Origin of the sequence: Aminobacter sp. J41 (genome assembly GCF_000526635.1) — a bacterium.
GTDB lineage: Bacteria > Pseudomonadota > Alphaproteobacteria > Rhizobiales > Rhizobiaceae > Aerobium.
The window spans coordinates 1-52,596 of record NZ_JAGL01000025.1 but is presented as its reverse complement, the minus strand read 5'-3'; the positions used below and the strand labels follow the sequence as shown (position 1 = coordinate 52,596).

General features: G+C 62.8%; 44 protein-coding genes, 1 tRNA gene and 2 pseudogenes. 22 read left to right on the top strand and 25 right to left on the bottom strand.

What is annotated here, in order from left to right; all coding sequences use genetic code 11:
* On the top strand, positions 1-278 hold a 278-nt coding region (locus L630_RS0115615; protein ID WP_024849176.1), incomplete at its 5' end, for an IS256 family transposase.
* Between the two features lie 66 nt (positions 279-344).
* Complete coding sequence (locus L630_RS0115610) at positions 345-1,241, top strand: acyltransferase (protein WP_024849175.1); 897 nt, start codon at positions 345-347, stop codon at positions 1,239-1,241.
* A gap of 111 nt (positions 1,242-1,352) precedes the next feature.
* Here L630_RS0115610 and L630_RS0115605 read toward each other — a convergent pair.
* From L630_RS0115605 to L630_RS0115590, 3 genes and pseudogenes are all read right to left on the bottom strand, one after another.
* Positions 1,353-1,925 (bottom strand): annotated as a pseudogene (locus tag L630_RS0115605) (cell wall hydrolase); the annotation flags it as partial.
* 305 nt (positions 1,926-2,230) lie between these two features.
* Positions 2,231-2,875 (bottom strand): hemolysin III family protein, encoded by a 645-nt coding sequence (locus L630_RS0115600; protein ID WP_024849173.1) that lies wholly within the window; start codon positions 2,873-2,875, stop codon positions 2,231-2,233.
* A gap of 396 nt (positions 2,876-3,271) precedes the next feature.
* The gene (locus L630_RS0115590) at positions 3,272-4,501 is read right to left on the bottom strand and encodes a DUF808 domain-containing protein (RefSeq protein ID WP_245263762.1); all 1,230 of its coding nucleotides are present in this window, start codon (positions 4,499-4,501) and stop codon (positions 3,272-3,274) included.
* Positions 4,502-4,561: 60 nt separating this feature from the next.
* Here L630_RS0115590 and L630_RS0115585 point away from each other — a divergent pair.
* A tRNA-Arg gene (locus L630_RS0115585) sits at positions 4,562-4,638 on the top strand.
* A gap of 288 nt (positions 4,639-4,926) precedes the next feature.
* Here the strand turns inward: L630_RS0115585 and L630_RS0115580 are convergent.
* The 3 genes from L630_RS0115580 to L630_RS0115570 form a co-directional block, all read right to left on the bottom strand.
* Entirely contained in the window at positions 4,927-5,721 is a 795-nt protein-coding gene (locus L630_RS0115580) for an ABC transporter ATP-binding protein (protein WP_024849171.1), read from the bottom strand.
* Positions 5,722-5,723: 2 nt separating this feature from the next.
* A complete protein-coding gene (locus L630_RS0115575) occupies positions 5,724-6,596 on the bottom strand; it encodes an ABC transporter permease (RefSeq protein ID WP_024849170.1) in 873 nt (290 codons plus the stop codon).
* A gap of 147 nt (positions 6,597-6,743) precedes the next feature.
* A complete protein-coding gene (locus L630_RS0115570; protein ID WP_024849169.1) occupies positions 6,744-7,697 on the bottom strand; it encodes an ABC transporter substrate-binding protein in 954 nt (317 codons plus the stop codon).
* Between the two features lie 343 nt (positions 7,698-8,040).
* Here L630_RS0115570 and L630_RS0115565 point away from each other — a divergent pair, with 343 nt between their 5' ends.
* Both L630_RS0115565 and L630_RS0115560 read left to right on the top strand, forming a co-directional pair.
* Positions 8,041-8,682, top strand: a complete 642-nt coding sequence (locus L630_RS0115565; RefSeq protein WP_024849168.1) for an outer membrane protein — start codon at positions 8,041-8,043, stop codon at positions 8,680-8,682.
* 152 nt (positions 8,683-8,834) lie between these two features.
* On the top strand, positions 8,835-9,857 hold the full coding sequence (locus L630_RS0115560; protein ID WP_024849167.1) for an LLM class flavin-dependent oxidoreductase: 1,023 nt from the start codon (positions 8,835-8,837) through the stop codon (positions 9,855-9,857).
* 381 nt (positions 9,858-10,238) lie between these two features.
* Here L630_RS0115560 and L630_RS0115555 read toward each other — a convergent pair whose 3' ends face one another.
* Genes L630_RS0115555 through L630_RS0115545 form a run of 3 tightly spaced genes read right to left on the bottom strand, consistent with a single transcriptional unit; the run spans position 10,239 to position 14,512 of the window.
* Complete coding sequence (locus L630_RS0115555; RefSeq protein ID WP_024849166.1) at positions 10,239-11,621, bottom strand: FAD-linked oxidase C-terminal domain-containing protein; 1,383 nt, start codon at positions 11,619-11,621, stop codon at positions 10,239-10,241.
* Positions 11,614-13,365, bottom strand: coding sequence for a thiamine pyrophosphate-requiring protein (locus L630_RS0115550; RefSeq protein WP_084466094.1), 1,752 nt, complete (start codon positions 13,363-13,365; stop codon positions 11,614-11,616). The genes L630_RS0115555 and L630_RS0115550 overlap by 8 nt, the downstream gene beginning before the upstream one ends.
* Positions 13,301-14,512 (bottom strand): alpha-hydroxy acid oxidase, encoded by a 1,212-nt coding sequence (locus L630_RS0115545; protein ID WP_024849164.1) that lies wholly within the window; start codon positions 14,510-14,512, stop codon positions 13,301-13,303. Before L630_RS0115545 ends, L630_RS0115550 begins: the two co-directional genes overlap by 65 nt.
* 244 nt (positions 14,513-14,756) lie before the next feature.
* Here L630_RS0115545 and L630_RS0115540 point away from each other — a divergent pair, with 244 nt between their 5' ends.
* From L630_RS0115540 to L630_RS0115525, 4 genes are all read left to right on the top strand, one after another.
* Entirely contained in the window at positions 14,757-15,773 is a 1,017-nt protein-coding gene (locus L630_RS0115540; protein ID WP_034330541.1) for a TRAP transporter substrate-binding protein, read from the top strand.
* 49 nt (positions 15,774-15,822) lie between these two features.
* Positions 15,823-16,839, top strand: coding sequence for a TRAP transporter substrate-binding protein (locus tag L630_RS0115535; RefSeq protein ID WP_024849162.1), 1,017 nt, complete (start codon positions 15,823-15,825; stop codon positions 16,837-16,839).
* 93 nt (positions 16,840-16,932) lie between these two features.
* The gene (locus L630_RS0115530) at positions 16,933-17,433 is read left to right on the top strand and encodes a TRAP transporter small permease (protein WP_024849161.1); all 501 of its coding nucleotides are present in this window, start codon (positions 16,933-16,935) and stop codon (positions 17,431-17,433) included.
* On the top strand, positions 17,430-18,725 hold the full coding sequence (locus tag L630_RS0115525) for a TRAP transporter large permease (protein WP_024849160.1): 1,296 nt from the start codon (positions 17,430-17,432) through the stop codon (positions 18,723-18,725). The genes L630_RS0115530 and L630_RS0115525 overlap by 4 nt, the downstream gene beginning before the upstream one ends.
* A 144-nt stretch (positions 18,726-18,869) precedes the next feature.
* Here L630_RS0115525 and mdlC read toward each other — a convergent pair whose 3' ends face one another.
* Complete coding sequence (gene mdlC, locus L630_RS23550) at positions 18,870-21,974, bottom strand: benzoylformate decarboxylase (protein WP_198019551.1); 3,105 nt, start codon at positions 21,972-21,974, stop codon at positions 18,870-18,872.
* Between the two features lie 127 nt (positions 21,975-22,101).
* On the opposite strand from mdlC, the gene L630_RS22920 reads away from it, so the two are divergent.
* Positions 22,102-23,013 carry a LysR family transcriptional regulator gene (locus tag L630_RS22920; protein WP_144704579.1) on the top strand — a complete coding sequence of 304 codons (912 nt, stop codon included), beginning with the start codon at positions 22,102-22,104 and terminating at the stop codon, positions 23,011-23,013.
* Here the strand turns inward: L630_RS22920 and L630_RS22245 are convergent.
* A complete protein-coding gene (locus L630_RS22245) occupies positions 23,010-23,480 on the bottom strand; it encodes a MarR family transcriptional regulator (protein WP_024849158.1) in 471 nt (156 codons plus the stop codon). The genes L630_RS22920 and L630_RS22245 overlap by 4 nt on opposite strands.
* Positions 23,481-23,488: 8 nt before the next feature.
* Entirely contained in the window at positions 23,489-24,259 is a 771-nt protein-coding gene (locus tag L630_RS0115500; RefSeq protein ID WP_034330539.1) for a crotonase/enoyl-CoA hydratase family protein, read from the bottom strand.
* Positions 24,260-24,375: 116 nt separating this feature from the next.
* Between L630_RS0115500 and L630_RS0115495 the strand changes: the two genes are divergently transcribed.
* The 8 genes from L630_RS0115495 (at position 24,376) to L630_RS0115460 (ending at position 31,371) form a co-directional block, all read left to right on the top strand.
* Complete coding sequence (locus tag L630_RS0115495) at positions 24,376-26,169, top strand: feruloyl-CoA synthase (protein WP_024849156.1); 1,794 nt, start codon at positions 24,376-24,378, stop codon at positions 26,167-26,169.
* A 152-nt stretch (positions 26,170-26,321) separates the two neighbouring features.
* Entirely contained in the window at positions 26,322-27,341 is a 1,020-nt protein-coding gene (locus L630_RS0115490) for a LacI family DNA-binding transcriptional regulator (protein ID WP_024849155.1), read from the top strand.
* 195 nt (positions 27,342-27,536) lie between these two features.
* A complete protein-coding gene (locus L630_RS0115485) occupies positions 27,537-28,208 on the top strand; it encodes an amino acid ABC transporter permease (RefSeq protein WP_024849154.1) in 672 nt (223 codons plus the stop codon).
* A 10-nt stretch (positions 28,209-28,218) separates the two neighbouring features.
* Positions 28,219-28,875: an amino acid ABC transporter permease gene (locus tag L630_RS0115480; protein ID WP_024849153.1), complete on the top strand. Its 657-nt coding sequence runs from the start codon at positions 28,219-28,221 to the stop codon at positions 28,873-28,875.
* A 35-nt stretch (positions 28,876-28,910) separates the two neighbouring features.
* Positions 28,911-29,711, top strand: coding sequence for a transporter substrate-binding domain-containing protein (locus tag L630_RS0115475; RefSeq protein WP_024849152.1), 801 nt, complete (start codon positions 28,911-28,913; stop codon positions 29,709-29,711).
* Between the two features lie 26 nt (positions 29,712-29,737).
* Positions 29,738-30,502 (top strand): amino acid ABC transporter ATP-binding protein, encoded by a 765-nt coding sequence (locus L630_RS0115470; RefSeq protein WP_024849151.1) that lies wholly within the window; start codon positions 29,738-29,740, stop codon positions 30,500-30,502.
* A 13-nt stretch (positions 30,503-30,515) separates the two neighbouring features.
* Entirely contained in the window at positions 30,516-30,836 is a 321-nt protein-coding gene (locus L630_RS0115465; protein ID WP_024849150.1) for a hypothetical protein, read from the top strand.
* Position 30,837: 1 nt separating this feature from the next.
* Entirely contained in the window at positions 30,838-31,371 is a 534-nt protein-coding gene (locus L630_RS0115460; RefSeq protein WP_034330536.1) for a gluconokinase, read from the top strand.
* Here the strand turns inward: L630_RS0115460 and L630_RS0115455 are convergent.
* The 12 genes from L630_RS0115455 to L630_RS0115395 form a co-directional block, all read right to left on the bottom strand.
* Positions 31,350-32,273 (bottom strand): 2-dehydro-3-deoxygalactonokinase, encoded by a 924-nt coding sequence (locus L630_RS0115455; RefSeq protein WP_024849148.1) that lies wholly within the window; start codon positions 32,271-32,273, stop codon positions 31,350-31,352. The two genes, L630_RS0115460 and L630_RS0115455, sit on opposite strands and share 22 nt — an antisense overlap.
* Positions 32,270-33,040, bottom strand: a complete 771-nt coding sequence (locus L630_RS0115450; protein WP_024849147.1) for an SDR family oxidoreductase — start codon at positions 33,038-33,040, stop codon at positions 32,270-32,272. The genes L630_RS0115455 and L630_RS0115450 overlap by 4 nt, the downstream gene beginning before the upstream one ends.
* Before the next feature lie 405 nt (positions 33,041-33,445).
* On the bottom strand, positions 33,446-34,354 hold the full coding sequence (locus L630_RS0115445; protein ID WP_024849146.1) for a cation diffusion facilitator family transporter: 909 nt from the start codon (positions 34,352-34,354) through the stop codon (positions 33,446-33,448).
* 4 nt (positions 34,355-34,358) lie between these two features.
* Positions 34,359-36,548: an anthranilate synthase gene (locus L630_RS0115440; protein ID WP_024849145.1), complete on the bottom strand. Its 2,190-nt coding sequence runs from the start codon at positions 36,546-36,548 to the stop codon at positions 34,359-34,361.
* 228 nt (positions 36,549-36,776) lie between these two features.
* Positions 36,777-37,484: a phosphatase PAP2 family protein gene (locus L630_RS0115430; RefSeq protein WP_024849144.1), complete on the bottom strand. Its 708-nt coding sequence runs from the start codon at positions 37,482-37,484 to the stop codon at positions 36,777-36,779.
* Between the two features lie 105 nt (positions 37,485-37,589).
* Positions 37,590-39,269 (bottom strand): formate--tetrahydrofolate ligase, encoded by a 1,680-nt coding sequence (locus L630_RS0115425; protein ID WP_024849143.1) that lies wholly within the window; start codon positions 39,267-39,269, stop codon positions 37,590-37,592.
* 367 nt (positions 39,270-39,636) lie between these two features.
* Positions 39,637-40,755 (bottom strand): DUF2333 family protein, encoded by a 1,119-nt coding sequence (locus L630_RS0115420; protein ID WP_024849142.1) that lies wholly within the window; start codon positions 40,753-40,755, stop codon positions 39,637-39,639.
* Positions 40,756-40,758: 3 nt separating this feature from the next.
* Positions 40,759-42,051: a DUF6638 family protein gene (locus L630_RS0115415; RefSeq protein WP_024849141.1), complete on the bottom strand. Its 1,293-nt coding sequence runs from the start codon at positions 42,049-42,051 to the stop codon at positions 40,759-40,761.
* A gap of 33 nt (positions 42,052-42,084) precedes the next feature.
* The gene (locus L630_RS0115410; protein ID WP_024849140.1) at positions 42,085-43,995 is read right to left on the bottom strand and encodes an ATP-binding protein; all 1,911 of its coding nucleotides are present in this window, start codon (positions 43,993-43,995) and stop codon (positions 42,085-42,087) included.
* A gap of 11 nt (positions 43,996-44,006) precedes the next feature.
* Complete coding sequence (locus L630_RS0115405) at positions 44,007-45,149, bottom strand: hypothetical protein (RefSeq protein WP_024849139.1); 1,143 nt, start codon at positions 45,147-45,149, stop codon at positions 44,007-44,009.
* 459 nt (positions 45,150-45,608) lie between these two features.
* Positions 45,609-46,700, bottom strand: coding sequence for a hypothetical protein (locus L630_RS0115400; protein WP_024849138.1), 1,092 nt, complete (start codon positions 46,698-46,700; stop codon positions 45,609-45,611).
* Positions 46,701-46,842: 142 nt separating this feature from the next.
* A complete protein-coding gene (locus tag L630_RS0115395; RefSeq protein ID WP_024849137.1) occupies positions 46,843-47,457 on the bottom strand; it encodes a thymidine kinase in 615 nt (204 codons plus the stop codon).
* A 201-nt stretch (positions 47,458-47,658) separates the two neighbouring features.
* On the opposite strand from L630_RS0115395, the gene L630_RS0115390 reads away from it, so the two are divergent.
* The 4 genes from L630_RS0115390 to L630_RS0115375 all read left to right on the top strand — a co-directional run bounded on the left by L630_RS0115390 (position 47,659) and on the right by L630_RS0115375 (position 52,251).
* On the top strand, positions 47,659-48,603 hold the full coding sequence (locus L630_RS0115390) for a choline ABC transporter substrate-binding protein (RefSeq protein WP_024849136.1): 945 nt from the start codon (positions 47,659-47,661) through the stop codon (positions 48,601-48,603).
* Positions 48,604-48,671: 68 nt separating this feature from the next.
* Positions 48,672-49,526, top strand: coding sequence for a choline ABC transporter permease subunit (gene choW, locus L630_RS0115385; protein ID WP_024849135.1), 855 nt, complete (start codon positions 48,672-48,674; stop codon positions 49,524-49,526).
* Positions 49,523-50,704, top strand: coding sequence for a choline ABC transporter ATP-binding protein (choV, locus tag L630_RS0115380; RefSeq protein WP_024849134.1), 1,182 nt, complete (start codon positions 49,523-49,525; stop codon positions 50,702-50,704). The genes choW and choV overlap by 4 nt, the downstream gene beginning before the upstream one ends.
* Before the next feature lie 107 nt (positions 50,705-50,811).
* Positions 50,812-52,251: a GGDEF domain-containing protein gene (locus L630_RS0115375; RefSeq protein ID WP_051473295.1), complete on the top strand. Its 1,440-nt coding sequence runs from the start codon at positions 50,812-50,814 to the stop codon at positions 52,249-52,251.
* 83 nt (positions 52,252-52,334) lie between these two features.
* Here L630_RS0115375 and L630_RS0115370 read toward each other — a convergent pair.
* A pseudogene (locus L630_RS0115370) lies at positions 52,335-52,596 on the bottom strand (IS481 family transposase); the annotation flags it as partial.

Here is a 52,596-nt window from a genome sequence, read left to right as displayed (position 1 = left end):
CCGAAGAAGATGTGCTGGCCTACATGACCTTTCCCAAACAACACTGGACCAAGCTTCACAGCACAAATCCGATCGAGCGACTGAATGGAGAAATCAAGCGGCGAACCGAGGTCGTCGGCATCTTTCCAAACGACAATGCCATCGTGCGCCTCGTCGGTGCGTTGCTGCTCGAGCAAAATGATGAGTGGGCGGTCCAGCGATCCAGATACCTGTCTCTTGAGACAATCGCCGCAATGAGCGATGATCCGCTCATCAGCCTGCCCGCTGCGGCAAGCTGATCCGGCACAGTCCGGAAGGCACGGCGATCGCAAAAGCTACACCACCTCTCGGGACATCATCGATATTTGTTTGCCAAGATCCTTGATGGGAGACAGATCAAGTACGGGCCGTTTCTTTACAATCGAGTGCTGCGTTTGCTTCCCCTACTGCTGCTCGTTGTCGCAGTCGTCGGCATCCGGCATTGGTCACACGGAGGAAGTGTCCTCGGCTATCTGGAACATGTAGCGGCTGGTCTTTACGCCCCCGTTCTTCCTAACGGCGGCTGGTCGATTACGGTCGAGTTCCACTTCTACCTAGTTCTGCCGCTACTGTTGTTTGCCTGCCGACGAACGCCGTGGTGGCTCGTCGCAATCCTCATCCCCTCCATGACCTTTCGTACGTGGCTCTTCTTTAGCGATGGCACCGTCCAATGGCTTGCGTACTGGACCATCGTCGGCCGGATCGATCAGTTTCTCCTCGGAATGATCTTTTTTCAGATCAGCGGCATCATGCGCGGGAGACATGTACTTGCAGTGCTAACCGCCGTTGCATTCGCGGCATTTTATTGGTGGTTTGACTCGCTCGGCGGATTTTTCCAGCTCGGAGCATACCCCTCCTCCAGCCCTCTCTGGATCATCATGCCAACGATCGAAGGGGCCGCATATGGTGCATTGATTGCCTACTACGACCGGACTTTCGAGTTCGCCAACGACAACGTCTGGGCAAACATTGTGGCCAAGGTCGGAGAGTGCTCCTACTCTCTCTACCTGCTTCACTTCTTCTTCGTTTTCTGGATGGCGGAGTTCATCCACACCCATGTCATGGCGATGCACAGCTTCTACGTTGCTGTCGCCTGGTCAATCGTCTGCTTCCTCGCCCTCGTGCCGCTAGCCTGGTTGAGCTACCGGTTTGTGGAGCTGCCATTCCTGAAACTGCGGGTGAATTACCTCCGATCATCCCGGGAGCAAGCGTTGCCTGGATAAGGAAGGACACCTTGACTGCGGAAGATGGCGAAGGTCGCCCCCCTACTCCGCATCAAACGCCAGCACGCCGGTATCCGGATCTGCGACGCCATCCGTATTTGCCACCTCCAGCACCGGCTTGCTTTGAGGCAGAGGGACGGTCGAGGCGATCTCGGTCTGCTGGCGCACCGGCTCGGTCGCGCGCCTTGCCCGGCTGCGCTTCTCGTAGAAGGCATTGCCGCCGGCGACGTGTACGTAGTGCATATTCTTGTAGGGGAATTTCAGCCCGGCGGTATGAAAGAACTTCGCATTGCCGATCTTCGGATGTCGCTCGCCCTTGAGCACGGCGTCCGCCGCCGCCATCACATCCGGCAGCGCCTTCGAATTCATCGGCCGAGAGAGGACACCTGGCGCGAACTGGTTCTTTTGCCCGACGACGCCGCAGACTGTGTCAGGATATTCAGGCGCCTTCACCCGGTTCATCACCACCGTTCCAACCGCGACCAGCCCCTCGCGGCTTGAGCGGAGCGACTCAAAGAACATGGCGCGTGCCAGGCAATCGCGTTCCTTCGAACTCCCGCTGTAGGCAGCCGACCGGACCGACGAGGTGACCACATCATCGAGAACTTCGGTGGTGGAGGTGCAGGCGGAAACGGCAAGCGACAGCACAAGGGTAGCCGCCGCGATAGGAAGCGGGCTGGACACGGGTTTGACCTCTCCTTACAGCCCCCGCCGCTTCTGGAAGTTTTATGAAACGGCATTTTGGGGCGAAAAAGGGGCAGAGCGCGCTACAAAGCGCACCAAAGGCACGCGCGACGCCTTGCACATCAGGCTGCCGGTGCTCCTCGTGACTACGCGGAGGATGACCCGCTTCCGGTTGCGTTTGAAATTTTTACAGGTTTCGCGAGCACCAGCCGTCCACCAACCGGAAGTTGGACGGGCCGTACCGATTTGGAATTATCGCGCTACGCCATTTGCGCCAAGATGTGGTTGAACCTGTTTTCGCGACCTCACACTCCTCCCGCGACCGAAGCCATCACCGCCGAGTAGTGCAGGCTCGCGCCCGCAAGAACAAATCCATGCCAGATCGCATTCTGGAATCGCAGGCTTTGCCACAGGTGGAAGATGACGCCGACCGAGTAGATCGCCCCGCCGATCGCGAGCAGCCAGACGACCGGCGCCGAGAAGCTGGTCACCAGCTGGTCGAACAGCACGACGCCGCTCCAGCCGAGGCCCAGATAAAGGAGGATCGAGGTGCGATCGAAGCGGTTCGGGAAGGCAATCTTCAGAAACATGCCGAGCGCGGCCACGCTCCACGTCCACATCAGCAGCCAGACACCCCTGGCGTCCATCTGCAGCGCGAACGGCGTGTAGGTGCCCGCAATGAGAAGATAGATCGCCGCGTGGTCGTACTTGCGCAGCCACCACTTGCGCGGGCTCACCGGCCACATGTTGTAGACGGCGGACATCGACAGCGTCACGACCAGTGACAGCGCGTAGATCAGCGCTGCCGCGGCCACACCCGCATCCGCATAGCCAAGGCTGATCACGGCGAGCGCCACAGCGCCCGAGATGCCAAGCAGGACGCCCAGGACGTGGATCACCCCGTCGGCAGTTGTCTCGGCGCGATCATAGTTCCAGGACGGCTCGTGCATCTTCTTCCTCTCGTTTCCCTCCTACAACGCGGAAGGAATGTGGCGGTTCAAGGGACGAGATCACGATGTGGTTGCCGCGTTAAAACAACGCTTTCGAATATTCGGCTGGGTCGCGGCATTGGCTCTCCGGTCGCCGCCTTCCAGACAACATCGGCGCGAAAGAAATTACCTCCCCTGAGGCCCTGTTTCCCCGGTGGAAGTTCTAGTATGTCACCGCCCGCAAGTTGAGGCGGGAGGAACATCAAATGACCCGCATTACGGCCAGTAGGGCATCCGCAGTTTTCTGCAGCGCTCAATCAGATCTCGCGAGATCCCGATCGGGTGGACTGCGATCTTGATCCGCCACGTCCCGGTCCCGCGCTCCCCGGTCATCCCGCGGAGAGGCCGGGTTCTTGCTCAGATCTCGCGTCCTGCGGCACGCCAGATCGGTCGTGCGAAGGTAGCGCAAAGAACAAGCAAAGACCCGAGAGCAAGTCCGAACAAGCCGTCGGCAGTTGCCATGGCTAGCCAGTTCACCGCGGCCTCAAGGCTCGCCGACACGCTTGCCGAAAGATCCGAAGCCATCTTCGAAATCCAGTCCGACGGCTGGTGCACGCCCAGTTCATGGAGACCATGTATGAAGATGCTTCCACCCACCCAAAGCATCGCAGCGGCCCCAACAATCGTCAGCGCCAAGAGCAGCTTCGGCACGGCTCGCACAACCAGGCGGCCTAACGTTCTGGTTGCTCCCAGACGTCCCCTGCGTGCCATAAGCACTCCGATGTCATCGAGCTTAACGATCACCGCGACGACGCCATAAACAAGGGCCGTGATCATGATGCCCACAAGGACCAGCGTGAAAAGTTCGGTCCAGACTGAAGTGCTTTCGATCATGGAAAGCGCCAGGGTCATAATTTCAGCCGACAGGATCAGATCGGTCTTGATGGCCCCGGCGACACGCGCTTCTTCAAGCGCGGTGGGATCCTTCTCGGCATGCACGTCATCTTCGTGGGATGCTCCTTGGTGAAGGAGCTTGTGCCAGATCTTCTCCGCGCCTTCGAAACAGAGATACATGCCTCCGATCATCAAGAGCGCGGTAATTCCCAGTGGAAAAAAATAGTCGAGCGCCAGAAGCACAGGAATGAGGACAGCCTTGTTCCGCAGGCTGCCCAGCGCGATTTTGCCGATCATCGGCAACTCGCGTGCAGCGGTAATTCCAACAACGTAATTGGGTGTGACCGCGGTATCATCGATGAGAACGCCGATGGTCTTGCTGCCTGCCTTAACGGCATTCGCGGATATGTCATCGATTGAAGCGGAGGCTATCTTTGCGATTGCCGCGACATCATCCAGAAGGGCGAGCAAGCCACTCATAGAAATCTCTCCGCCTTGAGCGCCAGGCACAGCGCGACCATCACGCGTTCGTTCAATGTTGACGGGAATGAACGGATCGCAGCGAAAGTTCAATGCCTGACAGGATTCATCTATGCCTGGCGCCGGCGCGGATCCCTCCCCGAAGACGCTCCCTCCCGACACACCCGGCCCCACGCCCGCCACGCCTTCCGCCTCATCCCACACACACTCGCGCACCCGACAGGTTTCGAACCAGTGACCTCTGCCGACGAAGGAGCGCACAAACCCACGCATTCTTCACGTTCCCCGTTGAAGCGATCTGCCTGATCGTCTAAGAGGGCAACATATCCGGATGCACCCGTAGCTCAGCTGGATAGAGTGCTGCCCTCCGAAGGCAGAGGTCACAGGTTCGAATCCTGTCGGGTGCGCCAAAAATTCCTATTAAATTCAATGCATAGATGAAGCCGGCTGAAATCGGCTAGGGCTAGCTTGCAGGTTCTTGCGCGAACATTCGCGGTGCATTCCAGATGCACCCGTACAAAACCCGTACATCGAGCTTTGCCGTGCCTCAGCAAGCACGCTCGAGCGTGCACCAGTATCGCGAAGTAAAGTGACTCCGAAGGTAATAAGAGGGAAAAGGAAGGTGCCCGCCTACCGCCGAGTCTGAATCGCAGGCACTCCGCCGGACGGTGGCGGACATAGCCGCCGCCCAATCCACCTCACCCGATCAGCAGCTCGTCGTCGTCCAGCGTCTGGCCGCGGATCTGGCGGAACATCTGGATCAGGTCCTCGATCTGCAGGCCCTTGCGCTCGTCGCCGCTGACGTCGAGCACGATCTCGCCGGCATGGAGCATGATGGTGCGGTGGCCGAAGTCGAGCGCCTGGCGCATCGAGTGCGTCACCATCATCGTCGTCAGCTTGCGCTCGGCAACGAAGCGGTCGGTGAGGTTCATGACGAATTCGGCCATACCGGGATCAAGCGCCGCCGTGTGCTCGTCGAGGAGCAGCATCTGCGAGCCGGTCAGCGTCGCCATCACCAGCGACACCGCCTGCCGCTGGCCACCGGACAGCATATCCATGCGGTCGCCAAGCCGGTTTTCGAGGCCAAGATTCAGCTCCGCGATGCGCTCGCGAAAAAGTTCGCGACGTTTGGCGTTCAGCGCCATGGTGAGGCCACGGCGCTTGCCGCGGCGCTCGGCGAGCGCGAGGTTTTCCTCGATGGTGAGCGTGCCGCAGCTGCCGGCGAGCGGGTCCTGGAAGACGCGCGCGACGAGCTCGGCGCGGCGCACCGTCGGCTTGCGCGTCACGTCCGTCGTCCCGATGGTCACCGTGCCGGTGGTCGGCGTGATGTCACCCGCCAGCACGCCAAGCAGCGTCGACTTGCCGGCACCGTTCGAACCGATGACGGTGACGAACGAGCCTTCCTCGATCTCGAGGTTGATGCCGTTGAGCGCCTTCTTCTCAAGGGGCGTGCCCTTGCCGAAAACGACGTCGATGTCCTTGAGCGAAATCATCATCAACCTCCGCGGCGAAGGCGCGGCAGAACGAGCGCAAAGGTTACAAGCACGGCGGTCACCAGGTTGAGGTCCGATGCCTGCAGGCCGAGCACGTCGCTGGAAAGCGCGAGCTGGATCGCGATGCGATAGAGAATGGAACCAATGACGCAGCCGATCAGCGCGATCAGTATGCCACGCGCGCCAAGAAGCGTCTCGCCGATGATGACAGCGGCAAGGCCGACGACGATGGTGCCGACGCCGGAGGTAACGTCGGCAAAGCCGTTGGTCTGGGCAAACAACGCGCCACCCAGAGCGACGAGCGCGTTGGACATCGCCATCCCGAGATAGATCTGCCGCGAGGTGTCCACGCCCTGAGCGCGCGCCATCTTCGGATTGGCGCCGGTCGCGCGCATCGCAAGGCCCGAGTCGCTTTCAAGGAAGCGCCAAACGAGGAACAGCGCGATGGCGACCAGCACGGCGATGAAGATCGGGCGGACCATGAAGTCGCGCAGGCCATGGCCGTAGAAGGGCGACAGCATCGTATCGGCATTGATCAGCGCGACGTTCGGCCGGCCCATGACGCGCAGGTTGACCGAAAACAGCGCGATCATCGTCAGGATCGACGCGAGCAGGTGCAGGATCTTGAAGCGCACATTGAGGAGCGCAGTGACGAGACCGGCAACAGCACCGGCCGCCATCGCGCAAAGCGCTGCCAGCCAAGGATTGACGCCGGCGATGATCAGAACGGCGGCCACCGCCGCGCCCAGGGGGAAGGATCCATCCACCGTCAGGTCGGGGAAGTCGAGCACCCGGAAGGCGAGATAGACGCCGATGGCAACGAACGCATAGACGAGGCCGAGTTCAACGGCGCCCCAAAGCGCAATCTGGCTCACGATTGTCTGCCTTTCCGTGGCATGCGCACCTCACTCAAACCCTGCCCAGCCACGCGCGTATGGCTGGCGTTCTGCCGTCCCGCGCGGATGCGCGGAACGGTCAAGAACAGGAGAGCCGGGCAGCTCGGAGCCGCCCGGCAGCACGGATTACTCGATGACCTTGGTGGCGCGGGAAAGGACGCTTTCCGGCAGTTCCAGGCCAACCTTGGCGGCCTGCGTCTTGTTCACGACCAGGTCGGTGCCTTCGGCAACCTTGACCGCGATGTCGCCCGGGTTCTCGCCCTTAAGGATGCGCACGACCACTTCGCCGGTCTGCTTGCCGACGTCGTAGTAGTTGAAGCCGAGCGCTGCGATAGAACCGCGCGCGACGGAGTCGGTGTCGGCGGTGAACAGCGGCACCTTGGCCTCTTCGGCGACGGCAACAGCCGACTCGAGCGCCGAGATGATCGTGTTGTCGGTCGGAACGTAGATCGCGTCCGCACGACCGATCAGCGCACGCGCCGCGCCCTGCACTTCGGCGGTCTTGGTGGCGGCGGATTCGACGACCGCAATGCCGGCGGCGTCAGCGACTTCCTTGAGGACCGCGAGCAGCGACACCGAGTTCGCCTCGCCCGAATTGTAGAGATAGCCGATGGTCTTCACCCCCGGCATGATCTCCTTGATCAGGTCGACGTGGGATGCAACCGGCGACATGTCGGAAAGGCCGGTGACGTTGCCGCCCGGCTTGTCCATGTCCTTGACAAGCTGCGCGCCGAGCGGGTCGGTAACGGCAGTGAAGACGACCGGAATGTCGCGGGTGGCCGACACGACAGCCTGCGCCGAGGGGGTCGAGATCGGCACGATGACGTTCGGATCATCGCCGATGAACTGGCGGGCGATCTGCGCGGCGGTGGCCGGGTTGCCCTGGGCGGACTGATAGACGAAGGTCAGCCCCTCGCCTTCTTTGTAGCCAGCTTCATTCAGCGCGTCCTTGACGCCGTCGCGGACGGCATCGAGCGCCGGGTGCTCGACGATCGCGGTCACGGCGACGGTGACTTCCTCGGCCTTCGCGGGAAGCACCAGAGCGGCGCTAGCCGCCAGTGCAAGAAACAGAGCTTTCATAGTAAGTCCCCTCCAAAAGTGGCTGACCAGTCCTCTATTTCATTATGCATGCCAATGAAAGATCGTCCGCACAAATTCTGGTCAGTGGCGGTCGCAGCCGCCACTGCGGCTCCACTTGTGGAAATCGCAAAAGCCGACAGGTCACGAGGTTTGCCCTGGGTGAGCCTCGCTCAGTTGTGTGGGCAGCCAGCGGGCCTGACCACTGAAAATCTTAATGAAAGCTAAATTAGATCTCGCTTCATATTCTTGTTTTCGTTGCAACAATGTCACAGACATCGAGGCAACAAGTGCTATCCTTGCGATTCTGAGGGGCTACAATTTCTTTTGGTAAGAAGGACACCAAATGAAGAAGTTAGCACTTACTGCGGCGATACTCGCAGCTGCCTCCACTTCCGCACTGGCGGCTGATGTGGTCTACGAGGAACCGGCGCCCTATACCCCGCCTGCTCCTACAGTCTATGACTGGACCGGTGTCTATATCGGTGTTCAGGGTGGTTACTCGCGCGTGACGCTCGAGAATCCGGGCCTCGTCGATGAAGACTTCGACGGCGGCACGATCGGTGCGCATGCCGGCGCCAATTGGCAGCATGGCAATGTTGTCTTCGGTATCGAGGGTGACATCAACTACCACTGGAATGACAACGACTACATCCTTGCCGGCGTGCCGGTCGAGGTTGGCACTGACTGGTCCGGTTCGCTTCGCGCACGCATCGGCTACGCAATGGACCGTACCCTGCTTTATGCAACGGGCGGTCTTGCCATCACGCGTGGCTACATCGACGAAATCGGCGGCCCGGGTGAGGAAGAAGAAACCTTCACCGGCTGGACCGTTGGCGCAGGCGTCGAGCATGCCTTCACCGACAACTGGACCGCTCGTCTCGAATATCGTTACTCCGACTACGGCGGCGACGACTTCAATCTCGGCGCCGGCGACTTCGACCTGACCGAACACGCCGTTCGCATCGGCGTGAGCTACAAGTTCTGAAGCCTCCACTCAGGGCAACTGGGGGCCGGTTTTCCGGCCCCCATTTTCGCATCCGGCGGAAGCTGCCCTCTCCGTGAGGTTTCGAACGCTGCACAGTGCGTGCACGAAGAGGAGCCTTTGCCGGCGACCTTCCGCAACGTACATTGGCGGGCATGAAAAAGATCGGCTTTCTCTCCTTCGGCCACTGGTCGCCCTCACCCCAATCCGGCACCCGCTCGGCCTCCGACGCGCTCCTGCAGTCCATCGACCTTGCGGTCGCGGCGGAAGAGCTTGGCGCTGACGGCGCTTACTTCCGCGTCCACCACTTCGCCCGCCAGCTCGCCTCCCCCTTCCCGCTGCTCGCCGCGGTTGGCGCAAGGACGAAGCGCATCGAAATCGGCACCGCCGTCATCGACATGCGCTACGAGAACCCGCTTTACATGGCGGAGGATGCCGGTGCGGCGGACCTGATCTCCGGCGGACGTCTCCAGCTCGGCATCAGTCGCGGCTCGCCCGAGCAGGTCATCGATGGCTGGCGCTACTTCGGCTACCAACCGGCAGAAGGCGAGACCGACGCCGACATGGCGCGCCGCCACGCAGAAGTGTTTTTCGACGTCATCCGCGGCCATGGCTTCGCGCAGCCCAACCCGCGACCGATGTTCCCCAACCCTCCGGGCCTGCTGCGCCTCGAGCCGCATGCCGAAGGACTGCGTGACCGTATCTGGTGGGGCTCGGCTACCAACGGCACCGCGATCTGGGCAGCAAAGCTTGGCATGAACCTGCAGAGCTCGACCCTGAAGTTCGATGAGAGCGGCAAGCCTTTCCACGTTCAGCAGGCGGAGCAGATCCGCGCCTATCGCGAGGCGTGGAAGGAAGCCGGCCATACGCGCGAGCCGCGCGTGTCGGTGAGCCGCTCCATTTTCGCGATCGTCAACGACCTCGACCGCGCCTACTTTGGCTACGGGAACAAGGAGAGCGACACCGTCGGTTATATCGAGGAGAACACACGTGCGATCTTCGGCCGCTCCTACGCGGCGGAGCCGGACGTGCTGATCAAGGAGCTTGCCGGGGACGAGGCAATCGCCGAGGCGGATACGCTGTTGCTGACGGTCCCGAACCAGCTCGGCGTCGACTACAACGCCCACGTGATCGAGTCGATCCTGAAATACGTGGCCCCGGCGCTGGGCTGGAGGTAAACGGCGGCTGTTAAGCCTTCTGCCTGACGCAGCCGTCTGGCCATCTGGTTGCGACGGCGGGTCAGGCTTTGGCGTGACGCACGACGCGCCTCGACAGGTTGCTGTTGGCCATCACCGCCGGCGCGGTCAGCGGCGTTCAGGCATGGATCCGCGGGTCAGGCCCGCGGATGACGAATGGAGAAAGGCCAGAATCCAACCCTTCACGGTTGGCGCATTCCAACTGGCTTTTCGAGTGATCGTGACAAACGGTGCGGGGAAGCGCCGACGGCGACGTAGCAGGAATCACACCTCCCCCTCGTCATGCCCCGGCTGGACCGGGGCATCCAGGCCGGAACATTTCCAACGAGCCAGCGGTGACCAACCTGCCGTAAAGGCGAGGCCCTACCCCGCCTGGCCCATCTTGCCCGGGTTCATGATGCCGAGCGGGTCGAGTGCCGCCTTGATTCGCTTCATCGACTCCACGGCCGCATCGCCGTGCTCGCGGCGCATGAACTTCAGCTTGCCAATGCCAATGCCGTGCTCGCCGCTCACCGTGCCGCCGCTCGCCAGCGCACGCTCGGCCGAGCGATCCGCCAGTCGTGCGGCCTCGGCAAGCTCAACCTCGTTGTTCGGATCGACCAGATAGCCGGCGTGGAAGTTGCCATCGCCGGCATGGGCGATGATCTGCCCCTCGAGAAACGACGCTTCGATATCCGCCAGCCCCGCGACGATGTTTTCCGCCAGCTTCGAGATCGGCACGCAGATGTCGCTGGTATAGATCTCGCAGCCTGCGCGGCGCGACTTCACCGCCCAGTAGTGGTTATGCCGCGCCTGCCAGAGCCGCGCGCGCTCGTCTGCATCGGTCGACCACTGGAAGCCAGAGCCGCCATTGTTCGCGGCAATCTCCGCCACGATCTGCGACTGCTCCTCGACCCACGCCGGCGTTCCCTCGAATTCGAAGAACAGCGTCGGCGCGACCTTGAGGTTCATGCCGGAATACATGTTCGTGCTCTCGATCGAGTACTCGTCGAGGAATTCGACGCGGCCGATCGGAATGCCGTACTGCACTGTCTCCTGAACCGTCGCGATCGCGCCTTCGACCGTGTCGAAAGCACATACCGCAGCCGCCACCTGCTCCGGCACCGGGTGCAGCCGCACGGTGAGCTCCGTGATGATGCCGAGCGTTCCTTCCGAGCCGACGAACAGGCGCGTGAGGTCATAGCCGGTCGACGATTTTTTGGCGCGCGAGCCGGTCTTGAGCACCTCGCCGTCGGCGGTCACGACGCGCAGCGCCAGCACGTTCTCGCGCATGGTGCCGTAGCGCACCGCTGCCGTGCCGCTCGCGCGGGTGGAAGCCATGCCGCCCAGCGATGCATCGGCACCCGGGTCGACTGGGAAGGTCAGGCCCAGCGCCCGCAGCTCGGTGTTGAGCTGCTTGCGGGTTACGCCCGGCTGCACCACCGCCAGCGCATCCTCCGCTACGATCTCGACGATGTTGTTCATCTCGCGCGTGCTGACCGAGATGCCACCGTGCACCGGGATGGTGTGGCCCTCCATCGACGACCCGGCGCCGTAAGGCACGATCGGCACGCGATGCTCGGCGCAGACGCGCACAATGGCCTGCACTTCCACTTCCGTCTTCGGGAATGCGACGGCGTCCGGCATGTGGGGCACGTTGCTCGACATGTCGCGGCTGTGATGCTCGCGCACGGCCTCTGATGTGACGAGCCTATCACCGAGAATGGGTTTCAACGCCTCGATCGCGCGGCGTGCTGCTTCAGACATAATGGCCCTTCTTGCCCGCCCCCGTCGTCCTGGTGGGATGACGAGACGAAGCGAGCTCCTTGCATGTTATGAACTCCAGCAGCGCGGGAACGCCCTGCTTCGTCTGCTCTATACCACGTTTGATCGCGGGGACGATCTCGGACGGATCGGTAATCCGCTCCCCATAGCCGCCGAAAGCGCGGGCCATCGCGGCGTAATCGCCGGAAATGTCGGTCGCGCGGTACTTCTCCGTCGACACGCCCATGATCGGCAATTCCATCGCCATGGAGAAGTTGTTGAGAAGGATCGAAAGGATCGGGATCCTCTCGCGCACGGCGGTCTCGAAATCCATGCCTGTGAAGCCGATGGCCGCGTCACCCCAGACATTGATGCAGAGCTTGTCCGGGCAGGCCAGCTTCGCTCCCATCGCCAGCCCCAGGCCATAGCCGAGCTGGGTGCTCTTGCCCCAGCCGATATAGCTCAGCGGCTCCGTCGACACCCAGAACGGCGACAGCTGGTCGCGCGGGCTACCGGCATCGTGGGTGATGATCGTATTGGCGACGTCGACCGTCTTCTGCAGGTCCCAGAGTACCCGGTAAGGGGAAAGCGGCTTGTCGTTTGAGGTCAGCTTGGGCATCCATTCGGCAAGCCACGCCTCGCGCACGGAGGCAATTTCCTCCGCGACCGCAGTCCACGAACGTCGCGGCTCGCCCCGGCGCTCGAGCTCCGCCAGCACTGCGTCGAGGGTGAGCCCTGCATCGCCCACCATCGCCACCTCGCACTCGTAGTCCTTGTTGATGTGCGCGAAGTCGAGGGTCGAGTGGATGACGCGCTTGCCGACCGGCATGCCGACGCCAAAGGCCGTCTGCGTGAACGAGCAGCCGATGCCGAAGATGACATCCGATTCGTCGAGGAAATGACGCACCGTATAGGGGATCGCCGCCCCGCCAGAGCCAAGCGCCAGTGCATGGTTCTCACGGAACGCGCTCTTGCCTTCGAGGCTGGTGCAAACCGGGATCGCGAGCCACTCTGCCAGCTGCTTCAGCTGCGGCCACGCCTGCGCATAATGAATGCCCTGACCTGCATAGAGAACCGGGCGCTTGGCGGACAGCAGCAGATCGACGGCCGCGCGCACGGCTGCCGGATCCGGCGCGGTACGCGTGGTCACCACCGGCCGATAGTCCAGCGGCTCCGGTACCTCTTCGTCCCAGATGTCATTCGGTATTTCGATGACCACCGGGCCGCCCCGCCCATTGCGCAGCTGCGAGAATGCGCGCCGGAAGACGTTGGGAATGTCGGCGGGGACATTCAGCGGCTCGACCATCTTGGTGATCGAACGCATCGAGACTGTCGAATTGTAGTTCGGCGCAATATGCGCCAGCTTGCGGGGGTAGCCGCCCGGCAGCACGAGGATCGGCACCGATTCCGAATAGGCCTGGGCGATCGCGCCGTAGGAATTTTCGGTACCCGGCCCGAGCTGCATTGCAAACGCGCCGATCTTCTTTCCGGACGAGAGACGCGAAATGGCATCTGCCATGTGAATGCCGGTCCGCTCCTGTCGGACGATGATCGGCCGGATGTCGGCCATGGCCGCATGTTCGATCACATGATTGACCGGATAGGCGCAGAGGATCTCGATCCCCTCACGCTTCATGATCTCCGCAATTGCATCCGCTACCTTCATGGATGCTTCCTCCCTCTCATCCCCTGAAATCTTCCGGCGCCCATGCGCCGCGATGGCGCACGGACAGCTGCCGCGCCCCATCGATCGTGCACGCGCCGGATTGAACCAGCGCGACCCGCAATTCCTCGTTCAGGAGAGTGGCAACGTGACGGGCGCCTTCTCCTCCCAGCGCTCCCAGGCCAAACATGAACGCTCGCCCGACGAGCACCCCGTCCGCTCCGCATGCGAGCGCCTTAAGCACGTCGGCGCCCGACATGATCCCGCTGTCCATCAGGATCGTCATCTCCGGCCCGACCGCAGCGCGGATCGCCGGAAGAACGTCAATGCTCGCGGGGGACGGATCAAACTGCCGGCCGCCATGATTCGAGACCACCACACCGTCAACGCCGATCTCGCGAGCGATTACGGCGTCGCCTGGATGCATGACTCCCTTGACCAGAAGCGGCTTTTTCCACTTTTCGCGGATCCGCTTCATCAACTCCCAGGTGATGCCGCCGCCGGCTCGCCTGGTGCGCATGAAAGCTTCGAGTTCCTTCCGGTCTGCTCCCGGTGCACAATAAGGGCGAAGGTTTACCAGTGCGGGAGCGCCTTCGCGCGACAGGGCCGCCAGCCAGGCTGGACGCGTCAGCATCGCGAGGATCTTTTCCGGCGTCAGCCGCATCCTTGGCAGCATGCCATTGCGCATGTCGCGCACGCGCCGTGCGGGAGCCGGAATGTCGAGCGTGACGGCCAGTGCCTGTGCCCCCGCTTCGTCTGCTCGGCGGATAAGATCGAACGTCACCGCATGATCGTCGGCGGGGAAGCCGTATAGCTGGAACCAGGTGTTCTGCGGCGCAATCCTCGCGACGTCCTCGATGGGCATGGTGGACATCGTCGAGGGCATATAGGCAATGTTGCTCTCTCGCGCCGTCTCGGCCAGGAACCGCGGAGCGCCCGGCCACATCGCGCCGTCCATACCTACCGGCGCAATGACGATCGGCGAGGCGTAGGTCCGGCCAAAAAGAGTTGTGGAGGTACTGGGCTCCGCCAATGCGTGCCCATAACGCGGGACGATCTCGATCTCCTGCATTGCGCGATAGTTGCGGGCACACGAGAGTTCCTCACCGGTGCCGCCCTTCAGGAAATCGAACGTGAAATATGGAATGCGCCGCCGCGCCAGCCGTTCGAGATCAGCGACCGTCGGATAGCGCAGGCTCCTCGTTGCATGCCTGGATTGTTTGTCAGCCAAAAGTGCCTCCTCCCCGCACCGTGCTAAGCGCCACATCTATAGGCTGTATACACCCGAGCGTCTACGGGCGCCTTATATATCTGCGGTCGCTCACATACTCCGTTTCCCAATCTTGGGATTCCGGGCGCGTTTAGCGCCTGCCCCAGCTTGTTTCGGACCGACATTTATGATGTTACTGTATACGTGAGGAAACGGGCGCGGGGGTTGAGGTCACTTGCGCGTTCGACCGTATTGGGAGGCATTCATGTATACACGCACATTGGCGGCGCTGGCACTTTCTGCGGCCTTCGTCCTGCCGTCGTCGGCTGCAGAGGTAGAGCTGACGCTTTCGCACTGGGTACCGGGTACCCACCCGCTGCAGGTGACCGGCATGGAGCCGTGGGCCGAATCGATCAAGCAGGCGTCCAACGGCCGCATTGAGATCAGCATCTTCCCGGCATCGCAGCTCGGCGCCGCAGGCGACCATTATGACATGGCCCGCGACGGCATCGTCGACATCGGCTTCATCAACCCGGGTTACCAGCCGGGCCGCTTCCCGGTCATGGCCGCAGCTGAAATTCCGTTCCTGTTCGCCAATGCCCGCGGCGGCATCCGTGCTCTGACCGAGTGGTACGATCAGTATGCCGAGCAGGAAATGGGTGACACCTATTTCTGCATGGCGATCTCGCATGATCCGGGCACCATCCACTCGAAGGAGCCGGTGATCGTCCCCGCGGACATCAAGGGCAAGAACGTCCGCCCGGCCAACGCTACCGAAGCTCGCTTCGTTTCCCTGCTCGGCGGCGCATCGGTGCAGGTCCCGGCCGGCGAAATGCGCGAAGTTCTCGCCCGCGGCACCGCCGACATGACGCAGTCGCCCTGGAACTCGCTCTACACCTTCGGCGCGAACGACGTCGTCTTCCACCATCTCGACATGCCGTTCTACTTCTCGATCAACGCCTTCATTTTCAACAAGGCCAAGGTCGAGGGCCTGTCGCCGGAAGATCGCAAGGTCATCGACGATCACTGCACGCCGGAATGGGCAGAACGCATTGCCAGCGGCTGGACCGACGCGGAAGCAGCCGGCCGTGACAAGATCGCAGCCGACTCGGCGCACACGCTTCACGTCCCGACGCCAGAGCAGGTTCAGCTTTGGAAGGACGCTGCCGCTCCGCTCAAGGACGAGTGGCATGCAACCGTCAGCGCCAAGGGCCTCGACGCCGACGCCATCTGGAACAGCCTCGTCGAGACGCTGAAGAAGTACGATTCGCTGGCTCAGTGATCGGGGGAGATCCGGGCCCGACAACCATATTGTTCGAGGAGGAGAACATATGAACTTCAAGACATTGCTGGCATCGGTGGGCATCGCCGCCATTGCGGCCACCGCTCAGGCAGCGGAAGTCGAGCTTTCGCTGTCGCATTGGGTGGGTGCACAGCACCCGCTCCAGCCAGGTGGCATGGAGCCCTGGGCTGAGTCGATCAAGCAGGCCTCCAACGGCCGCATCGAGATCAATATCTTCCCGGCCCAGCAGCTTGGCGCCGCAGCCGACCACTACGACATGGCGCGCGACGGCGTCGTCGACATCGCCTTCATCAACCCGGGCTACCAGCCGGGCCGCTTCCCGATCATTTCGGCGGGCGAAATCCCCTTCACCATCAACAATGGCAAGGCGGGTTCGCGCGCTTATGACGAGTGGTACCGCGAGTACGCCGGCAAGGAGATGAACGACGTCTACTTCTGCATGACGCATCTCCACGACCCGGGCACGATCCACGGTGTCAACGGCCCGATCAAGGTGCCGGCCGACCTGAAGGGCAAGAACATCCGCCCGGCGCACGGTACCATGGCACGCATGCTCAACTCGCTCGGTGCGGCTTCGGTCTTCGCCGGTGCCGCGGAAATGCGTGAACTGATCGCCCGTGGTGCTGCCGAGATGACGGCGTCGCCGTGGAACTCGATCTACACCTTTGGCGCGCAGGACCTCGTCAAGCACCACCTCGACATCCCGCTTTACGTGACGGTGTTTGCCTTCGTCTTCAACAAGTCGGTGGTGGACGGCATGTCGCCGGAGAACCGCAAAGTCATCGACGACCACTGCACCTCGGAGTGGGCTGAGAAGATGGCCGAGAAGTGGGTCGACGCTGAGGCTGCCGGTCGCCAGCGCATGATCGACGAGGGTCATACCCTCTACGCGCCGACCCAGGAGGAGCTCAACCTCTGGATCGAGGCCGCCGCACCGCTGAGCGGCGAGTGGAAGGCAGAGGCCACCAAGGCCGGTGTCGATGCCGATGCCGCCTGGGCTCGTCTCGAAGAGATCCTCGACAAGCACGACTCGCGCGTGAAGTAACCGCCCGCCTCACCGGCCAGGCGGTGCACATCATCAGGCGGGCGCTCTGGCGCCCGCCTCATTGAATCTCAGAACTCCAAACTGGAGGCAATCATGCTTCGCAAGGTGGAACGCTTTTGCGGCGCCGTCGATACAGTGGCAGCCATCCTGCTCGGGCTGGTCATGATGCTGATCGTCGCCTCGACCGCAGGTCGCTATCTATTTTCCTGGCCAATACCGGATTCATTTGACGTCTCGCGCCTGTTGATCGGCGCCTGCGTCATGTGGGGCCTGGCCTCCGTCGGCTACCGTGGTGGCCATATCGCCGTCGACCTCGTTCATGAGATGGTCGGCGAAAAGGCCAAGCGCGCCATCGACTTCTTCGCCTGGCTGGTCCTGCTCGGCTTCACCATCGCCCTGGCGTGGATGCTCTACTACCGCGTGACAAGCGCCTTTGCGAGCAACGAGGCGACCTTCGACCTGCGCATTCCCGTCTGGCCGTTCCTGCTGCTGATCTGGGTCGGTTGCGCGCTCAGCGTGTTCACCGTTGCATTTTCGATTTTCCGTCGCCCGTCAGAGGGTGAACAAGACCAGGGCGAGGGATTTGGCCTATGAGCTACGCAGACTGGGTCGCCGTTCTCGGCTTCGTGGGCATGTTTGTGCTGATGGGACTACGCGTTCCGATCGGCATCGCCATGGGTATCGTGGGTGTTGTGGGCTTCGGGGCGATCCGCGGCATCAATCCCGCTCTGAATCTTCTGACCACCTCCCCTGTTCGCACGATCACCGACTTCAACCTGAGCCTGGTTCCGTTCTTCGTGCTGATGGGCGTCTTTGCCACCAATTCGGGCATCTCCCGCGAACTCTTCCGTACCGGAAATGCCTGGCTCGGCCAGTTCCGTGGCGGCCTTGCGTTGTCCACGGTCGCAGCCTGCGCCGGCTTCTCCTCGATCTGCGGCTCCTCCGTGGCGACCGCCGCCACCATGACCCGCATCGCCCTGCCGGAGATGCGCAAGGTCGGCTACCATGACGGCACGTCCACCGGCGTCATTGCCGCTGGCGGCACGCTCGGCATCCTGATCCCGCCGTCGGTGGTGATGGTCATCTATGGCTATCTGACCGAGACTGACGTCGGCCGCCTGTTCGTGGCGGGTATCATCCCGGGCATCCTTGCCACCGTCATGTACATGGCTGCGGTTCTTGTCGCTCATCACAGAGGCCTGCCGTCGGGCAAGAAGTTCGACCTGCGCGAAGCGTTCGCCTCCCTCCTCCCGATCTGGGCGGTTGTCGTGCTGTTCATCGCCATCATCGGCGCGATCTATCTCGGCATCGCCACCCCGACGGAGGCTGCCGCGGTCGGCGCATTCCTGACGATGGTCATCGGCATCATCCGTCGCCGCCTGAACACGCAGCAGATCATCGACAGCCTTGTCGAATCGCTGCGCACGTCGGTGTCGATCTTCACCGTCCTCATCGGTGCGGTGCTGTTCGGCTACTTCCTGGCAATCACCCAGGCGCCGCAGAAGCTCACCATGTTCCTGATCGACATGGATCTCGGGGCCTACGGTACGCTGATCCTCATCCTCATCATGTTCTTCATCGCCGGCGCGCTGATGGACGAGATGGCGATGATCATCCTGTTCGTGCCGATCGTCTTCCCGGTGATCGTCCACCTCGGCTTCGACCCGATCTGGTTCGGCATCATCCTTGTGACGTCCTGCCAGCTCGGCATGATCTGTCCACCAGTGGGCATCAACGTCTTCGTCATCAATTCGATCGCGAAGGAAGTGAAGCTGACGACGATCTATCGCGGCGTGATGCCATTCATCGGCGCAGACATCATCCGCATGGCGCTGATGATCCTGTTCCCGGCGATCGTCCTTTGGCTTCCGGCCACGATGCGCTGATCCGGTCAGCCTGGTTAAAACGGAAAGCCCCGGAAAAATTCGGGGCTTTTTCTTTGCCAGCCCGCCGACAAGAAACTCGCCGGAAAAAGGAAAGCCGCCGGATTTCTCCGGCGGCTTTCCTTGTTTGGTTCTGGCCTTTGAGCCTTATCCTGCGAAGTGGATGGTCTTCACTTCGAGGTAGTTGTCGAGGCCTTCGGGGCCGCCCTCGCGGCCGACACCCGACTGCTTGAAGCCGCCGAACGGCTGCTTGGGGTCGACGATCATGCCGTTGACGGTGACGTTGCCCGAGCGGATGCGGCGGGCAATCGCGTAGCCGCGCTCCGGATCAGCGGCATAAACCGAGGCGTTGAGGCCGTAGTCGGAGTTGTTGGCCTTGCGGACCGCGTCTTCCTCGTCCGAGTAGCTGATGATCGAGACGACGGGGCCGAAGATCTCATCCTGGGCGATCTTCATGTGTGCGTCGACGTCAACGAAAACGGTCGGCTCGACGTAGTAGCCCTTATCGAAGCCGGCGGGACGTCCGCCGCCGCAGGCGATCTTCGCACCTTCCGCACGGCCGGCGGCGATGTAGCCTTCGACGCGGGCGCGCTGGCGGCCCATCGTGAGCGGGCCCATCTGCGTCGACGGGTCGAACGGATCACCAACCTTGATGTTCTTCACCGCGCCGACATAGAGGTCGACGAATTCCTGCTTACGGCTTTCCGGCACCAGAATTCGGGTCAGCGAGAAGCAGACCTGGCCCGTGATCGGCATGGTGTAAACCATCAGGCTCGGCAGCGCCTTGGTGAAGTCGGCATCATCGAGAAGAACAGCAGCCGACTTGCCGCCTAGCTCCAGGCTGACGCGGGCAAGGCGCTCGGCGCAGACGGCAGCAATGTGCTTGCCCGCTGCGGTCGAGCCGGTAAAGGCAACCTTATCGATGCCCTTGTGGCGGACGAGATAGTCGCCGCCCTCACGGCCGGCCGGAACAAGGTTGAACACCCCAGCGGGCAGCCCAGCTTCCTCGATCGCCTCGGCCAGGATGTAGGCTTCGAGCGGCGTTTCCGGCGACGGCTTTGCGACGAACGTGCAGCCAGCGGCGAGGCCAGCGGCAATCTTGTAGGACAGAAGCACCATCGGCGCGTTCCACGGCGTGATCGCCGCGCAGACGCCAACCGGCTCGCGCACGACGCGCACCTTGCCGCCATCGTCACGCTGACGCTCGGACACGAAGCCGTAGGTCTCGATCAGGTCGGCGTAGTAGTTGAACAGCATCGCGTTCTGACCGACCAGCTTCTTGGTCAGCATGATCGGCGCACCGACCTGATACGTCCACGCGTAGGCGATCTCGTCGAGGCGCCGGGTGATGATGTCGGCGACCTTGCGCAGGTAGACCGCGCGCTCTGCCGGAGCCATGCGCGGCCACGGGCCATTGTCGAAGGCGTCGCGGGCCGCCCACACGGCACGGTCGATGTCCATCGGACCGGCTTCCGGATAGCTGAACAGCTTTTCCTCGGTCACCGGCGAGATGACGTCGAGCTTGTGTTCGGACGAGGAGTCCGCCCACTTGCCGGCGATGAACAGCTTTTCAGGAGTCTTCGGACGCCAGTCCTTGCCGGTGCCTGAAACGGCATTCTGCGCAACGATGTTCATGGATTTTTCTTCCTCTTTCAGGATGACCTCGAGCAAGCGCGAGCCCTTCTGGGCGAGCATCTCGCGAAGGCACGATTCAAGCTGGGTTCCGTCCGAGCAGCGCTGCGCCTTACAGCCCTGCGCCTGAGCAATGGAAACGAAGTCGATATGGCCGATATCAACACCGTCGACGCTGCCGGCACCTGTCTTGCCTGCAATTCCTTTGAGCGCGGCATAGCCGCCATTGTTGAGGATCACAACAAGCAGATCGACATCTTGGTCAACCGCTGACCAAAGCGACTGGATCGCATAGAGGCTCGATCCGTCGCCGATGATGGCGATGACCGGCTGATCTGGCCGAGTCAGCGCCACACCAACCGCCGCCGGCAGGCCGTAGCCGAGGCCGCCGCTGGCGGTGGTGAAGAAGCCCGCCGGCCGCTCGATCGGCAGATGATCATGCATCGGGTCACGTGCCGTGGGCGATTCCTCGACGATGATGCTGTCGGGCGAACGAACGTCGGCAAGCGTCTGCATCAGCAGCGCCTGCGAGATCGGCTTGGTCACCGGCACCCGCCGGATGACGCGAGCCGGCTCCGCCCGCTGCGGCCGCCTTTTCACCCGTGCCAGCAGCCCTTCGGCCGCCAGCCGCGTGTTCGCCACAAGAGCGGTTCCAACCGCAGCCGCGGCGACCTGCTTAGGGTCGTCGCTGATCTGGCACAGCTTCGCGCCTGCCGGAAGGTGATCCCCCGAGCCCGGGAAATGATAGGTGAAGACCGGAGCGCCGAGTACCAGCACGTAGTCGGCGTTGCCGAAGCAGCGCGACAGTGCGGGCTGGTGCGCCGGCAGGAAACCGGCGAACAGCGGATGCCGCTCCGGGAAGCTGCAGCGCGAAGACAGCGGGCTCACCCAGACCTTGGCCTGCAGCGTTTCGGCAAGCCGCACCACCGCATCCCAGCCACCGTCAATGTCGACGCCAGCACCGACAACAATGACGGGTTCGCGCGCGTCGTTGATCGCCTCGGCAACCTTGTCGAGGCACGCCGGGTTCGGCGCGATAACCGTATCGACTTCGCGTTCCACCACCGGCGCACAGGGCTTGTCCCAGTCGCTCAGCGGTACCGACACAAGCACAGGCCCCATCGGCGGCTGCAAAGCCATGTGATAGGCGCGGGCAATCGCTGCCGGCACATCCTCCGGCCGGGCCGGTTCGATCGCCCACTTCACGTACGGCTTCGGGAACTCCACCGGCGCGTCATTGCCGAGGAACGGATCGAACGGCAGCAGGTCGCGCGTCTGCTGGCCCGTCGTCACGATCAGCGGCGTGCGGTTGCGGAAGGCGGTGTAGAGATTTCCCATCGCGTGGCCGAGGCCCGCGCTGGAATGCAGGTTGACGAAGGCGGGCTTTCGCGACGCCTGCGCATGGCCATCGGCCATCGCCAGCGCGATCGACTCCTGCAGGCCGAGGACGTAGGAAAAATCCTTCGGCAGGTCGACGAACATCGGCAGCTCCGTCGAACCGGGATTGCCGAAGATGGTCGTCATACCCTTGGCGCGCAGGAAGTCGAACACAGCATCCCTGACCGTCCGGTCAGGGATAGCCGTCGACGATGCCAGGAAGTCCTGGCTCATCTTGTTCATTGCTTCCTCCCAAAAATCGTGGAGAGCATCCGCCTGCCCCCAGGTTGGACACCCCCAAGTGAAAGTATCGCACGCACCGCCCTTTACCGCTATTTACAGAATCTGCGCAAAGTCATTACGATCAGTTATGACTTTGGATGTTCGCTCCGCCTCAGTCCTGCTCGAATGCGCCCGCCACGGCAGCCTTGGCCGCGCGGCGATAGCCCTCAACATGACCCAGCCCGCACTGACACGGACGCTGAAACTGGTTGAAGCAAGCTACGGTGTTCAGCTGTTCGAGCGCACCACCCGCGGCGTGGTGCTAACCGTCTATGGCGAGGCGCTGTTGCCTTATGCACGGCTGGTCGTCTCGGAAGTCGCCAACGCTGAAGACCTGATCCGTCAAATGCGGGGCGCCAGCCGGGGCGTCGTACGCATCGGTGGCGTGGCGAGCGTCGTGCCGAGCTTCATCGTCACCGCCATTGCCCGGATGCGGGAAAAGCATCCGGACGTGCGGTTCCAGATCGTCGAAGAGATGGAGGATCTTCTGCTCGAGGGCCTGAAGAGCGGCGACATCGACATTGCCATATCGCCGGAGCCCTACGCCGACGACGAGATAACGCTGGCGACGCCTGACACATTGCAGGACGACGTCCACGTTTACGCGCGGCCGTCGCATCCGCTCGCCGGTCGCGAGCAGGTCAGCCTGGAGGAAGTCGCGGAAGCCGACTGGGTGCTGCCGCCAATGGGAACGCCGATCGCCAAGGAATGGTACCGGCGCTTCCACAATCGCGGGATCGAGCCGCGCCAGCCGGCCATCGCCTCACGCTCGATCGGCGTGATCCGCTCGGCGGCACAGATACAGGACCTGCTCTGCTGGCTTCCGGAACCCCGGATGCCGCACGAGCATGGCAGCGAGGGTCTGGTGAAGATCGCCGTTCCGGAGCTGCAGTGGCAGCGCTCGTTTCGCATCTACCGTCGCCGCAAGGGAATCGTACCGCCTCCGGCCAGCATACTCGTGCAGGCAATCCGCGAACTGGCTTTGCCCGAGAGCGCTTAGTCGCCGCTTACACCCCAGCCGATCACCTTGCGCAACAGCGACACGAGCTGCTCGCGCTCGGCATCGTTCAGCATGGCAAGCGCGCGGCGATCGTCGTTGACGAGCCGCGTGCGCAGCTGCTCCGCCAGCGCCCGTCCTTCTTCCGTGGGCGACAGCGTGACGACGCGACGATCCTCGGGCGAGACCCGGCGGGAGATGAGCTTCTTCTTCTCCAGCCTAGCGACCATCTTCGTCATGTTCGGCCAGCGGATCCGCAGGAGATCCGCCACAGAACCCTGCCGCGCTTCCGGGTTCATCGCAATTGCGATGAGCACCGTCTGTTCCGGCAGGCTGAGGTCGATGTCGCCCTGCAGGGACGCCACCGCGTCATAGGCCACGAGCTCTGCAATTCGCAGCATGAAGCTCGCAGAAGCCTCCATCTCACCGAGGGTGAGCTCGGCTTCCGCGAGTGCGTCTTGCCCGGGCATGAACGGGATTATTCCTTTGGGGCGATGCGGGCGGCGCGCTTTTCGAGGAAGGCGCGCAGGCGCTCATGGGCTTCCGGCGTCGTCTGCGTGAAGGCGGCGATCATCGATTCGAAGAACAGGCCTTCATCGTACCCGCTGTCGCGGATGCGCGGCAGCGCGTTGATGACCGCGTAGTTGGAAAGCGGAGCGTTGGTGGCTGCCTTCTTCGCGAGCTCGGTCGCCTTTGCCAGCGCCTCACCAGCAGGCGTGACGTAGGTGACGATGTTTGCCTGGCGCGCCTCATCGACGTCGAGCACCCGGCCAGTCAGCATCATGTCGGTCATCAGCGGCACGCCCATGATGCGCGAGGTGTGCACGGAACCGCCGCCGCCGACGAAAATGCCACGCTGGCCTTCCGGCAGGGCGAAGAATGCGGTGCGGTCGGCAACGCGCACATGCGCGACCGAGGCGAGCTCGAGGCCGCCACCGATCACTGCCCCGTGCAGCGCCGCGAAATAGGGAATGCGGCCGCCGCGGATCTTCTGAAACACGCGGTGCCAATTACGCGAACCGTCGATCCCCTCGATCGCGGTCTTCAACGAATGCTCGGCAAGATCGAGCCCGGCACAGAAGTGATCGCCCTCCCCGCAGATCACTACCGCCAGCGCCTCGGAGGCCGCCTGATCCACCGCAACCTCGAGGTCGGCCAGCATCTGATCGTTCATGGCGTTGCGCTTGTCCGGCCGCGTCAGCGTCAGCCGCGCGATCCCGTCCTCGATGCTATATTCCACAAACGCCATGTCTTCCTCCAAATGCACTCTTGTTTCCGAGTAAACAGTTATGCATCATATCAGATAGGACCCGCAAGGGTAGGCGACAATTTGTGCGCCATTGGGAAGAGGATCAGGGAGGCCGAATGTCCTACTCACAGGACTGGAAGGGCGCGCCTATGCGCCCGGTGGAGTTTCACACCTACTCGCCGGTTGTGACCGTCAAGGAGGACGGCACGATCTACGTCACCGACCGGATGCCACAGCCGAGCTATCCGACGCGAGTTACAGACGCACTTGAGAAATACGCGAAGGAGACGCCGGAGCGCGTCTTCATCGCCGACCGCAAGGGCGGCAACGGCTGGCGCACCATCACCTACGGCGAAATGCTGGAACGCGTGCGCCGCATCGCGCAGTACTTGCTCGACAAGAACCTGTCGGCAGAGCGGCCGCTGGCGATCCTCTCCGGCAACGACATCGAACATGCGACGCTCGGCCTCGCGGCCGTCTATGCCGGTGTCGCCTACGCTCCCCTCTCCCCGCAGTACTCGCTGAACGGCGACTATACGCGCCTGAAGGACGTCCTCGCTTCGATCACTCCGGGCATGGTCTACGCTGCTGACGCGCGCGCGTTCGCGCCGGCGATCAAGGCAACCGTTCCCGACATTCCGTTCATCGCCGATGAGGCGACGGAGGGCGCGATTCCCTTTGCGGATCTGCTGAAGACCGAGCCGACCGATGCTGTGGACGCCGCCAACGCGGAAATCACCGGCGATACGATCGCAAAGTTCCTGTTCACATCGGGCTCGACTGGCACGCCGAAAGCGGTGATCAACACCCACCGGATGATCTGCGCCAACCAGGCGGCCATCCGCCAGGCCTTCTCCTTCATGAAGACGGAGCCCCCGGTCCTGCTCGACTGGGCGCCGTGGAACCACACGGCTGCGGGCAACAAGAACTTCTACATGGTCATGACTAACGGCGGCACGCTCTATCTCGACGACGGCCGCCCGACCAAGGCGGAGATCGGCAAGACCGTCCGCAACCTCAAGGAAGTGTCACCGACCTGGTACTTCAACGTTCCGACCGGCTTCGACATGCTGATCCCGGAGCTGCAGAAGGACGTGGAGCTGCGCCGGAACTTCTTCAGGAACCTGCGCATGCTCTGGTACGCGGGCGCTTCGTTGTCGCAGCCAAGCTGGGAAGCGCTTGAGCAGCTGGCGGTCGACACCACCGGCGGACGCGTGCTGATTGGCGCGGGCCTCGGCGCGACCGAAACGGCTCCTGCGGCTCTGTTCTGCACCTGGCCGCAGGAAGGCGCCGGCAACGTCGGCCTGCCCGTCCCCGGCGTCACGCTCAAGCTGGTGACCTATGAAGGCAAATACGATGCACGCGTGAAGGGCGACAACATCACGCCGGGCTACTGGCGCCAGCAGAAGCTGACCGCCGACGCTTTCGACGAAGAAGGTTTCTATCGCCTCGGTGACGCGCTGCTCCCGATCGACGTTGACGATTTCTCCAAGGGCTTCAAGTTCGACGGCCGCACCGCGGAAAACTTCAAGCTCGATACCGGCACCTGGGTATCGACTGGTGCGCTGCGCATGCAGATCATCGACCATTTCGGCGAGCTGATCCGGGACGTTGCTCTGACGGCCCCCGACAAGCCATATCTCGGCGCGATCGTCTTCCCCCGCGACCCGGATCTTGCCGACGATGCGGCACTGCGGGAAAAGCTGCGCGAGAAGCTGGTCTCGCTTGCTGAAAGGTCCTCCGGCTCGTCCAACCGCGTTGTGCGCATGATCATCGCGAAGGAGCCGCCGTCGATGGCGGCTGGCGAGGTCACCGATAAGGGCTCGATCAACCAGCGCGCGGTGCTGCGCAATCGCGCCGATCTGGTCGAGGAAATCTACGCTGGCTCGGACCGCGTCATCTCGGTCTGATAAGGCCTGCGGAGTCTGTCGACCCATTTCAAAGGCGCGCCGTTGCGGCGCGCCTTTCGCGTTGCGACCGGCCCGGTCAGGGACAGCCGCCCTTTACGGCGTTCTGCTTTGCCGTTACAAAATCGATTAGATCGATCTAAACGAAGCTGGCGATGAAGCGGGTCACACTTCTTGATGTAGCACGGCATGCCGGTGTCTCCCGCGCCACCGCGTCGCTCGTCGTCCGCAATAGCCCGCTCGTCAGCTCCGCGACTCGCGAAGCGGTCGAGAAGGCGATCGCCGAACTCGGCTACGTCTATAATCTCGGCGCCGCGCGCATGCGCGCCTCGCGCAGCCAGACCGTCGGCGTCATCATTCCCAACCTGACCAACCCGTTCTTCGCCGTGCTCCTGTCCGGCATCGAGTCGGTGCTGGAAAAGGCAGGCTTCGCCGTCATCCTGGCAAATTCCTACGACAGCCCGGTCAAGCAGGACATGTTCGTTGGGCGAGCACGCGAGCATGGCGTCGACGGTCTGATCGTCTGCCCCGCGGCTGGCACCGAAAAGCGCTTCATCGAGGATGCTCTGAAGTGGGGCATGCCGATCATCCAAACGTTGCGCGCCGTGCCCGGAACTGTGACCGACTATTCCGGCATGGACCAGCACGATGGCATGCACGAGGCCGTCAACTGCCTTTACGAGTTCGGCCACCGCAAGATCGGCTATATCGCCAGCACGCTCTATCACTCCGCCCACACCGAACGTCTCGCCAAGTTCCGCGAGGCAATGTCCGCGCGAGGACTGGAGCCGCTGTTCGTCCGGCATCTCGAATCCACCCACCAAGCCGCTCGCATGGCAGTCCCGGAGATCATGAACCAGCGCATCCGGCCCACGGCCCTCCTCTGCCACAACGACGTGCTGGCGCTCGGCCTCCATCGCGGCCTGTGCGACCTTGGCGTCATGCCAGGCCGCGACGTGTCGCTAATCGGCTTCGACAATGTCGCCGAAACCGATCTCGTGATTCCGGGACTCGCTTCCGTCGCGACCGAACCGTTCAAGGTGGGAGAGAGCGCGGCGAACCTATTCCTGCGCCGAATCCAGCAGCCGGACGCGGAATTCCTCACAAAAGTCGAGCCAACCTATTTCGTCCAGCGCGGCTCGTGCGGTCCGGTGCGCGACTTCGCCGACGCGTGACTTTTCAACGCGATAAGCCGCCCGGCCTGCTTCACCCCACGGGCAGATCATCCCCAGGAACCGACGAAACGTAAGGCCGAAGCCGGCACAACTTCGCTTGACTCGAAAATGTTTTGACACTTAGATCGATCTAAACGCGCCAACCAATGGCGTGACGAGGCCGTTCCGCATGGCGGATGTCCCGGGAGGTTCGTCATGGGCTACCAGTTCAAATTCGCACCCGTCTTTGCCAACTTTGATCAGCTGCTTGCAGGCGCACTCGTGACGGTCGAACTTTCGTTCGGCGCGATGATCCTCGGCACGATCGTCGCCATTGCCTGCGCAATCGGCAAGACGGCAGGTCCGAAGCCGCTGCGCTTCATCATCGACTGCTACATCGAGCTGATCCGCAACACGCCGTTTCTGGTGCAGATCTTCTTCATCTTCTTCGCTCTGCCGACTTTGGGCATCCGCCTGTCCCCGAATGTCGCGGCGCTGACCGCGCTGACGGTGAATGTCGGCGCCTACGCGACTGAGATCGTTCGCGCCGGCATCGAGTCGATCAACCGCGGTCAGGTTGAGGCAGGCACCGCGCTTGGCCTCGGCCGCGCGCAGATCTTCAGCTACATCATCATGAAGCCGGCGCTGCGCACGATCTATCCGGCGCTGACCAGCCAGTTCATTTACCTGATGCTGTCATCCAGCGTCGTCTCGGTGATCTCCGCGACTGACCTTGCGGCTGCGGGCAACAACATCCAGTCGCAGACCTTCGCGGCCTTTGAGGTCTACCTGGTCATCACCGCGATGTACCTCGTCCTCGCACTCGCCTTTTCCGGCCTGTTCTCGATGATCCAGCGCTGGGCCTTCAATTACCCGATGGCCCGATAGGGAGAAAATTATGATCCGTCCCTTCGGCCCCACCGAGTTCTGGTTCATCGTCTCCGCGGTTCAGTGGACAATTCTGCTCTCGGCCGTCGCCTTTGCCGGCGGCGCCGTTGGCGGCCTGCTGATCGCGCTCGGCCGCGTCTCGCAGAACCCGATCCTGCGCAACCTCTGCATGGGCTTCATCCGCCTGTTCCAGGGCACGCCGCTGCTGATGCAGCTGTTCCTGGTCTTCTTCGGCCTGAACATTTCCGGTGTCGGCATCAATCCGTGGCTGGCCGCCGGCCTCGCGCTTACGCTGCATGCTTCCGCCTTCCTCGGCGAGATCTGGCGCGGCTGCATCGAGGCGGTCCCGCGCGGCCAGGCAGAGGCCTCCTGGGCGCTCGGCCTGTCCTACTACGACCGCATGAAGTCGGTGATCCTGCCTCAGGCCGCAAAGATCGCTGTTGCGCCCACGGTCGGCTTCCTGGTGCAGCTGATCAAGGGCACGTCGCTCGCCTCGATTATCGGCTTCGTGGAGCTCACCCGCGCTGGCCAGATCATCAACAACGCGACGTTCGAGCCGTTCAAGGTGTTCGGTCTCGTCGCCGTGATCTACTTTATCCTGTGCTGGCCGTTGTCGATCTACGCCCGCCGCATGGAGAACCGTTTCGCAGCAACAACGCGTCGCTGACGAGAACCTGAGTTACAATAGGGAAGGAAACCACAATGAACATTTTCGGGAAGATCGCCGGTCTGGCGCTCGGCGCCGCGCTCAGCCTGGGCGCGCTCGCTTCGGGTGCTTCCGCGCAGACTGTTGAGGAGATCAAGTCGCGCGGCACGGTGAACATCGGCATGCTCGTCGACTTCGCCCCGTTCGGCATCATCAACGACCAGGGCCAGCCGGACGGCTATGACGCCGACGTCGCCAAGCTGCTGGCCGAGGAGATGGGCGTGCAGGTCAACCTCGTGCCGGTGACCGGCCCGAACCGTATCCCGTACCTCCTTTCCGGCCAGGTCGACATCCTCGTCGCTTCGCTCGGCATTACGCCGGAGCGCGCCGAGCAGGTCGACTTCTCGCAGGGCTATGCCGGCATCGAGATCTTCGTCTACGGCGACGTGAACACCGAGGTGACGGAAGCCGCCGACCTCGCCGGCAAGAACATCGCGGTCGCGCGCGCCTCGACCCAGGACACCTCGGTCACCGCGATCGCGCCGGAAGGCACCAACATCCAGCGCTTCGATGACGACGCCTCGGCCGTTCAGGCCCTGCTGTCGGGTCAGGTTCCGCTGATGGGCGCTTCGAACGTCGTCGTCTCGCAGCTCGACACCGCCGCTCCGGGCCGTTTCGACGTCAAGATGTCGCTGCGCCAGCAGAGCCAGGGCATCGCAACCCGCAAGGGCCAGACCGAGCTGATGGAATTCATCAACGCGTTCCTGACCAAGAACAAGGAAAACGGCAAGCTGAACGAGCTCCACGAGAAGTGGGTCCAGGCTCCGCTGCCTGAGTTCCTGCAGAAGTCCGAGTAAGTCTGGCCAGAAGAGGAGAGCGGGTTATGTCCGCGACAAACACTAACGGCGCAGACATGCCCGCTGTTCGCATGAAGGGCGTGGAGAAGTGGTACGGCGACTATCACGCCCTCAGGAGCGTCAACCTGGATGTCGCGCGCGGCGAGAAGATCGTCGTGTGCGGCCCATCCGGCTCGGGCAAGTCGACGCTGATCCGCTGCGTCAACCAGCTTGAGACGGTCCAGAAGGGCCAGATCTTCGTCGACGGCATCGAGCTCACCGCCGGCCCGAAGAACGTCGAGAAGGTCCGCCGCGACGTCGGCATGGTGTTCCAGCAGTTCAACCTGTTCCCGCACATGACCGTGCTGGAAAACTGCACGCTGGCGCCGATCAAGGTGCGTGGGATCTCCAAGGCCGAGGCTGAGGAGACCGCCCGCAAATATCTCGCCCGCGTTCGCATCCCCGAGCAGGCCGACAAATACCCGGCCCAGCTTTCCGGCGGCCAGCAGCAGCGCGTGGCGATTGCCCGCGCGCTCTGCATGAACCCCAAGATCATGCTGTTCGACGAGCCGACCTCCGCCCTCGATCCCGAGATGGTCAAGGAAGTGCTCGACACCATGATCGACCTTGCCACCGAAGGCATGACGATGATGGTCGTGACCCACGAAATGGGCTTTGCCCGCAAGGTGGCCGACCGCGTGATCTTCATGGACCAGGGCGAAATCGTCGAGGTCGGCGAGCCGGAGGAGTTCTTCTCCAATCCGAAGCAGGAGCGCACGCGCACCTTCCTCGGCCAGATCTCCCACGTATAAGGCGCATCAGATCATGCTCATCCGCCAGGCTCTTTTCGAGGGCCAGATTCACGCCGGACGCGAACAACAGTTTCGCTCCTTCGTTGAGGAACGCCTCATCCCGATGTGGAAGCAGTTCCCCGGCATCCGCGAGCTCCGCGTTCTGTTCGCCATCGACCGCGACGAAGGAGCTCCCTCCTTCCCGCTGACGCTGACGATGGCGTTCGACGACGAGGCTGCGCTTGCAAAGGCGCTCGAGGCGCCGATCCGCTTTGAAAGCCGTGGTGTTACCGGCGAATTGATGACAATGTTCGACGGTCGCATTCACCACCACGTCTTCGAAGTCGTCCAGTAAAATGGAGTCTGCAGCACCTTCAACGAAGTGTCCCGCCTTCATCGTCATGGGCGTAACCGGTTGCGGAAAGACCGCCGTCGGTAGCGCGCTTGCGAAGGCTCTCAAAGCTACTTTCATTGAGGGCGACAGCCTGCATCCGGCCGCGAATGTCGCCAAGATGGCGTCCGGCACCCCGCTCACCGACGACGACCGCGCCGGCTGGCTCGACACGATCGGGCGCTCGGTCGCCGAGGAGATTGCCGCGGGCAGGCGCGTGGTCGCGACCTGCTCGTCGCTGAAGCGGATCTACCGCGATCGCCTTCGCAGCTTCGCGCCCGACATCGTCTTCGTGCACCTAGTGCTGAGCCGCGATGAATCCTGGCGGCGCGTCAGCAACCGCCCCGGCCACTTCATGCCGGCGAGCCTCGTCGACAGCCAGTTCGCGACGTTGGAGCCGCCGACAGTCGACGAAGCGCACATTTCGCTCGATGCCACCCGGCCGATCAAGCAGCTGGTGCGTGAAGTCACCGCGCGCTACGCGCCGGCGACTGCCTGACCGAACAACGCCGTCCCCGCTGAAAGCAGCCCGGCGCGAACTGCCGCATCGGCATCGACGGGATGGACTTTCATGCTGGCGGCTTCCAGTGCCGCGCGGTAAAGCTCGAAGAGCTTTCCCGCTCCCACCAGCGTCACCGCCTCCACCCGGCCGAACTGCGCCCTCGCACCCGCAAGCTCCAGCCCGATCAGTTCGCCCGACAGCTTTGCGGCGCCTTCCGCCGCCTCCGCCAACCCAAGTAGCGGACCGGACCTGATGGAGAAAAGGCGCGCGGTCACCTGCTCGGGATTTTCCATCGCCCGCAGGACCGCACGGCTGAACGCTTGGGCGTCCGGAGACGCATCCGGCTGATCGGCGAGCGCAAGTTTCAGGATCGTGTGGCCGGCAATGGCCGCATAAAGCTCGCCGGTCATGAAGGTGGAAAACCGGGTAACCCTCCCCTCGTCCAGCTGCACCCATTTCGAATGGGTCCCGGGCATGCCGACGAGGCCAGAGCGCGTTCCCTCAGCCACCGCGCCGAGAAGTTGTGTCTCCTCGCCGCGCATCACATCCGGATACCGCACATCGCGCTGACAAATGCCGGGCAGGATGTGGATCGGCCGCTTCGCGCCGATTCTTACCGAGTTCTCAACCAGTTCCTTCAGCGCCGCCGGCGTCTCGAGATAGTTCGCCTCGCGCCAGCCCTGCTTGGCTCCCGCCATGCCGCAGATGACGACGGGAAGCTCGGCCGGCGCGGAGACGTCGTCGAGATGCCGGTCGAGCACGGAGGCAAAGCCAATGTCCCGCGCCTTCATCATGCCTTCGTCGCTGCGGGACTCCGCAATCACCTGCCCGTCGGCATCCAGCAACCATAGGCGAAACGATGAGGTCCCCCAGTCGACCGCCGCGATGAACGGCGTCATCCGGTCACCACCACGCCGGCGTCAACGACCAGCGCCTGGCCAGTCATCACGGTAGAGGCGGCCGAGGCGAGGAACAGCGTCGGCTCGACCATCGCCTCGGGCGGGATTTCGAGCTTGAGGCACTGGCGGTCGATATGCGCCTTGAGCGACTTCTCGTCGACCCACAGTTCGCGCTGGCGGTCGGTCAGTACCCAGCCGGGCATCAACGCGTTGACGCGGATGTTGTCGCCGCCAAGATCGCGCGCGAGGCCGCGGGTCATGCCGGTGATGCCGGCCTTGGCGGCCGTATAGGCGGCATAGGCGCCGTTGCCCATCATGTAGGAGATCGAGGAGTAGTTGACGATCGTCCCGCCGCCCGCCCTGCGCATGCCCGGCGCCACGGCCTGAATGGCGAAGAAGTAGTGGCGCAGGTTCACCGCCTGCATGTAGTCCCACTCCTCGACCGTGAAGCCGTCGAGCGGATGGCGGTTGTCCCACGCGGCGTTGTTCACCAGCACGTTGATGTCGCCATTGGCCCTGGCGGCCTGTGCGATCGCGTCCTGCAGCGCGGGAATGTCGGTCACGTCGCACTTGATGAAGAGCGGGCGCGAGCCATAGTTCTTTTCCAGCCGGTCGCAGAGCTCTGTGGCGTCCGAGCGCTGGACGAAGGCAACGTCCGCGCCCTGAGCAATGAACCCCTCGGTCAGATATTCGCCAATGCCTGAGCCGCCGCCGGAGATGAAGACCGACTTGCCGGCCAGATCATGAAACGTCGCGGAAAACTTCATGGCTCCTCCCGTCTCCTCGCAGGAGGGGGAGGATGACGAGGTTTCGGGTGCTTAGCAAGTAAACTGGCGCTGTGCCGCTGGCCTTTCTTGGAGGCTGCTGATGCAGCCTCCTCCACCAGGCTTCGCAGGTCCCCCTCGCCCCGTAAATGGGGGATCCAAGGTCGCGGTTTTGAGCAGCTCTGTGGTTGTCCTGATCTGTGGTTCGGAATTCTGCCTGCCTGACGTCGACTCACCACCGTCCTCACCTGCGCTGCCCGAAGATCCTCCCCTACGAAGTGGGGGAGGTGTCGCCGAAGGCGACGGAGGGGGCTGTGTCCCGCAGACCGTGAAGTCTTCAGATTCCCGAGCGCCAAACGGGTCGCGTCTCCAGGCGGTCCGCCCCAAGTCGTGCCCGCAAATCCAACCCTACGCGAACGGTACCGCCGCCGTACCGACCGGCAGCTTGGCCTCGTCGTCCGGCTCGACGTGGATGACAACGCGCACGGACGGGATCTCGTTGTGCAGCGCTTCCTCGATGCGGTCGCAGATGGCGTGGCTTTCGCCCACGGTCATTTCCGACTCTACGACCATGTGGAACTCGATGAAGGTCGCGCGACCGGCCATGCGAGTGCGCAGGTCATGCACCTCGAGCGCGCCCTTTGAATTAGCCGAGATGACATCGCGGATGTGCAAATGTTCTTCCAGCGGTACCGCGCGATCCATCAGCCCGTCCAGCGACGAGGTGATGACCTTCCAGCCCTGGTAGAGGATGTTGAGCGCCACCAGCATCGCCAGCAGCGGATCGAGGATGTACCAGCCAGTCAGCACGGCGCCAATGAGACCCGCCAGCACGCCGAATGAGGTGACCACGTCGGTCATGATGTGGCGGCCGTCGGCTTCCAGCGCGGGCGACTTGTGACGGCGGCCGGTGCGGATCAGCATCGTCGCCCACACCCCGTTGACGACGGCGGCCAGCGCGTTGACGGCAAAGCCCTGCCAGGCATGCTCCAGCGGCGCGTAGTTCTGGAAGGTACGCCAAACCTCGGCGAGGATCAGCAGCGCCGCGACTACGATCAGCACGCCCTCGAGCACGGCGGAAAAATACTCAGCCTTGTGGTGGCCGTACTGGTGGTCCTGGTCAGCCGGTTTCTGACTGACCGAGATGGCCCAGAACGCGGCAGATGCCGCAATCACGTTGACGATCGACTCCAGCGCGTCCGAGTAGAGCGCGACGGAGCCGGTCATCTGCCAGGCGACGAACTTGAGCGCCATCACCGCAAAGGCGATGAAGATCGACCAGGCGGCAAGCCGCCTAACCCGTCGCTTGGCTTCCATGGCTTCAGGCTGCCTTGTGCTTGGCCCTGCGCGGCATGTGCGCGACGACGTTCTCGATCATCCGCATGCCGGCGTTCTGGCCGAGGGTCATGATGGATTCCGGATGGAACTGCACCGCAGCGACGGGCTCGCGCTTGTGCTCGATGCCCATGATGACGCCGTCCTCGGTCTCCGCCGTGACGATGAAGTCATCCGGCAAGCGCACCGGATCCGCAAAGATCGAGTGATAGCGGCCGACGGTGACGTCCTTCGGCAGGCCGGCGAACACGGTGCCCGCCTTGTTCACGCGAATGCGCGAAGGCTTGCCGTGCACCGGAACCGAGAGCTGACGCAGCTCGCCGCCATAAGCCTCGGCCAGCGCCTGCAAGCCAAGGCAGACGCCGAAGATCGGCAGGTCGCGCTTGCGCGCCTTCTCGATCGTTGCCTTGGTGTCGAAATCCTTCGGCATGCCGGGTCCCGGCGACAGGACGACGAGGTCCGGGTTGACGCGATCGAAAACTTCCTCCGGTACGGGCGTGCGCACGGTAACAACGTTGGCACCCGTCTGGCGGAAGTAGTTCGCCAGGGTGTGCACGAACGAGTCTTCATGGTCGACCAGCAGGATCGTGACCCCCTCGCCTACCTTTGCGTCTTCGCTCTCGGTGGCCGAGGCCTGTGCGGTCGCCGCTTCACGGATCGCAGTCAGCATGGCGGATGCCTTCAGTTCGGTTTCGGCCTCTTCCTCGGCCGGATCGGAGTCATAAAGCAACGTGGCACCTGCGCGCACCTCGGCAATTCCGTCCTTGATGCGAATGGTGCGCAGCGTGAGGCCGGTGTTCAGGTCGCCATTGAAGTGCACCATGCCGATGGCACCACCATACCATGCGCGCGGACTCTTTTCGTGATTTTCGATGAAGCGCATCGCCCACAGCTTGGGCGCGCCCGTAACCGTCACCGCCCACGCGTGCGACAGGAACGCGTCGAATGCATCCATGTCCGGACGCAGGCGACCCTCGATATGATCGACGGTGTGGATCAGGCGCGAGTACATCTCAATCTGACGGCGGCCGATCACGCGCACCGAGCCAGGCTCGCAGACGCGGCTCTTGTCGTTGCGGTCGACGTCGGAGCACATCGTCAGCTCCGACTCGTCCTTCTTCGAGTTGAGGAGCTTGAGGATCTGTTCGGAGTCGGCGATGGCATCGTCGCCGCGCTTGATCGTGCCGGAGATGGGGCAGGTCTCGACCCGGCGGCCGTTGACGCGCACGAACATTTCCGGCGAGGCGCCAATAAGGTGCTCGCCCTCGCCGAGGTTGATGAAGAAGGAGTACGGCGACGGGTTGATCTTCTTCAGGCGCCGGGTGATGTCCGAGGGCTTCGAGACGCAGCGTTCAAAGAACATCTGGCCGGGCACGACCTCGAACAGGTCGCCGCGCTTGAAACTCTCCTTCGCCTTCTCGACAAGACGGGCATATTCGCCCGGCTCATGGTCGCCGCGCGGTGGGATGCGGTCAGACGGCTTGAAGGGAGCGTCCTCGCCCGAACGCTCCAGCCCCTCGGTCGAGAAGCCTTCGCCTGAATAGTCGTAGCGGTCGTGCCATGCCTTCGCTGAGTGGTGGTCGACGACGAGGATTTCGTCCGGCAGGTAGAGCACCAGGTCGCGCTGGCTCTCCGGCCGCTTCAGCTTCATTTCGACATGGTCGAACTGGAAGGCAAGGTCGTAGCCGAACGAGCCATAGAGGCCGAGATTGCTGTCGTCGGGCGAGCGGAACAGGTTGACGAGCGCGCGCAGGACCGTGAAGACGGTTGGAACGCGCGAGCGCTCTTCCTCGGCAAAGACGCGGTCGGGCTCGGCGACCGTGAGCGAGATGCGGGTATCAGTGACCTCGTTGAGGGTCACCGCGGTCTCTGTATCGAGCGCGCTCCTGATGACGGGAAGCAGCACCTCGCCGCGCTTGTTCAGCGCCTCGATCTTCATGGCGCGGCCACGCGCGCTGACGACCAGGGGCGGATCAATGATCGCGGTGTCCCAGCGGGTGTAGCGGCCCGGATACTCGTAATTCGACGAGAACACGCAGCCACGACGGGAATCAAGGCCGTCAATATAGGCTTCAATTGCGCCTGCGTAGGCGGTTTCGTGCCGGCGCCGGGTGACCGTTATGCCACCTTTGGTAACATATCGCTCGCCGCCGTCTTCAGTCAGTTGGACCGTCATTACCTGTCTCCACTTGTTCCGGCACTCACGGATCCGAACCAACCTGAAAACAAAATGGCCGCCCGGAAATCCGTTGCGGCCATCCCCACTTTCACGCACACGCGCTCAACCGGCCGCTATAAGCAGCGCCACCACCAACGGTTCCAGGTCGAGATCGTGTTCATGCGTTTTCAATAGCTGCGATTGCGCCGCGCGGCAAGGAGATTCCCAGCGGCTCCAATAACCAGTTCAACGCTCGTGGCTGCGCACCTCGCGCAGGCCTGACACGGCCAGCCAGGACAGGCTCGCCCACGCAACTCCCAGCGCCCAGCCGCCAAGCACGTCGCTCGGCCAGTGGACGCCGAGATAGATGCGGCTCATGCCGACGATGAAGGTGAGGAAGATCGCCGCGCACAGCACATAGAGGCGCACGAGGAAGCGATCGGACAGACGTACGATCAGCACCGCCAGCGTCAGGTAGACGACCGCGCTCATCGTCGCGTGGCCGCTCGGAAAGCTCGCCGTGTAGGTGTGCACCAGATGGTCGACGACCTGCGGTCGCGGCCGGTCGATGACGTGCTTCAACATGCTGCTGGCCATGGTGCCAGAGACGATGGCGCCGACGGTGAAGATCGCGGGGCCGTACTGCCCGGAGACGATCAGGAAGCCGACCACTGCCGTCACCAGCGTGATCAGCACCGGATAACCGCCGAGCGTCGTTATCTCGAGGATCGCCTTTTCCAGCCACTCCGGCCCCATTGGATCGGCAAGATTTTGCGGATCGCGGAAGAACAGGAGGATCTGCGAGTCGAAGCCGGCAAGGCCATCCCCGCCGACCTGGTAGGAGAGGAAGGCGAATACGGCGATGGAGATGATCGCGATCACGAACGCGGGCCTGGTTGCCCAGCGCATGTCGCGCATGCCGCTGACGAGATCGGTAACGCTCGATTTACTCATGCACTCCGTTTAGCCCATTCGCCGGAGATTTCAGAGAGCCAAAGCACAAAAAGCAAAGGCGCCGTCGAGTGACGGCGCCTCCGCTGCCTGAGCTTGCTGGTTCTCTTAGAAGAGACCTTCGATCTGACCTTCCTCATTGAGGAAGATGCGCTCGGACGACGGCGACTTCGGCAGGCCCGGCATGGTCATGATCTCACCGCAGATCGCGACCACGAAGCCGGCACCTGCGGAGAGACGCACTTCGCGGATCGGCACGACGTGGCCGGTCGGCGCACCGCGCAGGTTCGAGTCGGTCGAGAACGAGTACTGGGTCTTGGCCATGCAGACCGGCAGGTTGCCGTAGCCCTGTGCCTCCCACTGGTGCAGCTGGTCGCGCACGCTCTTGTCGGCAACAGCCTCCGAGCCGCGATAGATGCGCTTCACAATGGTGTCGATCTTGTCGAACAGCTTCATCTCGTCCGGATAGAGGGGAGCGAACTGCGCCTGGCCCGACTCTGCCAGCTCGACGACCTTGTGAGCGAGGTCCTCGATGCCGGCCGAACCCTCTGCCCAGTGGCGGCACAGGATTGCATCAGTGCCCTGCTCCTTGACGTAGGCCCTGACCGCCTCGATCTCAGCGTCGGTGTCGGTGCCGAAGTGGTTGATCGCCACCACGACTGGAACACCGAACTGCTTCACGTTCTCGATGTGGCGGCCGAGGTTCGGGCAGCCCTTCAGGACGGCGTCGACGTTCTCCTGGCCGAGATCGTCCTTCTTGACCCCGCCGTTCATCTTGAGCGCGCGGACGGTCGCGACGATGACCGCGGCAGCCGGCTTCAGGCCAGCCTTGCGGCACTTGATGTCGAAGAACTTCTCCGCGCCAAGGTCAGCACCGAAGCCTGCCTCGGTCACGACGTAGTCGGCGATCTTCAGAGCGGTCGTGGTAGCGACAACCGAGTTGCAGCCATGCGCGATGTTCGCGAACGGGCCGCCGTGGACGAAGGCCGGGTTGTTCTCGAGCGTCTGCACGAGGTTCGGCTGGATCGCGTCCTTGAGGAGCACGGCCATCGCACCGTCGGCCTTGAGGTCGCGGGCGAAAACCGGGCTCTTGTCGCGGCGGTAGCCGATGATGATGTCGCCGAGGCGGCGCTCGAGATCCTTGAGGTCGGTCGCAAGGCAGAGGATCGCCATAACTTCCGACGCCACGGTGATGTCGAAGCCGGCCTCACGCGGGAAGCCGTTGGCCGCGCCACCCAGCGAGCAGACGATCTGGCGCAGCGCGCGATCGTTCATGTCCATCACGCGGCGCCATGCGACGCGGCGAGTGTCGATGCCGAGTTCGTTGCCCCAGTAGATGTGGTTGTCGATCAGGGCCGAGAGCAGGTTGTGCGCGGTGGTGATGGCGTGGAAGTCGCCGGTGAAGTGGAGGTTCATGTCCTCCATCGGCACGACCTGCGCATAGCCGCCGCCTGCCGCACCGCCCTTGATGCCGAAGTTCGGCCCGAGCGAGGCTTCGCGGATGCAGACCACAGCCTTCTTGCCGATGCGGTTGAGACCGTCGCCGAGACCCACGGTCGTCGTGGTCTTGCCCTCGCCCGCCGGGGTCGGGTTGATCGCGGTGACCAGGATCAGCTTGCCGTCCTTGTTGCCCTGGACCGACTTAATGAACTCGGCAGAGACCTTCGCCTTGTCATGGCCGTAAGGCAGAAGGTGTTCAGACGGGATGCCAAGCTTGGCACCGATCTCCATGATCGGCTTCTTCTTCGCGGCGCGCGCGATCTGAATGTCGGATTTGAATTCGGCCATAAACGGTCCTCGCTCCCCTGGTTACGGAACGGACCGCGCAACGCGGTCCGAGTTCGTGCGCATCAAAGCCGGATCAAGCTCATCCGCGCCATCTCGATTGTGCCGTGCAATGCGCAAAATGCGACACGGCGTCAAACTCTTTAGATGTCGACAGACTGTATACAACATCGAAAAACCTGCCAAGTGGGAAGCGTGACTCAGGTGCAAAAACGCTCGATCTCGCGGGGCAAAATTGCGGTACGACGCGATAAACGACGCCTCGTCACCAGCAGCCGCCGGTTACGACATCCAATATGGGATACAGTCCGAAGATAAAGGGCGCTTCCGGAGCCTCTCGGGCTCCGGAAAACGCGTCATCCTTGTGCTGTCAGCGATCGAGGACCTGACGCAGCTCGACGAGATTCGAACGCACCTGAAGCAGGTTGAACCCCATCGTTGCAAGGTGAGACGGGAAGAACGCACTCGACTCGTTGCCGTTCGAAATGATCCACGGCTGCACATTCAGCGCCGCGCGCAGCTGAGCCTCCACCCTGGTCCACAGCGCAGTCAGATTGCGTTCGGCAATGACGTTAGCGAAATCGGCGCGCGCTCCCGTCAGGATGCCGTAGTAGGCGTAGAGCTGGCCGTAGGCGAACCAGAAGCGGTCGTCAGCACGGACATCAAACCAGCCAGCGTCGGACGCCTCGATGCGCTGGCGCAGGATGTCGGAAGTCGAGCCGATATCGCCGGCGATGCGGTCGAGGAACTGCATAAGGTTGTCGGCGCGTGCGTCGAACGTCGCGTTGCAGGCCTCGAGGCTGGCGTTGAAGGCACGCAGCTTCTGCATGCCTTCGCGGTAGACGCTCGGCGTTGGCCGAGTCGGGCCGCGCATGCCGATGTACCAGGCAGTCTCGCTCCAGGCCATCGCGGTGCGGGCGTCCTGCAGGTTCTGGTCGATCTGCGACGTGCCGCGCACGCGACCAAGCGTGTCGACCAGCTCCGTCGTCGTGCGGCGCAGCACCTGATTGATGCCGAGCTGGAAGGCCGCCTTGTTGTCGAAGAACGGCGTGTGCCGCCACTCGATGCCGAAGAAGCCGAGCTTCGACACCAGCATCGAGGAAATCCAGGCGTTCTGGTTGACGTTGAAGTCGATCAGGTCAGCCGCAACCACGGTGATGGCAGAAGGGCTGCAGGAATTCGCGCCCCCGCCATTGCTTTCGCCCGGCATCGACGCGTTGGCAGCCGGTACCCGGCTGAACGAGGCATACTGTTGCGGGTAGTCCGGATTGAAGTTCGTCCAGCGCTGCGTGACCCAGAAGAAATAGCCGTAGAGGCAGACGATGATCAGCAACAGGACCGCGATCGGTGCCTTGATGACCCAGCCGCGCTGTGTGTACCAGCGCCCCGCCGCGACGAACGGCCAGCAGATCCAGGCGATGACGATGCCGATCCCCTTGCCGATGGCCTGGAAGATGCGGGTGAAGAAGTTCACGATCGGGTCCAGCATGTCTCACCCTCGGTCCTTGAGGCCATAGAGGCGCAGGCGGTAGCCTGCCTTATCCTTCAAATACGTATCTTTCAGCGTCTCCACAACGTGGCGGCGCCAGACCTGATTGAAGCCCTGGTAGTCGCGATAGAAGCCCTGCTTGTTGAAGATGTAGCGCGACATGAAGTCGAACGGCACGAAGTCGGAGATCAGCCGGTTCGTGAGCCATGCGTCGGGGTGACCAGGTTTCGCCCGCACGAGCAGGAACCGCCTGTGCGGCGGCACCTCATCGATCCTGATCTGTCCGTACTGCGCCAATTCGCGCTTCATCGCGTTGAGGAAGGGGAACGTGCCCTCGCGGTTGATCAGGTCGGCGTGCGAATGGATCCACGTCTGCAGCCAGATGCGGTCGACCTGGGTCAGATCCCGCTCCGGGTCCGACTGGTGGATCAGCATGCGCACGGCCATTTCGGCGCGGTGCTCGAGATAGCCGGACTGGTCGATCCACGACGCGCGCGGCAGCTCGATCCGGCCCGTTTCGAGCAGGAAGCGGAATACCCGCTCAGGATCGTGCAGCGACAGATAGCTCACCTGCCATGGTCGCGAGCGGCGGAAGCCCGGCGCCGACGGATCGCTGATTACCGTCGTCATCCCGGGATCGACGAAGACGTAAAAACCGCCGAAATGGCTGGTCCAGTAGGCCGTGTGACGGAAGATGACCTGGTCGGGCACCAGCGCGTTCTGGCGAATGTCGCCAGTGACCTTCGCGAGCTCCACCATGCGCTCGAGCGTCGCCGTATCGCGCCAGAAATCCGGCTCCTGCTTCAGCCGGTCGATCAGCGTCGCAAGCTCGCTCGCCTTGCCGGTCACGTCCTCGGCGGACAGCACCCGGAACTCGACCTGGTTCACCGAGAGCAGGTCCTCGATGTCCTCGACCTTGGCAACCGAATCCTCGATCTCGCCGTAGATCACGTCCTTGATCGTCAGCGCGTTAATGACGCGCGAATTGGCGGTCAGGAACTCGTAGAGCAGCTGCGAGGTGTTCGAGAACGCCGTGTGCACCACCGGCAGCTCGATCTGCTGCGGGGTGAGAATGATGAAGCGGCGGTTGATGCCGTTCGGGTCGAGATAGTCCCGATCGCCGAGTTCCTCGGCCACTTGCGGCGAGAAACCGGACCGGTCGATCTCGATGCGTGACAGCTTCGTCGGCGGCAGACCGAACGCCGCCAGCGCCTTGTTGTAGCGCTCGATCAGATGCGGCTCCTCGATCGGCAGCAACCGCCCGTAGATTAGTTCATTGTCGAGAAGAAGGTCCATTAGTGCTTCTCCCCGGATTTGGGGAGTTCCGGGCTACGCATTCCAGAGCCCCCTCGCCTTCAGGGACTCGATCTCGGCAATGGCGCGTTCGCGCAGGCGTGCATCGCGGATAAGCTTGTCGACCGCGGCATCGTCCGACTTGTCTGCGTAACGGAATTCGGAGTCGGCGTAGCGGTTGATCTCCTGCATCACCATGTCCATCGTGAACGGGCGACGCAGCTCAGCGACCATCGCCTTCTTCTCTTCGTAGGACTTGCCCATGAAGGCGTCGCGCGTCTCGAACCACTCGTCCGGCAGCTCGATATCCATCGCCCGCATCTTGATCGCGTCGGTGACGTTCTTGATCGCGCGGCCGGTGAAGCGCGGCTCGGCTTGCTTGATGCGGTGCAGATATTCGCCAATGTCCGCCAGCGTCTTCGGCTCGCCGCGTTCGTCCATGAAGCGCTCGTAGACCTTGCGCAGCCCTTCCTCCTGCGGCTTCGAGTACTGCTCGTAAGCCGCCTCGACGGCGCGCTTGATCTCCTGCGCGGCATAGAGATCGTGCTCGCCGAGCGGAATATTGTGGTTCTTGCCCGCCAGCAGCACGAAGATGTCGATGTAGTCCTCCCGAGTCTGCGGCCCGTCGACCAGCCAGCGTGCCCCGGCGCGCTGGCGCAGCGCATCATCCACGTTCTCCGGATAGTTGGAGAACATGCCGAAGCTGCAGTTGCCGCGGATGACCGTGCCCGCTCCCGAGAAGGCGTCCATCAGCACGCCGGTGATCTCGTGCTGGCCGGCGGAGGCACGGTCGTCGGAGCGCTTGGCCGCCACCTGATCGACGTCGTCGATCGTTCCAAAGCCGATGACCCGCGGGTTCATGACGTTGTTGATGAACTGACGGCAGTTCTGGCCCGACTTTCCCTGGTAGGACGAGATCTGGTCGACGCCAAAGTTTTCGTAGTGGAAGGGAACGCCCGCAACCTGAGCATAGTCGTTGACGAGACCCGCGATCATCTGGATCAGCGTCGTCTTGCCGGTTCCCGGCGCGCCGTCGCCGATGAAGGTGAACAGGAAGCCGCCGAGTTCGACAAAAGGGTTGAGCTGACGGTCGAAGTCATAGGCCATCAGCATCTTGGCGAGCTTCAGCGCCTGGTACTTGGCGATGTGGTTGCCGACCACCTCTTCAGGCTTGCGGAACTGCATGACGAGGGGCTTTGCCTTGCGCCCCGGGGCGACATCGAAACCGTCGATGGTAAAATCGTCCTTCTCGATGCGGATGTGCGCGTTCTCGAAGGCGCCGAGCCCGTCGAAGCGCGACTTGCGCTGCAACAAGCCTTCGAGCACCACCGTCGCATAGGCCCGCGCCCGCGCAGGAAGGTCGGCTTCGTCCTTCGCGCCCGCGAGTGCGCCGTCGAGCCCCGAAACCAGCGCCTTCAGCACATCCTGCTGGGTGTCGAACACATATTCCGGCTCGCGCAGGTCATTCGGCGCCTCCGCATCACTTTCGACCGTCTGCAGCAGATAGGAGGCAAAGGTGAAGGCCGCGACGTAAGCCGCGGCAGAAAGGAGCCGCTTGTAGACGGCGACGTCCTCGCCCTCGAGCGGCGAGCGGGCGTTCTTCGCCTGCAGGTCTTCTAGCGCCGTCGATTTCGCGAAGACATCGGCGACGGCCATCGCCACGGACAGGCCACGCCGGGCGCGGTAAAGCAGCGTATGCTGGGCGGGAGACAGCAGTTGGTCGTCGGGACGCACCGCCTGAACGGTCCTGGTGAGTTCCACCTCGCGCGTTCGGCGCACGGAGCCGGTCGAAACGGTCGGCACGAAGCGGCGGCCGGTGCCTGCAAGCTCCCTCCCGCCGCGCGCCGAAGAATCCTCCAGGACGACTATGCGGGTGATGAAGCTCTGCGCCAGCGCGCGATGCTTCTCGATATCGGCTTCCAGAAGCGTCGTCAGGCCGGTGTCCATGTCATGCTCCCTCAGACATCAGTGATAACCTGGCCGTTCGAGATGATGTGCACCTGATAGCCGGAGAAAATCTGCTGCGCCTCGCCCGCGGCATAGAGCGCCTGGTAGGCCTCGTGCGGAATGAGCGCGTGCTTCTCGTAGGACGACACGCCCATGCGTGCTGCCTCGAGATCGTCGGTGTTGATGTAAAACTCCTCGCGCGCCGGCTGGCGCGAGAACAGCCCGCGCTTCGCCGGCTGCTCCGCCTTGGAGAACACTTCCTGCACCGTCCAGGTCAGCAGCCAGGCATTCTGCGGCTTGCGAACCTTTGAAAGCACCTCCTGCACCGTCGAATTGTGCTCGGTGATTCCGGCCGAATAGAACGGGCCAAGCACGACGCGGCGCAGCTGCTTGGGGTGCAGCGTCTCGAAATCCTTGTCGAGATTGGTCGCAATCGTGGTCGGTGTCAGCGTGTAGGCTGAGTTCTTCTCGGCAAAGTCGTCGAACTGGTGCGCAAGCTCGGGGTTGAGCAGACCGTCAACGGGCAGCGGCACCGGCACCTTCTCGTTCAGCTTACCGTCGGGTCCCACCAGCTGGCGCACGAGCCCGTCGGAAGAATCCTCTAGCGTCGCCATGTAGACGAGCGGCAGGTTGGCTGTGCCGTCGAAGGCACCCCAGTGAACGACATAAAACGGTCGCTGGGTCTTCGGGTTTACCGAAACGCGGATGGTCTTGGGCAGGATAAAGGGCCCGAACACCTGTCCGGACGACACCTGCTCCAGGTAGAGCCGCTCGGCCATCGCCTTACGCAATGCATGCGGCATCGCTTTCTGGCGCAGGATGAAGTCGGCCATTTCGGCGCGAAGCGCTTCAGGCTCGGGAATCGCGGCCAGCCGTTTATCGGCGCTGCTGCGATCGTTCTCGAGTTCGAGGACGTTCTGGAAGACCGGAAAGCCGCTTTCTGCGCGCGAGATGCGGAACGACTCCATGAAGCCGAGCCTGTTTCGCCAGCTTGTGAAGGAGTTTTCCAGCCGCCCGATATACTCGCCCATCACCTTGGCGATCAGGTCGTGCCGGTAGAGCGGCGAACTGTCATCGCGCAGGAAGACGTCAAGGCCGCTCAACGCGGACGCGATTGCTTCGAAATAGCGCGTTGCGGGATCATTCGCGCTCATCGCGCCGGTCCATGATGCTGGAGTGAAGAGGGAGAAGTGCGAGATAAGCGCCAGCGCGCCGTTGCAAAAGACGGTCGCCGCTGGTCAGCAAGTCATTGCTTATGAGACCGTCACGGTGGGTATCCCGGAAACGATGGCGCAAGACGGAGGTTGCGTACCCCCACCCCTTACCCCTCCCCACAAGGGGGAGGGCAATCCTGAGGTACCAGCGCCTGTCTTCCGCTGCGCGTTCCCGGCAACTCGAGGCGCGGTATCTCCCTGAAAAGCCGGTTCCGGCTCCGCAAGAGTTCTTATTGCCTGGGCCGGCCACATCACCCTGACCACCTCCATGCTCGGCAGTCTCAACCTCAGAAACAGGCGCCGACACCAATGTCTCCCCTCCCCCTTGTGGGGAGGGGTAAGGGGTGGGGGTGAGACCATGGAGCATTACGGAGAAACTCACGCAGGAAGGCGCAGACGTTACTGCCGCACGTAGTCCGCCGCATTGTGCTTGCGCATCACTTCCTCGAAGCGGCGGGCGAACGCCTCGTCGGCGAGCTTCTTGCGCCGCTGGATGTCGGCCGTCGCCACCATATTCTTCTCGTGCAGTTCGAGCAGGTCGCCGATGTGTTTCTGCGCCGCAGCGCCGATGCCCGCCATCGTCTCCTCGGCGGTGTTGTCGACCCGGCTGCCGAGCGTGTTGATCTTGTGCGCGACGTCTTGCTGCGCCGCCGTCTTCAGCGAGTCCTCCAGCGCTTTATAGAGAACGATGCGCTGCTCGGTATCGATGGTCAGCTTGTTGATCAGCGTGTTCTGCGCCGCGATCTGGTTGTTGAGCGAGTCGACGAAGGTCTGGAACATCGAGGTATAACGCTCGAGCGTCTGGCTCTCGGCCAGCAGTTCCTGTTCCTTCGCCTGCATCTGGTTGTACTCGGTCGCGAGCTTCGAGCGCTCGCCCTCAAGTTCGGTGCGCTGGTTCTGATCGGTGGAAGCTGCGATCTTGTTCTCGATATCGAGCAGCAGCGGATTGAGTTCTTCGATCCGGCGCTGTGTCGCCGTCAGGGTTTCGATGGTGCGCTTGCGGCGCTCAATCACCTGCGAAAGGCTGGCCTCCGAGGTCTTGTAGCGCTGGTCGAGGATGTTCTTCTGTTCCTTGAGGATGCCGACGATGGTGTCGGACTTGGCCAAAAGTTCCTGCAGGTTGCCGGCGAGCGACATGTTGCGGACGCGCTCGGTTCGCATGCGCTGCTTCTTCTGCTGGGAGAAGATGCCGACGAAGTTTTCCCACGCCGTGTAGCTCTTCATGCTCTCGAATTCCGAGCCGAACACGTTGGTCGCGTCCTCAAGGCCGATGATGAGGTCGGCGATGTTGCCTTCCATCACCTTCTGCTGTGCGAGCACGTCCTGGATGCGCGCATTCTCGATGTCGAAGTCGGTCGCGCCGATGGTGGAGGCGTCCGCCTGGGCGAGCTTGTCGAGCACCTGACCGGACTGCTCGATCTTGGAGCGCATTTCGTCAACGACGCTCTTGGTGCGGGAAATCTCTGCATCAAACTTCTGCAACGTCGCCATGCGCTACACTCCAACCCTCTGGCGTTCCTGTTCTTCCGTCGCGGAATATATGTGGCACAGCCAGCGATTGAAAGAAATGCACATCGCATAAACGCACAGGTTGCCCCGGTTTTTAGCCGCCAAAAGACCGAGAAATTCCGCCTTATGTGGAAGCAAAGCCGACGAGGTCTTCGGGCGGAACGCGGCCCATTTCCTCTTCCCAGTGGCGCCGGCAGAGCGAGACATACTTGTCCTCGCCGCCGATTTCGACCTGCGCGCCCTGGCGCTGGATCTTCCCGTTGGGACCAAGCCGCACCACCATCGTCGCCTTGCGGCCGCAGCGGCAGAGCGTGCGGATCTCACGCAGCTCATCAGCCAGCGCCAGCAGCGCCTTTGAGCCCGGAAAGAGCTTCCCCTGGAAATCGGTGCGCAGACCATAGCACATCACCGGCACGCCGAGCCGGTCAGCCACCCGCGCAAGCTGCCACACCTGATCCTCGGTGAGGAACTGGGCCTCGTCGATCAGCACGCAGTGGAGCGGACTGGTCCTCAGATGATCGCGCACCTGCGCGAACAGGTCATCAGCAGCGGAAAAGGTGTTTGCCTCGGCCGTTACGCCAAGCCGCGAGGCGATAATTCCCTTCCCTGCCCGGTCATCGAGCGCAGCGGTAAACAGGATCGTCTCCATGCCGCGCTCGCGGTAGTTGTACGACGCCTGCAGCAGCAGCGTCGACTTTCCGGCGTTCATTGCCGAGTAGTGGAAATAGAGTTTTGCCATCGATCTATTAAACGCAATGCGCCTCCGAAGGGGAGGATGTGGCGTGACAAAGCTGTGATGTGTCGCGGCCAGTCAAGGCAACGACGCCCTCCGTAACGTCACTCGGCTTGCAACCTAAGAAAAATGGTGTTTGGCTCATTGTGAAAAAAATACGTCATGCGGCGCACATGCCGCGGGGCCTACGAATGGGAGAGTTCATACATGTCGCGTTGCAAATCCCTGTTGCTCAGCCTTGCCCTGACGGGCGCGCTCAGCACCACCGCCATGGCGGCTGAACCTGACAGTTGCAAGCAAATCACCTTCTCCGATGTCGGCTGGACCGACATCACCGCCACCACGGCCACCGCATCGGTGATCTTGACCGCTCTCGGCTACGAGCCGGAGGTGCAGATCCTTTCGGTTCCGGTTACCTACGCATCGCTGAAGAACGGGGACGTCGACGTCTTCCTCGGCAACTGGATGCCGACGATGGAAGCCGACATCGCCCCCTACCGCGATGAGGGTTCGGTCGAGACGCTCGTCACCAACCTCGAGGGCGCGAAGTACACGCTGGCCGTGCCGAAATACACCTTCGAGGCTGGCCTCAAGACCTTCGACGACATCGCCAAGTTCGCCGACAAGCTCGAGAACAAGATCTACGGCATCGAGCCGGGCAATGACGGCAACCGACTGATCCTCGACATGATCGAGGCGAACCAGTTCGGACTTGGCGGCTTCGAGCTCGTCGAGAGCTCAGAAGCGGGCATGCTCTCGGCCGTCATGCGCGCTGCGCGCTCCAAGCAGGACGTCGTGTTCCTCGGCTGGGAGCCGCATCCCATGAACGCCAACGTCGAGATGGAATACCTCGCCGGCGGCGATGACGTGTTCGGTCCGAACTACGGCGGCGCAACCGTCCTCACCAACACCCGCAAGGGTCTCGCCACCGAGTGTCCAAACCTCGGCAAGTTTCTGACCCAGCTTGTCTTCTCGCTGCAGATGGAGAACGAGATCATGGGCGCGATTCTTGACGACGGCAAGGAGCCCAACGATGCGGCCACCGAGTGGCTGAAGGCCAATCCGTCCGTGGTCGAACCGTGGCTGGCTGGCGTCACCACCTTCGACGGCTCCGACGGCCTTGCAGCCGTGAAGGCGGGTCTCGGTCTGTAATTGTAAGTCTTTAGTAAGGCGGCGGCCGGTAACGGCCGTCGCATCAGTACACAAGTGCGGAGAGGATTGTGGACCCGATTTCGCAACTCGTTGCCAGTTGGAAGATCCCGGTCGGGCGCTGGGGTCGTGAATTCTTCGACTTCCTGACCACCAATTTTGCGTGGTTCTTCGACAATCTGGCCAACATCCTGTCCACCGTCCTCAACGGACTCGTCAACCTCCTCCTCTGGATGCCGCCGATCGTGGTGGTGGTTTTGATTGCGGCGCTGGCCTGGGCGCTGCGCCGCTCGTGGGGGCTCGTCATCGGCGTCATCCTCGGGCTGCTCTTCATCATCAACCAGGGCCTCTGGAAGGAGACGGTCGAGACACTCGTGCTGGTCGTTGCCGCGGCGGCCTGCTCCATGGCCATCGGCGTGCCGGTCGGCATATGGGCCGCCCACAACGAACGCGTCTACCGCATCCTGCAGCCGATCCTCGACCTGATGCAGACGCTGCCGACCTTCGTCTACCTGATCCCGGTCCTGATCCTGTTCGGCCTCGGTATCGCGCCGGGCCTGATCGTGACCATCATCTTCGCCGCCCCTGCCCCGATCCGCCTCACCTATCTCGGCATCACCTCGGTGCCGAAGCCGATGCTGGAGGCCGGGCAATCCTTCGGCGCGACCAAGCGGCAACTTCTTTGGAAGGTGGAGCTGCCATCGGCGCTCCCGACCATCATGGCGGGCCTCACCCAGTGCATCATGCTGTCGCTGTCGATGGTTGTGATCGCCGCGCTGATCGGCGCCAACGGCCTTGGCCGTCCGGTCGTGCGGGCACTGAACTCGGTGAATATTCCACTTGGACTTGAAGCGGGCCTTGCCATCGTCGTCCTCGCGATCATCCTCGACCGCATCGCCCGCATCGGGCAGGCAGGTTCCAAATGACGGCAGCGGTTGAATTCAAGAACGTCGACATCGTTTTCGGCGACAGCCAGGCTGCGGCCATCAAGATGATCGACCAGGGCGCAAGCCGCGCCGACATCCTCGACAAGACGGGCGCGGTGCTCGGCTGCGCCGGCGCCAGCCTCACCGTCAACGAAGGCGAGATTTCCGTGCTGATGGGCCTGTCGGGCTCCGGCAAGTCGACGCTTTTGCGCGCCGTCAACGGCCTCAACAAGGTCACCCGCGGCCAGGTGCTGGTCCACGGCGGTGGCAAGGTGACCGACGTCGCGTCGTGCAGCGAAGAGGACCTGCGCCGCATCCGCCGCGAGTCGGTGGCGATGGTGTTCCAGCAGTTCGCGCTGCTGCCGTGGCGCACGGTGGAAGAAAATGTCGGCTTTGGCCTCGAGCTGGCCGGCGTGCCGCTCGCCGAGCGCCAGGAACGCGTGAAGAAGCAGCTTGATCTGGTCGGGTTGACGCAGTGGGGGAAGAAATACGCCCATGAGCTGTCCGGTGGCATGCAGCAGCGCGTCGGTCTTGCCCGCGCCTTCGCCACCGAGGCGCCAATCCTGCTGATGGACGAGCCCTTCTCGGCGCTTGACCCGCTGATCCGCACCAAGCTGCAGGACGAGCTGATCGAACTGCAGAAGCGGCTGAAGAAGACGATCATCTTCGTCAGCCACGATCTCGAGGAGGCCCTCAAGATCGGCAACCGCATCACCATCATGGAAGGCGGCCGCATCGTCCAGACGGGCGCGCCTGAAGAGATCGTGCTGAACCCGGCCAACGACTATGTCCGCGAGTTCATCGCCAACGTGAACCCGATGTCGGTCCTGACCGCGTGGAACGTGATGCGCGACATGCGCGATCTCGAAAAGGACGCCGACGGCTGGGTCTGGCTCGACCGCCGCAAGACGACTCGCTTCCGGCTGGACCAGAACAACCTCGTCATTGCCGCCGAGCGCAACGACCAGGCGGCCGTCTGGGCAGCCTGTGACCCGTTCGAGCAGCTGCCGCCGGACGCGCACGAGGTCTACTGGGCAAATCCGGGGACGTCGCTGCGCGCGGTGATGCAGGCAATGCAGCAGTCGCAGACGGCGCCGGTCGCCGTGTTCGACGAGTCCTCGCGCTTCCTCGGCGCGATCGGCGTGCGCGATGTGCTGGGCGCGGTTCTGCGACGTTAAGCGCAGGCCTGCGACGATAAGTATTCACAACACATATCGTCGATTTAACGCTTCGTGAACTTGTAGGAGAGATTGGTCAACCCGGTCTCTTCTATGGGGTGAGGCGTATGAGGACATCGCATAAGACGTACTCGGCGCGGGTCCTGCCGAATTCACTGGCCGACGTGTTGCTAGTGGGTTCGATCGTTCTGGCTGCATCGCTTTTCGGCATACTGACGCGGCCGGTTGGGTTCCTTGCTGCGATCTGGCCGGCCAACGCGATCCTTCTCGGGCTGATGGTGCGCAACCGGGAACTCGCCACGCCAGCCAACTGGATCGCCGCGTTCGTCGCCTACGTCGCGGCGGACCTCCTCACCGGCAACTCGCTAGGCATCACCGTGTGGCTGACGGTTGCGAACATCGCCGAGGTCCTGCTCGGCTTCCACCTCTATATGCGGCTGAAGCCGGAGGACCGCTTTCTCAACCGGCCAATTGCGATTGTCTGCCTGCTCGCCATCGCGGTCCTCACCTCGGCATTCTCAGCAGTAATCGGCACCGGCGTGTCGCATTTAATGTTCCAACGCGACATCATCGGCGGCTTCACCGTCTGGTTCACCACCGAGCTGGTGAACCTGCTCGTGATCCTGCCGACGCTGCTCACCTGGAGCGGTAAGTCGGAGTTGCGCGCTATCGTGCGGCGCGCCCGCGATCCGTACCGTTGGCTTCCCGCGATCGCGCTCATCGCACTACTGGTGACCTCCTGGCTGGTCCGCGGCCCCGGCGCCTTCGCCTACCCGATCCCGGCGCTGATCTGGTGCGCGCTGAGCTACAGCCTCTTCACCACCGCGACGCTGACGCTCCTCTCCAGCATCATCCAACTCGCCGGCGCGAGCCTGGGTTTCCACGAGTTCGCGTCGATCGCCGATCCGCTCGCTGCGACCATCTCGATCCGCCTCGCCATCGCCATGATCGTGCTGGCGCCGCTCGCGGTCGCCAGCGTCAACGCCGCTCGAGAGGACCTGCTGCAGCGTCTCAACCACACCGCCAGCCACGACGCACTGACTGGCGTGCTGTCGCGTGCCGCTTTCCTGGAGCAGGCCGAGCAACAGCTTGGCAACCAGCCCGCCAATGCAAGAGTGGCGCTACTGATGATGGACATCGACTACTTCAAGGCCATCAATGACCGCTACGGCCACCTGATGGGCGACAAGGTTCTGTCGGCCTTTGCGGCGGCAGCGGAGACGGCTCTCTCTTCCGACAAGCTGTTCGGCCGCCTTGGTGGCGAGGAATTTGCCGCGCTCCTCGTCGGCGCAGATGAATCCGCAGCGCTCGCTGTTGCAGAGCGCCTGCGCCGCGCGGTTGAGCGGGTGACTGTCATGGCGGAGGACGGCAGCTCCACTTCCACGACCACCAGCATCGGCATCGCTTCGCTGGAGTCCAATGGCCAGGACGATCTGACCTCGCTGATCTCCCGGGCCGACAAGGCGCTCTACCTCGCCAAGCAGCGCGGAAGGAACCGGGTCGAGATCTATCGGCCGGAACAGGACACGCAGGCGCCGGCCGCCTGACAGGGCCGCGCCCGGGTTCGACTCCGGCGACTGAGTTCCCTTCATCAACTGTCCGACCTGGAGACATAGGTAACAGTTTGTCCCTAAGACATAGGTGACAACCTCGTGCCAAACGGGTTGTCGATTGTTTGCAGTGTCCTCTGTTCCAGGTCGATATATCCAAGATCATAGCGCAGGAAGCTGACGAGCCAAATGCCGTCATCGACTTCCTTAATTCCCAGCTTCTGTCCAGCCAGCACGGTGGAGATGTTGATCTTCTTGCGGTGAAGGCAAAGCCGGCCGCAATGGGTGACGATGGCGTCGCGGTCATGGAAGGGATAGTCGATTTCCGGCAGCCCCAGATAG

Coding starts and splice junctions, on each gene's coding strand:
- L630_RS0115550 (WP_084466094.1), bottom strand. CDS start 13,365: ATGGGGCGCGGCAGCTGTCCGTGCGCCATCGCGGCGCATGGGCGCCGG.
- L630_RS0115540 (WP_034330541.1), top strand. CDS start 14,757: ATGTATACACGCACATTGGCGGCGCTGGCACTTTCTGCGGCCTTCGTC.
- L630_RS0115390 (WP_024849136.1), top strand. CDS start 47,659: ATGTCGCGTTGCAAATCCCTGTTGCTCAGCCTTGCCCTGACGGGCGCG.
- L630_RS0115490 (WP_024849155.1), top strand. CDS start 26,322: ATGAAGCGGGTCACACTTCTTGATGTAGCACGGCATGCCGGTGTCTCC.
- L630_RS0115480 (WP_024849153.1), top strand. CDS start 28,219: ATGATCCGTCCCTTCGGCCCCACCGAGTTCTGGTTCATCGTCTCCGCG.
- L630_RS0115500 (WP_034330539.1), bottom strand. CDS start 24,259: ATGGCGTTTGTGGAATATAGCATCGAGGACGGGATCGCGCGGCTGACG.
- L630_RS0115570 (WP_024849169.1), bottom strand. CDS start 7,697: ATGAAAGCTCTGTTTCTTGCACTGGCGGCTAGCGCCGCTCTGGTGCTT.
- L630_RS0115405 (WP_024849139.1), bottom strand. CDS start 45,149: ATGAGCGCGAATGATCCCGCAACGCGCTATTTCGAAGCAATCGCGTCC.
- L630_RS0115430 (WP_024849144.1), bottom strand. CDS start 37,484: ATGAGTAAATCGAGCGTTACCGATCTCGTCAGCGGCATGCGCGACATG.
- L630_RS0115535 (WP_024849162.1), top strand. CDS start 15,823: ATGAACTTCAAGACATTGCTGGCATCGGTGGGCATCGCCGCCATTGCG.
- L630_RS0115450 (WP_024849147.1), bottom strand. CDS start 33,040: ATGAAGTTTTCCGCGACGTTTCATGATCTGGCCGGCAAGTCGGTCTTC.
- L630_RS0115395 (WP_024849137.1), bottom strand. CDS start 47,457: ATGGCAAAACTCTATTTCCACTACTCGGCAATGAACGCCGGAAAGTCG.
- L630_RS0115485 (WP_024849154.1), top strand. CDS start 27,537: ATGGGCTACCAGTTCAAATTCGCACCCGTCTTTGCCAACTTTGATCAG.
- L630_RS0115495 (WP_024849156.1), top strand. CDS start 24,376: ATGTCCTACTCACAGGACTGGAAGGGCGCGCCTATGCGCCCGGTGGAG.
- L630_RS0115565 (WP_024849168.1), top strand. CDS start 8,041: ATGAAGAAGTTAGCACTTACTGCGGCGATACTCGCAGCTGCCTCCACT.
- L630_RS22245 (WP_024849158.1), bottom strand. CDS start 23,480: ATGCCCGGGCAAGACGCACTCGCGGAAGCCGAGCTCACCCTCGGTGAG.
- L630_RS0115580 (WP_024849171.1), bottom strand. CDS start 5,721: ATGATTTCGCTCAAGGACATCGACGTCGTTTTCGGCAAGGGCACGCCC.
- L630_RS0115420 (WP_024849142.1), bottom strand. CDS start 40,755: ATGCTGGACCCGATCGTGAACTTCTTCACCCGCATCTTCCAGGCCATC.
- mdlC (WP_198019551.1), bottom strand. CDS start 21,974: ATGAACAAGATGAGCCAGGACTTCCTGGCATCGTCGACGGCTATCCCT.
- L630_RS0115410 (WP_024849140.1), bottom strand. CDS start 43,995: ATGGACACCGGCCTGACGACGCTTCTGGAAGCCGATATCGAGAAGCAT.
- L630_RS0115525 (WP_024849160.1), top strand. CDS start 17,430: ATGAGCTACGCAGACTGGGTCGCCGTTCTCGGCTTCGTGGGCATGTTT.
- L630_RS0115415 (WP_024849141.1), bottom strand. CDS start 42,051: ATGGACCTTCTTCTCGACAATGAACTAATCTACGGGCGGTTGCTGCCG.
- L630_RS0115475 (WP_024849152.1), top strand. CDS start 28,911: ATGAACATTTTCGGGAAGATCGCCGGTCTGGCGCTCGGCGCCGCGCTC.
- choV (WP_024849134.1), top strand. CDS start 49,523: ATGACGGCAGCGGTTGAATTCAAGAACGTCGACATCGTTTTCGGCGAC.
- L630_RS0115560 (WP_024849167.1), top strand. CDS start 8,835: ATGAAAAAGATCGGCTTTCTCTCCTTCGGCCACTGGTCGCCCTCACCC.
- L630_RS0115600 (WP_024849173.1), bottom strand. CDS start 2,875: ATGCACGAGCCGTCCTGGAACTATGATCGCGCCGAGACAACTGCCGAC.
- L630_RS0115425 (WP_024849143.1), bottom strand. CDS start 39,269: ATGGCCGAATTCAAATCCGACATTCAGATCGCGCGCGCCGCGAAGAAG.
- L630_RS0115465 (WP_024849150.1), top strand. CDS start 30,516: ATGCTCATCCGCCAGGCTCTTTTCGAGGGCCAGATTCACGCCGGACGC.
- L630_RS0115590 (WP_245263762.1), bottom strand. CDS start 4,501: ATGCGTGGGTTTGTGCGCTCCTTCGTCGGCAGAGGTCACTGGTTCGAA.
- L630_RS0115530 (WP_024849161.1), top strand. CDS start 16,933: ATGCTTCGCAAGGTGGAACGCTTTTGCGGCGCCGTCGATACAGTGGCA.
- L630_RS0115470 (WP_024849151.1), top strand. CDS start 29,738: ATGTCCGCGACAAACACTAACGGCGCAGACATGCCCGCTGTTCGCATG.
- L630_RS0115455 (WP_024849148.1), bottom strand. CDS start 32,273: ATGACGCCGTTCATCGCGGCGGTCGACTGGGGGACCTCATCGTTTCGC.
- L630_RS0115555 (WP_024849166.1), bottom strand. CDS start 11,621: ATGTCTGAAGCAGCACGCCGCGCGATCGAGGCGTTGAAACCCATTCTC.
- L630_RS0115440 (WP_024849145.1), bottom strand. CDS start 36,548: ATGACGGTCCAACTGACTGAAGACGGCGGCGAGCGATATGTTACCAAA.
- L630_RS0115400 (WP_024849138.1), bottom strand. CDS start 46,700: ATGGCGACGTTGCAGAAGTTTGATGCAGAGATTTCCCGCACCAAGAGC.
- L630_RS22920 (WP_144704579.1), top strand. CDS start 22,102: ATGACTTTGGATGTTCGCTCCGCCTCAGTCCTGCTCGAATGCGCCCGC.
- L630_RS0115445 (WP_024849146.1), bottom strand. CDS start 34,354: ATGGAAGCCAAGCGACGGGTTAGGCGGCTTGCCGCCTGGTCGATCTTC.
- L630_RS0115375 (WP_051473295.1), top strand. CDS start 50,812: ATGAGGACATCGCATAAGACGTACTCGGCGCGGGTCCTGCCGAATTCA.
- L630_RS0115460 (WP_034330536.1), top strand. CDS start 30,838: ATGGAGTCTGCAGCACCTTCAACGAAGTGTCCCGCCTTCATCGTCATG.